Source organism: Rhodococcus sp. MEB064, from assembly GCF_000834565.1.
Lineage (GTDB): Bacteria > Actinomycetota > Actinomycetes > Mycobacteriales > Mycobacteriaceae > Rhodococcoides.
On sequence record NZ_JXQS01000074.1, the window covers coordinates 111909 to 157847 of the forward strand.

48 protein-coding genes and 1 pseudogene (1 of these 49 cut by a window edge) are annotated in these 45939 nt (G+C 62.4%); 15 read left to right on the forward strand and 34 right to left on the reverse strand.

Going from position 1 to position 45939, the window contains the following annotated elements; translation table 11 throughout:
- From RU01_RS21580 to RU01_RS21590, 3 genes are all read right to left on the reverse strand, one after another.
- Nucleotides 1–249: the 5' portion of an amino acid ABC transporter ATP-binding protein gene (locus tag RU01_RS21580; RefSeq protein WP_042576624.1), read on the reverse strand. The gene continues 534 nt to the left of window position 1, outside the view; the window shows 249 of its 783 coding nt (coding positions 1–249); its start codon is at nt 247–249; its stop codon lies off the left edge, out of view.
- 79 nt (nt 250–328) lie between these two features.
- Nucleotides 329–1186 (reverse strand): substrate-binding periplasmic protein, encoded by an 858-nt coding sequence (locus tag RU01_RS21585; RefSeq protein ID WP_082043310.1) that lies wholly within the window; start codon nt 1184–1186, stop codon nt 329–331.
- A 105-nt stretch (nt 1187–1291) separates the two neighbouring features.
- Entirely contained in the window at nt 1292–2158 is an 867-nt protein-coding gene (locus RU01_RS21590) for a creatininase family protein (protein ID WP_442970585.1), read from the reverse strand.
- Between the two features lie 5 nt (nt 2159–2163).
- Here RU01_RS21590 and RU01_RS21595 point away from each other — a divergent pair, with 5 nt between their 5' ends.
- Both RU01_RS21595 and RU01_RS21600 read left to right on the forward strand, forming a co-directional pair.
- Complete coding sequence (locus RU01_RS21595) at nt 2164–3000, forward strand: GntR family transcriptional regulator (RefSeq protein ID WP_197074854.1); 837 nt, start codon at nt 2164–2166, stop codon at nt 2998–3000.
- 110 nt (nt 3001–3110) lie between these two features.
- A complete protein-coding gene (locus tag RU01_RS21600) occupies nt 3111–4118 on the forward strand; it encodes a PLP-dependent cysteine synthase family protein (RefSeq protein ID WP_231568804.1) in 1008 nt (335 codons plus the stop codon).
- 196 nt (nt 4119–4314) lie between these two features.
- Here the strand turns inward: RU01_RS21600 and RU01_RS21605 are convergent, their stop codons facing one another.
- Nucleotides 4315–5247, reverse strand: a complete 933-nt coding sequence (locus RU01_RS21605) for an oxygenase MpaB family protein (RefSeq protein WP_082043330.1) — start codon at nt 5245–5247, stop codon at nt 4315–4317.
- A gap of 168 nt (nt 5248–5415) precedes the next feature.
- On the opposite strand from RU01_RS21605, the gene RU01_RS21610 reads away from it, so the two are divergent.
- On the forward strand, nt 5416–6030 hold the full coding sequence (locus RU01_RS21610) for a TetR/AcrR family transcriptional regulator (RefSeq protein ID WP_042576628.1): 615 nt from the start codon (nt 5416–5418) through the stop codon (nt 6028–6030).
- Between the two features lie 100 nt (nt 6031–6130).
- Here RU01_RS21610 and RU01_RS21615 read toward each other — a convergent pair whose 3' ends face one another.
- Nucleotides 6131–7402: an MFS transporter gene (locus tag RU01_RS21615; RefSeq protein WP_042576629.1), complete on the reverse strand. Its 1272-nt coding sequence runs from the start codon at nt 7400–7402 to the stop codon at nt 6131–6133.
- Between RU01_RS21615 and RU01_RS23275 the strand changes: the two genes are divergently transcribed.
- The 3 genes and pseudogenes from RU01_RS23275 to RU01_RS21630 all read left to right on the forward strand — a co-directional run bounded on the left by RU01_RS23275 (nt 7320) and on the right by RU01_RS21630 (nt 9693).
- Nucleotides 7320–7523, forward strand: a complete 204-nt coding sequence (locus RU01_RS23275) for a hypothetical protein (RefSeq protein ID WP_197074865.1) — start codon at nt 7320–7322, stop codon at nt 7521–7523. The two genes, RU01_RS21615 and RU01_RS23275, sit on opposite strands and share 83 nt — an antisense overlap.
- Before the next feature lie 314 nt (nt 7524–7837).
- Nucleotides 7838–8791, forward strand: a pseudogene (locus RU01_RS23560) (hypothetical protein); the annotation flags it as partial.
- Between the two features lie 5 nt (nt 8792–8796).
- Nucleotides 8797–9693, forward strand: a complete 897-nt coding sequence (locus RU01_RS21630; RefSeq protein WP_042576632.1) for a LysR family transcriptional regulator — start codon at nt 8797–8799, stop codon at nt 9691–9693.
- 21 nt (nt 9694–9714) lie between these two features.
- Here the strand turns inward: RU01_RS21630 and RU01_RS21635 are convergent, their stop codons facing one another.
- The 21 genes from RU01_RS21635 to RU01_RS21730 all read right to left on the reverse strand — a co-directional run bounded on the left by RU01_RS21635 (nt 9715) and on the right by RU01_RS21730 (nt 29349).
- Nucleotides 9715–10149 (reverse strand): hypothetical protein, encoded by a 435-nt coding sequence (locus RU01_RS21635; protein ID WP_042576633.1) that lies wholly within the window; start codon nt 10147–10149, stop codon nt 9715–9717.
- A 96-nt stretch (nt 10150–10245) separates the two neighbouring features.
- Nucleotides 10246–12054 (reverse strand): hypothetical protein, encoded by a 1809-nt coding sequence (locus RU01_RS21640; RefSeq protein WP_042576634.1) that lies wholly within the window; start codon nt 12052–12054, stop codon nt 10246–10248.
- Complete coding sequence (locus tag RU01_RS21645) at nt 12051–13571, reverse strand: aldehyde dehydrogenase family protein (protein ID WP_042576635.1); 1521 nt, start codon at nt 13569–13571, stop codon at nt 12051–12053. The genes RU01_RS21640 and RU01_RS21645 overlap by 4 nt, the downstream gene beginning before the upstream one ends.
- 24 nt (nt 13572–13595) lie before the next feature.
- Complete coding sequence (locus RU01_RS22320) at nt 13596–14585, reverse strand: hypothetical protein (RefSeq protein ID WP_052493415.1); 990 nt, start codon at nt 14583–14585, stop codon at nt 13596–13598.
- On the reverse strand, nt 14578–15945 hold the full coding sequence (locus tag RU01_RS21655) for an aminotransferase family protein (RefSeq protein ID WP_042576636.1): 1368 nt from the start codon (nt 15943–15945) through the stop codon (nt 14578–14580). The genes RU01_RS22320 and RU01_RS21655 overlap by 8 nt, the downstream gene beginning before the upstream one ends.
- A gap of 35 nt (nt 15946–15980) precedes the next feature.
- Entirely contained in the window at nt 15981–17081 is a 1101-nt protein-coding gene (locus RU01_RS21660; protein ID WP_197074855.1) for a serine hydrolase domain-containing protein, read from the reverse strand.
- Nucleotides 17082–17226: 145 nt separating this feature from the next.
- On the reverse strand, nt 17227–17634 hold the full coding sequence (locus RU01_RS21665; RefSeq protein ID WP_269430172.1) for a RidA family protein: 408 nt from the start codon (nt 17632–17634) through the stop codon (nt 17227–17229).
- A 538-nt stretch (nt 17635–18172) separates the two neighbouring features.
- The gene (locus RU01_RS21670; RefSeq protein ID WP_052493417.1) at nt 18173–18919 is read right to left on the reverse strand and encodes a zinc-binding dehydrogenase; all 747 of its coding nucleotides are present in this window, start codon (nt 18917–18919) and stop codon (nt 18173–18175) included.
- Between the two features lie 24 nt (nt 18920–18943).
- Nucleotides 18944–19726, reverse strand: coding sequence for an SDR family NAD(P)-dependent oxidoreductase (locus tag RU01_RS21675; protein ID WP_052493418.1), 783 nt, complete (start codon nt 19724–19726; stop codon nt 18944–18946).
- Entirely contained in the window at nt 19723–19998 is a 276-nt protein-coding gene (locus RU01_RS21680; protein ID WP_231568807.1) for a hypothetical protein, read from the reverse strand. The genes RU01_RS21675 and RU01_RS21680 overlap by 4 nt, the downstream gene beginning before the upstream one ends.
- A 14-nt stretch (nt 19999–20012) precedes the next feature.
- Complete coding sequence (locus RU01_RS21685) at nt 20013–20531, reverse strand: aromatic-ring-hydroxylating dioxygenase subunit beta (protein ID WP_042576702.1); 519 nt, start codon at nt 20529–20531, stop codon at nt 20013–20015.
- Nucleotides 20532–20536: 5 nt separating this feature from the next.
- On the reverse strand, nt 20537–21850 hold the full coding sequence (locus RU01_RS21690) for an aromatic ring-hydroxylating dioxygenase subunit alpha (protein ID WP_052493420.1): 1314 nt from the start codon (nt 21848–21850) through the stop codon (nt 20537–20539).
- A gap of 4 nt (nt 21851–21854) precedes the next feature.
- Entirely contained in the window at nt 21855–22898 is a 1044-nt protein-coding gene (locus tag RU01_RS21695; protein ID WP_042576638.1) for a dihydrodipicolinate synthase family protein, read from the reverse strand.
- A gap of 51 nt (nt 22899–22949) precedes the next feature.
- Nucleotides 22950–23789, reverse strand: a complete 840-nt coding sequence (locus tag RU01_RS21700; RefSeq protein WP_082043313.1) for a hypothetical protein — start codon at nt 23787–23789, stop codon at nt 22950–22952.
- Nucleotides 23786–24040 (reverse strand): hypothetical protein, encoded by a 255-nt coding sequence (locus tag RU01_RS21705; protein WP_042576639.1) that lies wholly within the window; start codon nt 24038–24040, stop codon nt 23786–23788. The genes RU01_RS21700 and RU01_RS21705 overlap by 4 nt, the downstream gene beginning before the upstream one ends.
- A gap of 122 nt (nt 24041–24162) precedes the next feature.
- A complete protein-coding gene (locus tag RU01_RS21710; RefSeq protein ID WP_052493422.1) occupies nt 24163–25314 on the reverse strand; it encodes an alpha/beta hydrolase family protein in 1152 nt (383 codons plus the stop codon).
- Nucleotides 25315–25363: 49 nt separating this feature from the next.
- Entirely contained in the window at nt 25364–26557 is a 1194-nt protein-coding gene (locus tag RU01_RS21715; protein WP_042576640.1) for an NAD(P)/FAD-dependent oxidoreductase, read from the reverse strand.
- On the reverse strand, nt 26554–26763 hold the full coding sequence (locus RU01_RS23565; protein WP_082043315.1) for a ferredoxin: 210 nt from the start codon (nt 26761–26763) through the stop codon (nt 26554–26556). The genes RU01_RS21715 and RU01_RS23565 overlap by 4 nt, the downstream gene beginning before the upstream one ends.
- A 32-nt stretch (nt 26764–26795) precedes the next feature.
- On the reverse strand, nt 26796–27971 hold the full coding sequence (locus RU01_RS21720) for an amidohydrolase family protein (RefSeq protein ID WP_197074857.1): 1176 nt from the start codon (nt 27969–27971) through the stop codon (nt 26796–26798).
- A 23-nt stretch (nt 27972–27994) separates the two neighbouring features.
- On the reverse strand, nt 27995–28573 hold the full coding sequence (locus RU01_RS21725; protein ID WP_042576641.1) for an amino acid synthesis family protein: 579 nt from the start codon (nt 28571–28573) through the stop codon (nt 27995–27997).
- Nucleotides 28574–28794: 221 nt separating this feature from the next.
- Nucleotides 28795–29349, reverse strand: coding sequence for a carboxymuconolactone decarboxylase family protein (locus RU01_RS21730; protein WP_042576642.1), 555 nt, complete (start codon nt 29347–29349; stop codon nt 28795–28797).
- 95 nt (nt 29350–29444) lie between these two features.
- On the opposite strand from RU01_RS21730, the gene RU01_RS21735 reads away from it, so the two are divergent.
- On the forward strand, nt 29445–30023 hold the full coding sequence (locus RU01_RS21735; RefSeq protein WP_042576643.1) for a TetR/AcrR family transcriptional regulator: 579 nt from the start codon (nt 29445–29447) through the stop codon (nt 30021–30023).
- A complete protein-coding gene (locus tag RU01_RS21740) occupies nt 29953–31212 on the forward strand; it encodes a LuxR C-terminal-related transcriptional regulator (protein ID WP_197074859.1) in 1260 nt (419 codons plus the stop codon). Before RU01_RS21735 ends, RU01_RS21740 begins: the two co-directional genes overlap by 71 nt.
- A gap of 27 nt (nt 31213–31239) precedes the next feature.
- Here the strand turns inward: RU01_RS21740 and RU01_RS21745 are convergent, their stop codons facing one another.
- From RU01_RS21745 to RU01_RS21760, 4 genes are all read right to left on the reverse strand, one after another.
- Nucleotides 31240–32184, reverse strand: a complete 945-nt coding sequence (locus RU01_RS21745; RefSeq protein ID WP_042576645.1) for a hypothetical protein — start codon at nt 32182–32184, stop codon at nt 31240–31242.
- 7 nt (nt 32185–32191) lie between these two features.
- Nucleotides 32192–33586: an FAD-binding oxidoreductase gene (locus tag RU01_RS21750; protein WP_082043318.1), complete on the reverse strand. Its 1395-nt coding sequence runs from the start codon at nt 33584–33586 to the stop codon at nt 32192–32194.
- Nucleotides 33583–34140 (reverse strand): cupin domain-containing protein, encoded by a 558-nt coding sequence (locus RU01_RS21755; protein WP_042576647.1) that lies wholly within the window; start codon nt 34138–34140, stop codon nt 33583–33585. The genes RU01_RS21750 and RU01_RS21755 overlap by 4 nt, the downstream gene beginning before the upstream one ends.
- Before the next feature lie 163 nt (nt 34141–34303).
- Entirely contained in the window at nt 34304–35821 is a 1518-nt protein-coding gene (locus RU01_RS21760; protein ID WP_197074860.1) for an aldehyde dehydrogenase family protein, read from the reverse strand.
- A 249-nt stretch (nt 35822–36070) separates the two neighbouring features.
- Between RU01_RS21760 and RU01_RS21765 the strand changes: the two genes are divergently transcribed.
- The 5 genes from RU01_RS21765 to RU01_RS21785 all read left to right on the forward strand — a co-directional run bounded on the left by RU01_RS21765 (nt 36071) and on the right by RU01_RS21785 (nt 40600).
- A complete protein-coding gene (locus tag RU01_RS21765; protein ID WP_042576707.1) occupies nt 36071–37120 on the forward strand; it encodes a YeiH family protein in 1050 nt (349 codons plus the stop codon).
- 135 nt (nt 37121–37255) lie between these two features.
- The gene (locus tag RU01_RS21770) at nt 37256–37678 is read left to right on the forward strand and encodes a RidA family protein (RefSeq protein WP_042576649.1); all 423 of its coding nucleotides are present in this window, start codon (nt 37256–37258) and stop codon (nt 37676–37678) included.
- A complete protein-coding gene (locus RU01_RS21775; protein WP_042576650.1) occupies nt 37675–38106 on the forward strand; it encodes an Ohr family peroxiredoxin in 432 nt (143 codons plus the stop codon). The genes RU01_RS21770 and RU01_RS21775 overlap by 4 nt, the downstream gene beginning before the upstream one ends.
- 45 nt (nt 38107–38151) lie before the next feature.
- Nucleotides 38152–39855 carry a tetratricopeptide repeat protein gene (locus RU01_RS21780; RefSeq protein WP_042576651.1) on the forward strand — a complete coding sequence of 568 codons (1704 nt, stop codon included), beginning with the start codon at nt 38152–38154 and terminating at the stop codon, nt 39853–39855.
- Nucleotides 39856–39889: 34 nt separating this feature from the next.
- Nucleotides 39890–40600 (forward strand): isochorismatase family protein, encoded by a 711-nt coding sequence (locus RU01_RS21785; RefSeq protein ID WP_052493423.1) that lies wholly within the window; start codon nt 39890–39892, stop codon nt 40598–40600.
- A gap of 34 nt (nt 40601–40634) precedes the next feature.
- Here the strand turns inward: RU01_RS21785 and RU01_RS21790 are convergent, their stop codons facing one another.
- Complete coding sequence (locus RU01_RS21790) at nt 40635–41792, reverse strand: NAD(P)/FAD-dependent oxidoreductase (RefSeq protein WP_042576652.1); 1158 nt, start codon at nt 41790–41792, stop codon at nt 40635–40637.
- A gap of 209 nt (nt 41793–42001) precedes the next feature.
- On the opposite strand from RU01_RS21790, the gene RU01_RS22325 reads away from it, so the two are divergent.
- Nucleotides 42002–43045, forward strand: a complete 1044-nt coding sequence (locus RU01_RS22325) for a LuxR C-terminal-related transcriptional regulator (protein ID WP_156149042.1) — start codon at nt 42002–42004, stop codon at nt 43043–43045.
- A gap of 31 nt (nt 43046–43076) precedes the next feature.
- Here RU01_RS22325 and RU01_RS21800 read toward each other — a convergent pair whose 3' ends face one another.
- Nucleotides 43077–43841, reverse strand: coding sequence for an MBL fold metallo-hydrolase (locus RU01_RS21800; RefSeq protein WP_197074861.1), 765 nt, complete (start codon nt 43839–43841; stop codon nt 43077–43079).
- A gap of 260 nt (nt 43842–44101) precedes the next feature.
- On the opposite strand from RU01_RS21800, the gene RU01_RS21805 reads away from it, so the two are divergent.
- Nucleotides 44102–45046 carry a hypothetical protein gene (locus RU01_RS21805; protein WP_042576654.1) on the forward strand — a complete coding sequence of 315 codons (945 nt, stop codon included), beginning with the start codon at nt 44102–44104 and terminating at the stop codon, nt 45044–45046.
- Nucleotides 45047–45145: 99 nt separating this feature from the next.
- On the opposite strand, the gene RU01_RS22670 is transcribed toward RU01_RS21805, so the two are convergent.
- Together RU01_RS22670 and RU01_RS21815 are read right to left on the reverse strand one after the other, a co-directional pair.
- Nucleotides 45146–45490: a WhiB family transcriptional regulator gene (locus tag RU01_RS22670; protein ID WP_082043324.1), complete on the reverse strand. Its 345-nt coding sequence runs from the start codon at nt 45488–45490 to the stop codon at nt 45146–45148.
- A 12-nt stretch (nt 45491–45502) separates the two neighbouring features.
- On the reverse strand, nt 45503–45939 hold a 437-nt coding region (locus RU01_RS21815), incomplete at its 5' end, for a biotin/lipoyl-containing protein (protein WP_331386549.1).

The window sequence follows — 45939 nt, forward strand, 5'->3', positions numbered from 1 at the left end:
CTTCGCGACGTCGATCGCATGGTGGCCGATCTGAATGGTCCCCGAGTCGGGACGCTCCAGCAGATTCATGCACCTCAGCAATGTCGACTTCCCGGCACCGCTGGGTCCGATCATCGCTGTGACGGACCCCGCGGCAACCTCGAGGTTGACGTCGCTCAGGACGACGTTGTCCCCGTACGACTTGGCTACCCCGGTGACGCGGACGTGGGCGCCGGGTCTGTCTTCGTTGAGCTTCACGGGCTCTCCCATCGGTAGTGAGTGTCAGCGGACATGACTGTGTCGTTTCGCTGGACGTCCTCGTGAGCGTCAGACGCAGCACAACGCCCAATCACAGCAGGCGCGGCTCGCCGACCTCGAGAATGTCGGTCGGCATTCCGTACTCGACTAACGTGTCGACGAGCGTCTCGTCCTTCTGCCACCCCCCGATCGAATCGTTCAGGGCCGTACCCAAGGAGTTGTTGCCCAAAGTGAAAGGGAATCCGATCTGCGCCGGCTCGTTGGTCGTTGCAATACGCTCGTCGGCGGCCAGCACCTCGACCGTGAAGTCCGAGTCTTTGAAAAGGAAAAGCGCTCCTCCGTAGGAGTCGAGGGCGACGTCGATGCGCCCGTTTTCCAGGTCGGCCTTCATCTCGATGTTCGACGGGTAAACCGTCACGTCGGACCCGAACGACTCTTTGGCGTCGGGAGTCCACAAGTACCCGTCGACCGTCCCGATCTTCTTGCCCTCGAGGGAGTCGACAGTGGTCAGGCCCTCCTTGGAAATGATCCCGAGCCTGTCCAGGTAGATCGGATCCGACAGGCCGACGACCTTGTTACGTTCAGCAGTGCGGTAGAAGCCCCCGATTGCCACATCGGCACGACCGGAGTCCACGGCCGGGATAGCCCCCGCGAAGTCGACCGGTATCACGTTGACCAACAAACAGTTCTGCGCGGCAAATTTCTTCATAAGATCTGCCTCGGTGCCCCGGAATTCGCCATCGCTCGTGACCGAGACAGGGAAGAAGTCGACGGCTGCGATCGAAAGAGTGCCCTCCTCAACCGTTTCGACGTCATGCATCGGCATGCAGTCATCGGCCACTGCGGTGGAGTTGTCGCTGCTACCGCCGCATGCGGCGAGTGACAGCGACGCGGCCGTAATCGTCAGGACGATCACTCGGCGGGAAAGGGTACGAAATGGCTGGCTCATCGGTATCTCCTGATCGATTGGTAAGGAGGGAATGTAGGGAGTGGGGCGTTCGGCCGACGCGTACGTCGTCGTGGTACGTCATGACGTCCCAGCGGCGAGGGTCGTCTAGAAAGCCGGCCCACCGATGGGGCCGACGTTGGCGCGCATCCAGTCGACCAACTCGCACAGACGCCCTACGATGTGCTCGTGGAAGTCCTTGCCCTTCTCGCGAGTGACGCCTGCCGACGAGCTCAGGCTGCCTGTAGGTGCGAATCTTCGTTGCTCAGCGCTCGACCAAATGATGTCGACGCCATCGAGCGCCGGACCGAACAGGTCGTCGCTGACGAAGCCTCCGAAAACCTCGGCGAATGCTGCGCCTTGATCGGTCAGGCGATCCATCCGGATGCGACCGGGATACCGGTACTCGACCTGTGACAGCTCGAGTTCGCCGCCGTGATGCTCGTTGACCTCTTTGATCGACGGAGCTACCGAGCGAGCCAGGTGCAGCGGATCGGCGACGGCGAAGACGACACGCGGTAGCGACTCCTCGTGAAGTGCGCGAACGGCGGACCCAAGAGCCGGAAGGTTGGATCCCTTGTGGCCGTTGACCAGGACGATCTTGTCGAATCCGTGGGAGGCCAGACTGCGGCACACATCCGTGACGACTGCCATCAGTGTTTCGGTCCGGAGGGTGATCGTGCCGGCGAACGCCATATGGTGAGGCGAGTCCCCGAACCACAACGGCGGTGCACACAGTGCACCCATCCGCTTGGCCACATCCTCGACGATTCCCGTCGCGACGTATGTGTCCACGCCGAGGACACCAGCCGGGCCATGCTGCTCAGTACTGCCACAGGGAATGAGGATCACGCGATCTTTGGCGAGATGTAGTTCGACTTCTTCCCAGGTGAGGTCCTGTAGCCACACGCTCGGCTCGTCGGCTGGCGTCATCGTTTGCCCTCGCTTCGTGGTGTCGTCTGCCTCGGAAGTCATGAGGCATGTCACAGATCCTGATCCGTCCCGATACGAAAGACAAGCTTTTTGTTGAACAATTTTTGAACGGTCCAAGGATTTTACGCAGTGGAAACACCATTACCACCGCGCCACCTCTTGGTTTTGTAGAACGATCTGGCTACATTGGCTCTATGGAACCCATCCCCGAGAACCAGGCCGCCAGTACGACTGGGGCCGCCGAGAAGGTGGTTGCAGAGTTGCTGAACCGGCTGTTCTCAGGCGGTCTTCTTCCTGGCAACCCACTTCGTGAGGTTGCGTTGGCTGTGGAATTCGGTGTGTCGCGCAATACGGTTCGCCGTGCTCTTCAGCACCTCATTGCCGCCAATCTGGCCGAGACTCATCGGCACAAAGGTGTGGCGGTCAAGGCCATGGGGACCGAGGACATTCGTGACATCTACTTGGTCCGACGGACCATCGAGCTACGGGCAGTGGAAGAGAGTGGGTTCGCTACCCGGGAGGCGCTTGAGCGCCTGCGTAGGCAACTTGCGCTTGCCGACGAGCTTCCGGCCGATCACGATTGGACAGAGATCACCACCGTGGGTCTAGGAGTGCATCAGGCGATAGTCGGTTTGCTCGGCAGTCCGCGCTTGGATGCGGTGTTCGAGTCGCTGATAGCCCAGATCAGGCTCGCGTTCGCCTTGGTCGCCGATCAGGCCAGGTTCCAGATGTCTTATGAGACACGTCTCAAGGACATATGTGATCTGATCGCTGCGGGGTCGCGGGCTTCGGCCGGCGCGGCGCTCCGCTCGTATCTCGATGATTCCGAACGTGAGTTGCTCGACGCGATACACGGATATCGCGCGACGCAGGTGCAGTCGTGACGTGGCCGGTCGGTGATGTTTCACGCCTGGACCCGGAGCTTCGGCGTTGGACGGCCGAGTCCGTTCGCAGGATTTCCGCCGAGAGTCGCAGGACTTCCGACACTCACATCATGTCTCTGCAACTGCCGAGCGAGTGGGGTGTACACCTGTACTTGAAAGACGAGTCGACCCATCCGACGGGTTCCTTGAAACATCGCTTGGCCCGGTCGCTGTTCCTTTACGCCCTCTGCAACGGTTGGTTACGGCCCGGGTGCCCGGTTGTCGAGGCGTCGAGTGGGTCGACCGCTGTCTCCGAGGCATATTTCGCCCGCCTCATCGGCGTCCCGTTTGTCGCCGTGATGGCCGCCGGGACCAGTCCGAACAAGATTCATCTGATCGAACTCAACGGAGGCACTTGCCATTTCGTTGACGACGCCTCACAGGTCTACGAGGTCGCAGCTCAGCTGGCTGCCGAGGCTGGTGGACACTACATGGATCAGTTCACGTATGCGGAGCGGGCGACAGACTGGCGCGGCAACAACAACATCGCCGAGTCTCTCTTCTCGCAACTGGAGGACGAACCTCACCCCGAACCTGCCTGGATCGTCACGACGGCCGGTACTGGCGGCACGTCGGCCACCTTCGGACGCTACCTTCGCTACAGCGGGCGGATGACAGGACTGTGCGTTGCGGATCCCGAGAATTCGGCATTCATGCCCGGTTGGCGCGACCACGATCCACAAAAACGCACACCCGTCGCTTCGCGCATCGAGGGCATCGGGCGCCAGCGGATGGAACCCAGCTTCGTCGGAACGGTTGTCGACCGCATGATAGCGGTGCCCGACGCGGCGGCCATAGCTTCGATCCGCTACCTGGCCTCGACCACCGGCCGACGCGCGGGCGCCTCGACGGGCACCGGCCTATGGGCGGCGTTCCACCTCGTATCGGAGATGGTCGCGGCGGGCGAGAGTGGCAGCGTCGTAGCATTGTTATGCGATGACGGAGATAGATATCTCGACAAGTACTACTCGGACACATGGCTCGCGGCCGCTGAGATCGACCCCGCTCCGTACGAGATCCTGATGGATCAGTTCCTGAGCTCTGGCGCGCTGAATTCTCCGGCACGTTTCCGGGAATGATGGCCTCTTACTATCCGAAAAAAATCTGCTGCTGCGCCCTCACCTGCACTCCATCCCGGAAGAGCCGATGTGCTGTGAGTGGTGGCGTTGCGAAGCGGATTGGACATGACCGTGCACTACGGTCGAACAACGCTGAGACACCGCTATATCGATACTGCCGCGGTCGCTACAGCCACTACCGGCTGCGTGAGCGCAATCAACCTCGGCCGGCCTCACTGACACGTGGGGCAGGCCGAGGAACCGGACAACCCGTCGGGAAGGTACCGAGCTGCGTGACATCGACGCCGTCGGCGTATGAGCGCAATCGCCTCGAGTCTGCGTTGCGCAGTGGGGTGATGCGTGCGGGGAACAGTCCCACCACCGAACCCCGTGCACACATCGCGGCCCGCACTATCCGCTGCGACCATCGGGGTGGGTGGGTGTAGCCCAGCGCGTCTCGCAACGGGAAATCCATGAGGCAGCGGCTGACGTACGCGACCATGCGGGGAGGGATGGCCGGGGTAAAGGACGCGATGAACGCCAAGGTGGCGTCCGCCACCCGCCGGCCGCCGGGGTGGAAGGCGAAATGTTCGGCTTCGTACTCGTCCATCAGCTGCCCGAAGCCCTCGAACGAGTTCGGCATGTCAGCGATACCCAGGTGTCGGCCCACCGCGCGGAAGTACTGCACCGATGCGCGCGTCTCGGATTCGGTCAGCGGGCGTTTGCCCCACGAGGCGATCCAACGATGCGGAACCACGACAAAGGTGGCCAGCACATACAGCATCTCATGGTTGGGAATGCGGTAGCTGCGGTGCATCTGATTGATTCGCCGAAGGGCGGCTCGGCCCTGCTCGTCGTCGAACCCGCGCAGAAACGGGACCTCCAGCAGCAACACGGTGTCGTCGTAGCGCTTCTGCGTTGCCCCGGTGAACTCGCCAGTGTCGTCGAGCAACCCTCCGATTCCCGGCACCGCGAACGTTCGGAACAACGCGAACGACAACGACTGGGTGACGTCCCAGGGAAACTCGTGCACGGCGAGGTTCCGGTATATCTCGATGAAATCGACGTCCGGGTTCAACGCAGCGTTGACGCTCCCCCAATGATCCCGAGGAACGCCACCGAATGTCCGACCACCCACCGTGATTTTCATGTCCCACATACTAGAGTATGCACTCTAGTTTCACGTCGACAAGGACGCGCGACGCCCGACCGATCGTGGGCACACTATCGAGTTCGGTAGTGCATAGGCACGGCGCTGACGTTGCACATCGGATTCGTGCACTCCTCGCCGCGGCGAGCGGCCGATACAGTGGATGGTGTGCGCACTCCCGTGCAGTCCCGCAGCGAAAGTTCCGCTGAACGCATGGTGGCGGCCGCTATCGAATTGGCACAGGCCGGAGGCCTCCGGGCCGTGACGATATCCGCGGTGACCGAACGGTCCAGCACGTCCAACGGCGCGTTGTACCACCGTTTCGGCGGTCGCGTCGGGTTGCTGCTGGCTGCGCAGGACCAGGTGCTGACCAGCGTCGAACTCGCCACCGCTGCAGCATTCGCCACCGCGGAGCGAGAACCCGATGACGATCGAGCGGTCCGACTTCTCGCTGCCGCCGCGCTCGATGTGTTCACCGAACACCGGGGCGCAATGCGCGCCTTCCTTGTCGAGGCACGCTACGTGGTCGATGCGGAACTGTTCACCGCACGAGTGGTCCGCACCAACCACGAACTCGCACATACGGTGACCGGTTGGCTGATGAACCGCTTCGCGGCCTGCGAAACGGACGCAGAGGCCACATGGCGAATCCTCTTCGCACTGGCCTCGTCACAGGCGCTGTTCGACGACCACCAGTTCTCCGCCCGCACGATGAGTGACACCGACCTCGCCGACGCACTCGCCCGATCGGTGACAGCGGTGGCGCGCAGACCCCCGGAATGATTGTCGCCATGAACGCGCCGAGATCACCACGATAAGCGGGTCTCGATACGGCATGTCGGGACATCGCCTCAGGCTCGACGAGGCGTGGATTCACTCTCATTCAGGTAATTCTGGAATGCCCGTCGACCATGTGCGCGCGCACTCGTCCCCGGTCCCGGCGAATCAATGCCATCATCGCGGCCGATCCCAGCAGTGGGCCGAGGGCGAGAACGAGCAGGGCCGCTGACCACGAAATGTGTCGAACCACTATCGGAACAGTCCATAATGTGACCGTCGTGGTGAAGTAGCCGAGGGCGAGTTGTACGGACACCGCGCCGCCCACATATACCGGATCGGCACGCTCGGTCACCAGCGCGGAGAACTGGGCCGAGTCGGCGATCACCCAGAAGCCCCAGAATGCGCAGAGTCCGAGGACTGCAGGAAGTGGCAGCGCACCGGAAAGTCCGACTGCCACTGCTGCGACACCGGAACACACCAGACACAGTAGAGCCGATTGCGCGCGACCGAATCGGTCGCTGAGCACCCCACCGGCCAAGCAACCCAGGGCGCCGGCTCCGATGCAGACGAAAGCCCACGCCGAGGCGACCGAGTCCGCGTCGGGCCGGGTCGACAGCGAGGTCGCCGTGGCCAGGAACGTTCCGATGAAGGCCCACATCGCGTAGAGCTCCCACATGTGTCCCATGTAGCCGATGTTCGCCAGAACGACATCCCGATTTTTCAGCGAGCGGATCGCTCCGGCAGCATCGAACTGTCGACGAGGGAATGGGTAGGGGCCTGACGATCGCACAAGCAGGATGATGAACGCTCCCACCATGGTCATGACACTCGTCGTGATGATCACGGTCTGCCAGGCGAGATCCCCGACAGAGTTGACCAGGTGCGGAAGCGCCGATCCCAGCGTGAGCGCACCGATCATGATTCCCAGCGCCTTTCCCCGTCCCCGGCGGAACCACGTGGAGATTTCCTTCAGCGCAGGCGGGTAGACACATGCCAGGAACACTCCGGTCGACAACCTCAACGGAAAAGCGCCGGCCGCGCTGTCGACCCCCAACAACGCCACGTTGGAGGCGGCCGCGCCGACGGCCCCGATCGCGATCAAGTACTTGGCCGGAACCGCATCGGAGAGTCCGGTGGCTGCAGACGTGAGTGCCCCGATCACGAAACCGGCCTGCACGGCAATGGTGAGTAACGACGCACCGGTGGTGCTCAGATGCCATTCGCTGGTCAGCTGTGGAAGGACGAACGACGCCGAGAACCACACACTCATCGACAGGAACGTGCTGGCGGCAATGAGGGTCAACGCTGCCGCGGGGCTCAGACCGACTCGTGACCTGATCGTTTCATCAGAGATATCGGTGGCGTTCGGCCTCATCGAGCTCGTCCTGCCTTCAGTTGAGATCGCGCATATCGTCAGCAATGAAAGCCGGGCCGAGTCGCGCTATTTTGTCGATGCGAAGTGCGTTACCGAGCGGGTGGTCCGCGCAACTGGTTGACAATGTCCATTTCCGAACATTACTCGAGGTCGGGAGAGACGCCATGTCACCCGGATTAGTACTATTTCGATAATGACGAAAGACACGTCGAAGCGGCATCTTCGCAGTCGAAGGCGGCCCGAGCGGGCGAATGGGTGAACCGATGCGGCCCACCCTGCATCTCACCGGCCCAGTAAACGTGCACGACACAGCCAGTGCACTTGATGTAACCACTGCACCACATGCACTAATAGAGCCACGACCTACATCGTGCAGGCGCCACCGGAGCCCAAGGCTCCCCCGTCCTCGCCGCCCTCACCGCCGCCGGCCACCCCGCCACCGCCGCCGTCCGCAACCCCTCCACCGTCAACGGCCCCGCAGTGGCCGTCGACTACACCTCCATCGACACCCTCGTCGACGCCTACACCGGCGACGACGGCATCTTCGTCCACATCCCCATCGGCCCCCTCGACGTCCAGATAGCCACCGCCCACGCCATCGCCGAAGCCGCCCGCCGCGCACAACCGACCCGCATCGTCTTCTCCACCAGCGGACACACCATCGACACCACCACCACACCCCCGACATCAGCACCCGACATCCTCGCCCGCGAACTCGCCGACAGCGGAATCTCCCACGCCATCATCGAACCCCGCGTCTTCCTCGAAAACTTCCTCCTCCCCATCTCCCTCGGACCCGTCCGCGACGACGGAAACCTCATGTACCCCATCCGCGACGACTACGCCATCTCCTGGAGCTCACACCTCGACATCGCCGACGTCGCCGTCCGCCTCCTCACCGACCACACCGTCACCGGAATCGTCTCCGTCGGCGCCCCCCCGGACTCCTCGGCACCGACATCGCCGACGGATTCGCCGCCTACCTCAACCGACCCGTCACCTTCCACGCCATCACCCCCGACCACCACGGCGACCTCATCACCCCACTCTTCGGCGCCGGAGCAGCCGGCCCCGTCATCGACTCCTACCACCACCGACACACACTCCCCCACGAAGTCATCACCGAAAACCGATCCGCACAACACCTCCTCGGCATCACCCCACGCACCGTCCAACAATGGCTCACAGACCTCAACATCTGGCACTGCTCTCCTCACCTACCGTCTCGGGCGCATCCAGACCCGACCATCTCGGCAGAGTTGGACCTCTTCCTGCCCAGACGCCTCGGCGTCTGGGCAGGACGGCGCTGCACAGTGTTACTTCGTCACACGTCATTTCGACAGGAACTGCGTATGGCACGCATTGCCATGTCCGAGTGACATATCTTGAACGACATGCCTACCCGATGGCCCGATCTCGCCGTTCTCGAACTTCTGACCGGCATCGACGACCTCGGAAGCCTCAGTGCGGCAGCGAGACTTGTCGGGATGGCACAACCCAACGCGACACGGTCGATCAAAAAGCTCGAGCGGCAACTCGGCTTGGAGTTGTTGCAACGCAGTCCGACGGGATCCGTTCTGACAGCTCCCGGGACCGTCATCGCACACTGGGCGCGCCAGGCACTCGTCGATGCTCGACGGATGCTCGACATGGCCGAGGGACTGCGAGCCGAGCGCGCCGCGGAGTTGACTGTGGCGGCGAGCATGACGGTCGCGGAACATCTGATGCCCGGATGGCTCGGACACTTTCGCCAGTCGCATCGCGATGTGACGATTCATCTCCAGGTGCACAATTCGACTCATGTCTTCGAGCGGGTCGACAACGGCGAGTGCGACATCGGGTTCGTCGAATCACCAACGGTTCCCAGCAAGTTCAATCGCCTTACGGTGGCGCGGGATCGCTTGGTCGTCGTTGTTCACCCCACCCATTCATGGGCTCGGCGGAAGGCAATATCCGTAGCAGAACTCGCAGAAACTCGACTCCTGGTTCGGGAACCGGGATCGGGCACACGCACCACGCTCGATCTTGCGCTCGAGAGCCATGACCGAACCGCACCCCTTCTCGAGCTCGGCAGCGCCGCCGCAATCAGGACCAGCGTGTTGGCAGGAGTAGGACCCGCGGTGATGAGCACCCTCGCGGTCGCGGAGCAGGTCGAAAACGGAGAGCTCGTGGTGGTCGACGTGGACGGCCTCGAGCTGAAGAGAGTCCTACGCGCAGTGTGGCGCGGACCGCGCCAACTCGACGGTCCTGCGGGAGAACTCATCCACATGATCCGCCGGTCCAGTGGATAGCAGCTGGGATATGTCCTCGGCCTAGGACGATGGATCGCGCGATCGGGTGACGTAGAAGAGTACCGACGTCGCCAGCACCACCTCGAGTGCGGTACACGCGAGCGCGGCGACCATGAACGAGTCCATGGACTCCGTACTGGGAGCTGATGATGCGACCTGCGCCCGTCCGTGTCCGTGTCCCTCGCCCCCGGATCTCGGGCCCGTCACGATGAGGTGCATCGCGATCATCCCGGTATTCATGATCGCCACCAGGCCCCAATCATGAACAGCACCGCCCACCCACAAGTGGCGGGCGCAATACACGCATCCGACGATCATCGACACCGTCACCACGGTGATCGGCACCGAGGACGCCGCGTGCCCCCCGAGAACCGACACGTGCAGTCCAGCCGAGATAACTGCCAGTGCCGCGGCTGCGCGACGCACGTGAAGGTCGCCGTTCGACGTTATGCTCATGCCGACAATTCCTGATCCTGTCGATGCGGGTCGCTGCAGAGGGCTTGCACGGATCGGGCGCAGTACGGCCGTGAGATACGCCGGTTCGTTGTCTGCTCAGTCTGTCGCGCAGCAGCTTTCGCTTATTCCAGCAGTCGAGTCCTCTTCGGTGCGGGGACCTGGCCGCGCATGCTGTCCGCTGGAGGTCTCTGCGCTCGGGTCCGACAGCCTGCAGAAGCACGAGGAGACGATGGGGACGTCCGCAGCTGCGACAGCGATGTCGCGCTGCAAAGCCACCATGTCCGCCTCGTCACGTCGGCCGAGCCTCGTGAGGCACTCGTGCAGTCCATGCAGGCTCCACACATTGCTGGGATGCACTCGCGTCCGCGGAAGTGTTCCGTCCAGGCCAAGGTCAGCCCGGTAAACGGCCTCGGCTTCGGCCACCCGCCCCTGGTCGAGCAGCAGAGCCCCGTATGCGTGTCGCACCGGTTGCAGCCACGAGCGCGGCTCGGAATACAACAGGTCGTCCTCGCGCGCGATGGCCGTGCGGAGATGCGCGAACGCTTCCTCGACGTTGCCCTTGCGATACTCGAGTTCGCCGTCCAACATCGCCGTGGCCACCCGCAGGACATCGACCTCCCGGTTGGGGAGTGCGAGTCGGGTCTCGGGTACCCGCGCCGCAGCCGCACGGAACGCGGTGCGCGCCTCCTCCGCCTCGTCGATCCGACTCAGGGCCGCGTAAGCGACACCCTTGGCGTACAGGATCATCGCCGTCGTCACGCAGAACAAGTCCCGATCCTCGGGCAGCTCGAGTGCGATGATCTCCTCCCATCGGCCGAAGCGCACCAAAACGTGCGGCAATGCGGAGACATGACTTTCGGTCCAGTCCGCCATCGGCGGACTCGGAATCGACAGAACGTCCACCGTCAGAATGTCGATCAGACGGCGGGCGGCGGACTCTGCCTCACGGGAGCGCCCCATCAACATCGCGCCGAAGACTTTTACGTAAAGGTTGTGGGCACGGTACATGTGATAGAACTTCACGTTCTTCTCCCGGCCGAAGAACATATCGTCGGCCCGAGTGGCGTCGGTGTTGGTCTCGACACCGCGGCGGTAATCTCCGCACGCGATGTCGATGTGTGACGCCATATGCAGCATGTGACCGGAGTCCGGAACCAACCTACGGAGGCGATCGCCGGCGTTCAGCGCCTTCTCGGGGAAGAACGACATCTCCATCAGGTGTAGATAAAGATGGTTCACGCCCGGATGCTGCCGACCCGCGTCGTCGACCATCGCGTCCTCGAGGATGCGTTGCACCTCGAGCGATGCGTAGCCGTCGGGCGCGCCAGTCGTGGGATGCCACAATTCATACGGGCTCACACAGAGCAATGCTTCTGCCGTCAGCGTCGCGACATCCAGATCGTCCGGGAACGCTGCACGGACATCCCGCATCTTTTCTGCATACGCCAGATTCAACGCAGCGAAATCGCGCGAGCCCTCCCCGAGTAGTGACGTCGCCGAGACGGAATTGTTCGGGTAACGAGCCTCGAGGGCCGCGATCAGCGCCTGCTCGGCGGGAGTTGCCGTAGCCGACAATTCCCGCGCGCAGGCAAGTTCCTCCCGCGCCCGTCGACATGTCGACTCCACGTCCTCGTCGTCGAACAGCTCCCAGGATTTGTTGTAATCGGGGCCGATCGAATATGCCACTCCCCAGTGTGCGATCGCGAGTGATGGATCGGCCTCTGCGCAGCGCACGAAACACCGCTCGGCTTCCTCGAAATTGAAGGAATACGCCCACACCAGACCACGGTCGAACCACAGCTGCGCGGCCGCTGACGTCGTCGATGCCGGCCGACCGTGGTCACCGAGGTCGTAATAGTCATCGTCGTGGTGGGCGCGGCCCCGCCTCTCGTCGCGGGTAGTCATCCCATCATCTTCCGCAGCGCGGACCGGGCGTCACCGAACCGGGCATGCACCACTTTCTGTTCCAGGTACGACATGACCTCGTCCTTGGAATCCTCACGTCCGATGCCGCTGTTCTTCCATCCGCCGAACGGCGTACCGAAGAAGTGCTGAGTGGAGTCGTTGATCCACACATACCCGGCCTGGATGGCATCGGCGGTGCGATGCGCGACGGCGAGATCGTTGGTCCACACGCTCGAGGTCAGGCCGAAATCGACGCCGTTGACGAGGGTGAGCATCTCGTCGTAGTCGTCCCAGCGGAACACCGATATGACGGGACCGAATATCTCCTCTCGCGCTATGCGCATGTTCGGGGTCACATCGGCGAACAGCGTCGGCTCAAGGTAGTTTCCACCCTCCGGTAGACCATCGGGCCTGCCGCCGCCGCGTACCAGCGTTGCCCCGTCCTCGACTCCGGCTTGCACGTAGCCGGTCACACGGGACCACTGCTTGCGGCTGACGAGGGGCCCGATGTCGGTGTCGTCGCTGTAGGCGACACCCATCCGGTACTCCCCGAGCGCAGCCGCGAGCTTGGTCACGAACTCGTCGTAGATCCGCGCGTGGACTACCACGCGAGAATTGGATCCGCAGGCCTGACCGGCATTGGTAGTCATGTTCATGCCGCTGATCGCGCCCTGAACCACCTCATCGAGGTCGACGTCGGGGAACACCACCATCGCGTTCTTCCCGCCCAGTTCGAGGGAGAACTGCTTGACATGGCCCGACTCGGCTCCCCGCTTCTGAATGAGCAGGCCGGTGGGCACCGATCCGACGAATCCCAGGCGCTTGATCGAGGGGTGCGTGACAATGCCGTCTCCGACTTCGGCGCCGCCGGTCACGATGTTGACCACGCCGGGCGGAAACGCCTCCGCGAACAACTCCCCGGCAGCAAGCGTCGAGAGCGAGGTCTCCTCGGACGGCTTCATCACCACAGTGTTGCCGGTGATCAACGCCGGCAGCGACCGGGTGAGAGCGAACAGCGCGGGGTGATTGAAGGCGTTGATGCGGCCGACCACGCCGTACGCCCGATGCGCGGAGTAGTGCAACCTGTCGCCGTCACCGGGATACACCTCGCCCGTCAACGACTTTGCCATCGCGGGATACCCATCGATGGAATCGTCGCAATTGTCGATGTCGCGGCGCATCCCGGAGACCGGGTTACCGCAGTCGATCGAGTCCAACATGGCGAGCCGCTCACGATTGTCCCGCACCAGAGCGCGGAACTGCGCGAAGCACGCACTGCGGCCACCGACGCCCAGCGCCTCCCACGCAGGCTGCGCCCGCGCCGCTGCGGCGACGGCGCTGCGGACATCATCGGCCGTGGCGACAGGAACCTCGGTGATGTCGGAGCCGGTGGAAGGGTCGACGACCGTAGAGGTCTCCCCTGCACCGCCGTGCACGAACTTTCCGTCGATGAGCATCGTGAAGTCGCGATCGGTCACGTAGTGGTCGACAGGGTTCGTCGCTTTCGTGTCAGACATGTGTGGTCCTTCCTTGGGCCAGTGTCAGGAGTCGTGAGTGGAGTGGTGGAACAGGTCCTCGACGGCCAGCGGCTCGGGGATGAGGCCCTGCTCGACCATGTCGTCGACAAAGCGCTCGAGGTTGACACGATTGGCAGCGAGTCCGCGCGGCCATACGTCGGCGCCGATCTCGACGCGTTCACGCTCCAATTCCAGCCGACCGAGCGCTGCGATGCCGTAGTTCGAGTCGTTGTGCAGAGCCAGAGCGTGATCGAAGGCTTGCCGATCGAGATCGAGTAGTACAGAGGGCAACTCGGGCATTCGTTCGACGACATGGGACTGCATCGTGAGCACGTGCATGATCGGCATATAACCGTTCCGTGCGAACTGGGCCCGCACCTCGGCGCCCGCGTCGGGGAACAGACGGCGAAATTCGCCCGTAGAATCCATCACGGACTCCGGGAACCCGGGGAGCACCACGGCATCGGCATCGCCGTCGCGCAGCATCTGGAACGGGTCGGTGCCGGCAGCGAGCCGGGTGACCGGTAAGTCACCGACCTCGAGTTCCTCGGGGCCGAGCGACATCCACTGCACCGAGCGCCACGGCACGCCGTACTCGCGCTGGAGATCTCCGCGAGCGACGACCGACATGGTGGCCTGGAACGTCAGCAAAACGACCCGTCGACCGGCCAGGTCCCCGGCACTGCGTACCGGGCTGTCCTTGGCCACGAACAATTGCGTCTGGAGAAACAACCGTCGGGGGAAAACGGGCGTCGCAATGAATGGGAGACCCTGCGACCGGCTGATGACGTAGGACGACAGCGACGTTTCCGCGACGTCGAACTCACGGTCTCGAAGCATCCGCCCGTGGCGGTCGGCGCCGTCGCGGAGCATGGTCAGCATGCCGACCTGGAGGGGCTTCAGCGCCAACCACGCAGGCGTCGTCACGAGGCCGTCGAAGTAGGCCTGCGACCGGGAGTATCGGTCGAGAGCTAGCGACACCTCGTGCGCATGAGCATGATTGTTGTCAGCCACGGAAGGTTCCGTCCGGTCGGACCCGTGCAACCGCGGACTTCACGGCGTCGGCCATCCGGCTGATCTGGTCGTCGCTGATGACCAGCGGAGGGGTCAGGATGAACAACGAGCCGAGGCCACGTCCGATGACGCCGTAGTCCTCGCGCACGATGTCGGTCAGACCGCTGCCACCCTCGAAAGCGAAGGGCGTCTTGGCAATCGGGTCGCTCACGAACTCTATCCCGGTGGAGAGTCCGATGCCTCGTACCTCTCCGACCAACGGGTTGTCCAGAAGTGGAGCCAGCTGAGCGCGCAACAGGTCTCCCTTGCGGGCCGCGTCGGTCACCAAGGACTCCTCGTCGAGGATCGCCAGTGTCCGCAGCGCCACCGCGCAGGCGACCGGGTGGCCGTTGTAGGTGAAGCCGTGCGCGAAGCCGTCGTCACTGGCGACGGTGTCTCCGATGTCCTCGCGCATCATCACGGCCCCGAACGGCATGTAACCGCCGGTGATCGCCTTGGCCGTGACGATGATGTCCGGGTCCATTCCCGCTGTCTCCGAGGCGAACCAACTTCCGGTTCGGCCGAACCCGGTCACGACCTCGTCGGCGATCATCAGGATGCCGTGCCGACGCAGCACCGCGCGCATCCGTGGCCAGTAGTCATCGGGGGCAACCAGCGCGGCTTTGTGACTGATGATCGACTCGCCGATCATCGCGGCGATGTTCTCGGCACCGATCCGCTCGATTGTCTCCTCGAGCTCGGCGACGAGGTAGTCGGTGATCTGCCGGCCGTCGTACATCTCCTCGTGAAAGGGGTAGGGCGCAGTCAGGTGATGCACGTCCGAGATGCCGCTCCCGAACGAGGGGTGGTGGTAATACTGCGCTCCGGTAGCGGTCAGCCCACCGTATGAAACGCCGTGGTAGGAGAATTCCCGCGAAAGGATCCACTTCCGGGTCTGCTCGCCCCGGCGATAGTGGAACAGACGGGCGGCCTTGATGGCGGTCTCGACACCCTCCGAGCCACCGTTCGTATAGAACACTTTCGACAGTCCGGCAGGTGCGAGCTCGGCGAGCCGCTCGGCCAACAGCACTGCCTTGTCGTTGGTGAAATGCCAGAAGCTGGTGAAGTACGCGAGATCCTGCATCTGCTCCGCCGCGACCTCTGCCAACTCTTTCCGGCCGTGGCCGACGGTGACGACCGACAGGCCACCCGATCCGTCGAGGTATTCCTTACCGTTCGCATCCCATAGGCGACACCCCTCGCCCCGCATCATCACCACACGATCGGTGACGGAACTGTCGAGGCACGGATGAACTACATGCTTACGGTCCAGATCGGCCATGGCCTCTGCGGACCGGGTCTGCTGCGTCTGCGTCGTCATTGCAATCGTCTCCTTCTGGTGGTCACTCTGCGATGTCATTCGCGACAGACAGCGGCGTACAAAGCTGCCAGAATTGCGCGGGTGCGGTCGTCATCGGTGTCGTTGCACATCTGATTTCGGATGTAGGAGAACCCGGTGCGGTGGCGGGGCCACGTGCCGTGAACCGACCCACCGGCTCCGGTGTGGCCGTACCCACCCACCGAGGGCCCGAACTCCGAATTGTGGCTCTGCAGCATGAAACCCGCTCCGAAAGCCAACGGTTCTCCGCTGAGTGCATCGGCGGTACGCGTGCGCTCGGACACGAAATTGTCGATGGTCTCGGAGCCGACCAGGCGTACGTCACCGATGGTCCCACCGGCAGCAAGACAACCGTAGAAAGTGGCCATGGATCGGGCGTCCACGATGGCGTTGATCGCTGCGATTTCGGCGTGGTGGAAGCGGCTCTCGTTCCAGATCATGGGTTCGTCGAACAGGGGTGGATTCATGTACCGAGGTCCTCCAGGTCCCGAGCTGACGAACTCCTTGGCCGGTCCGAAGTCCTCGCTGACAGATATCCGTGACACTTTCGTTTCGTGCTCGCTCGGGAGACCCACCCACAAGTTCACTCCGAGCGGCTCAGCGATCTCCGTACGCACGAACTGCCCGAGGCTGACTCCGGTGACACGGCGAACGATCTCGCCACACAGCCAGCCGTACGTCAGCGAGTGGTAGCTGGCTCTGGAGGCGCTGAGCCATCGGGGCGCCTGATCGGCAAGCCGGGCGGCCATCGCCTCCGGATCCAGAAGATCGTCGACGCTCACAGCGCTGTCGACGATGGGCAGCCCCGCCCGGTGGCTCAATACATCGCCGATCGTGATGTCGCCCTTGCCATGTCGAGCAAACTCCGGCCAGTAGGTGGCCACATGCTCGTCGAGCGCAACCAACCCGCGGTCCACGAGCACCAGCATCGCGCCGGCGACCAGACCTTTACTGCCCGAAAATACGAGCTGCAGGGTGTCTTTCGACCAGGGTTCGGCAGTTGCGACGTCGCGGGTCCCGCCCCACAGATCGACGACGATCCGTCCATCGACGACGGCCGCGAACGCCGCCCCGACCTCACTGCGAACGGAGAAGTTCGCCCGGAAAAGATCTGCCACTCCCTCGTAGCCTTCGGCGACGAAGCCGTCGATACAGTCATCGTCGTCACGGACCGAAGTCCGTTGCAGTTGCTCCACGCCCATATCCGGGTTCCTTTCGCGTCGGTGAAAAGGCTGAGTCGTCGGAGTCCGTTGACCGCCGGCGTCAGGAATCGGCAACCTTCGCGATGGCGCTGATCTCGATCTGCTGACCGGGTATGAACAGGCAACTGACACCCGCCGCAGTCGCCGTGGGAGCGTGCGAGCCGACGAACTCGCACAGCTGCGGAAGAATCTTCAGATACTTGCTGCCGATCTCGCCGGTGCCCTGCGGGTCGGTCAGGTAGATCGTCCAGTTGAGCAGGTGCCGGCGCGAACTGCCACCGGCTTCCAGGATCGAATCGAGCGTCTTCAGAGTGAACTCGCACTGAGCGACCAGGTCGTCGCCGCCGATGACCTCGAAGGTCTGGGACACCGGTCCTACCCCTTGGGTGTACAACAGTCCGTCCGAGCTCACCGCCAAGTGAAAGGCGAACTCCGTAGTGGCCACGTATTGGTCCAGTTGAGGGTGCATGCGTGTGATCACGGGAATGGGTCTCCATCCTGCAGTGTGCTGCCCGAAGGGCGGCTCGATGTGCAGCCCCTAGGGCCGATGGAGAACTACTCTATGAACTTGCGCACACTGTCGAGTAGTCCACGATTGGGTACTCTATTTTCAGCCTCCGGGCAGTGATCTTGCATCTCGTCGACGTCGTATACCGATGTCTCTCAACGTGATACATTCTCCCCGACCCCGTGAGAGACGGCCAGCTTCATCAATTTTCCTCGCCCACAGGGACAATGTTCTCCGCGCGAGCGCGAGAGCACTGCAGCCAGGCGACTCGGTCGCGGCACCGCGGGATCGGTCAGTACACGACTGGCGCAGTTGATGTCGTCGACTCTTGGACGCACTCGAAGGTCGACGACGGGGTCACCGGACGCGACAGGATTCTGCCTCGTCAGCGTCGAGCTGCGATCGAGCTGATAGAACAACACCCCGATCAGCACCTGCCGCTGTCGGTTGTCGCAGCGCAGTCCGGAATCGGCGTCCGCGCACTACAGGCGGGTGTCCGTCACGCAAGACTGTCGAATACAACCACGGGTTTGAGGACGGCTCGTGATTCGGAGTCCGCGAAAGCGCCATTGATATCGGCAAAGGGATAGCGCCTGATCAGCTTGTCGAAAGGAAAACGACCCGACGGTACAGCTCGATCGAGAGTGGAATGAAGACATGGGGCATCGCGTCCCCTTCGACGATCATCGTCGAAAGTCCACCCTCGAGCAAGCGATGCGCCAGTTTCGAACGCTACCTCCGCTCCGGGAGTAGCTTGCCCCAACAGACCGGCGACACCGCGGATTGCCAATGAGTCGACCGCTTGCCGGGGCACAGCGGGAACACCGGTCGTTTCGAGCGCGTACTCGATTCCCGTCTCGCCGATGATCGTCATGATCGCCTCGACCGGGTCGACCTCCGACGCGTTCACGGTATGGGTGGCCCCGAGGTCGCGGGCCGGATCAAACCGGCTCTGGACGCGGTCGATCGCGATGATCGTGGTGCAACCGGCTGCTGTGGCGGCGAGCAGTGCCGCGTCGCCTACTGCTCCGGCGCCGAAGATTGCCATCGTGGAACCGGCGGGCGGGTCGAGCGAGTTCAGGACAGCGCCCGCCCCAGTCTGAATTCCGCATCCGAGCGGACCCAGGACGTCGAGCGGGACATCCTTGCGGACCTTGACCACCGAGCGTGCAGCAACGGTGGCAAAGGTGGCGAACGACGACTGCCCGAAGAAATGCGAGGTGACCGGTACGCCGGCGTCATTCACGATCTCGGCGCGGAGAACGAATTCTCAGTGCGCATGGCCTCCGTCGGAGTTGATGACCGTGCCGGTCACTACACGTGCCCCGACCGGGTCGGCCAGATAGACGTACGCCGCGGCGTGGTCTTCCGGTGTGGACGCAACCCCCATCAACGTTCCCCGCGCAATGCGTTCGTCTCGGCCGTCCACTGCATCGACCGATACCTGGTCCTGACGGAGTGCCCGCAAGCCCGAAAACGCCGTCCCCGTCGTTCCGCCGGGGGCAACGCCGTTCACTCGAACGCGAGGGGCGAAATCGACGGCGAGATGAGCCACCGCTCCCCGCAGCGCCCACTTCGACGCGGCATAGAGCACGCCGCCTCCAGTCGGGTGAAAAGCGGACTCCGACAATGTCAGCGTCACCGAACCACGTGCTTCGTTCAGCGACGGCCACGCTTGTTTGACCGACGAAAGTGCACTCAGCACGTTCACCCGCCACATCTCCTCTGCCGCCTGTTCGAACTCCTCGTCGGTCAGAGTTCGAAGCGACGCGTAGTGATCGAAGACGCCGACACAACACGTCAGGTTCGTCATAGACCCTCGCGCGTCCACCACGGATCGAATCGCATCGCGCACCACGGCCGCCGATGTGGCATCACCGACGATGACCTCGACATCTGTCTCCGCGGCGAGCTTCTCTGCGTTGTCCGCAGATCGCTCCACCACGGTGACGTGTGCACCCGCTCGGCGATAGCCCACAGCGGCGCCCCGTCCGATTCCGGATCCACCGCCCAGAACGAGGATGTTCGACGCCGCCAACCTCTGGTCGGTCACTGCGGTCTCCGCGACAACAGCTCGGAGATCAGACTGGGTTCCTGGAAACTGAGACAGTCCAGAGCAACAGCGTCCAGCATGACTCTGGTACCGCGCCGCGGCGACCAGATATCCAATCGCACACCGTTCCGCGTGGCGACCTTTCGAACGACGACGTCGGCGAACTCGTTCGCGATGACGATGGGCCCTTCATTGCCACCGTCCGTCGGATATTCCGAAACATCGCCGATCTCCGGACTTTCGAAAATCGGCTCGGTTACGTCGTCGTTCACGGGAGACCTCCCTCTCAGATGAAAATCGACAGATTGTGGGCGTTGATCAGGGCCTGATCGAAGGCCGCCCATCGTCGGGCCAGTCGCCATCCATCGTCCGTGCGCCGAACAGTGTCCTTACGAAACATCGAGTAAAGACTGGGATTCGGATCGTCACCGCGACTTCGATAGATGAAGCAATTGGACGACACCAGGTACTCGTCCTCGACATCGGTGTGATCGACGAGGACGTTGGTCACATAATGCCGGGTTCGCGACGGAGGTTGCTCCGCCCACGCGAAGTCGGTCTCGAGACGACGGATCCGGACTTCCAACGTCTCTCTGGTGTCGTCGAAAATCCGCGATGTGGGCGAGAGCTCCCACTCGGCCAGCGCTTCCCGGGTCACCCGTACCGGTACTTCGTAGCGGATGTCGTCGGTCAGGTACGCCAGCCAATCGCGAAAACGGCGCTCGTCGAGAGCCAGCGCTTCGCGGTACAGAAACTGCTGAATGTCCCATACGTCGTCACGCGATACCGAATCCGTCGCAGGCATCGTCTTCACACCTCCTCCGCCAGGTAGTCGCCCCAACGGGACCACAGGTTCCGGAAATTCGTGTCATTCACGTACGGGGTCACTACATGACCGGGGCCAGCGAAGTCCGGATCCGGATCGCTGTCCATTCCCATGGAATACGGGAAGTCGACGTCCTTGACCATCGTGGACGCCGCTGATCGCGTCACTTTCGCCCAGTTCTCGAAATCGTCCTGCTCGAACGTTCCAGCTTGGCCGAAAGCCAGCGTGTACGCCCGGTACGCGGCATCCTTGTATTCCTGCGATGCGCCCTTCGGGACCAAGCACCACGAATACATTTCCATCCGCCCCGGCCCGACCGGGTGATAAAGGCGCATGGTCACGAAGCGCACTCCCGGCTCGCCCGGCACCAGACTGAACGGTTGCATCAAGAAGGACAGATTGGGGAACACCGTTCCGACGGCCGTACGCACCTTGGAAAACACCTGGGTTTGTTCGGGGCTGAACACGCCCTTCATCTCCTCGGCCAACTCGGGAGGGAAGCCACCGAACGGCGGAAAGTTGGGGCTGTGCCCCAGTCCCACTCCGTGGCCGCGCCCCGGCACACTCGCAGCCCACCCCTGGCTGTGTGTCGATCCGGAAGACGGGAAGTAGCCGAGGTGAAAGCCCCACTGGTGCGCGACGGGTGTGTGGTAGCCGTCGCCGGCAAAGTTCTCGGCGCAGATCTTCCAATCCGTATTCGCTAACCAATGGTCCGGCGGTCCGTGAACTTCACAGCCCTGTTCCCCGTGCTTGAGGTAGAGGTCCAGGTAGAAGCGGAAGTCGCCGAGATAGTCGTCCAAGGAGTCCGCATCGGCGTCCAAGGTGCCGAAGATCAAACCTTCGTAGGTGTCGATGCGAACCGACACAAGCGACCAATCCTTGCGCTTGAGTCGACCTTCGTACCCCTCTTTCATGTACGGAACTCCGATCAATTGACCGGTATTCTTGTACGTCCACCCATGAAAGGAGCAACGGAAATGAGAGGAATTGCCCATCTCCGATTTGCACATCACGTTGCCGCGGTGTCGGCACATGTTCAGGCTCGCGTGAATTTTGCCATCCTCCCCGCGTGCGACGATGATGGAGTTGTTGCCGATGAATCGGGTGACGTAATCGCCGGCAGCCGGAATCTCGGACTCGTGCGCCAGGAAACACCACGCACGGGAGAACAACCGTTCCTGCTCGAGGTCGTACACGGATTGGTCGTTGAAGGCCCTGGCAGGGAACCGCCCCTCGGCGATTCCCTGCCTGGTCCGCTGCACCCAATCCATCAGATCGGAGTGTTCAGCAGTTGTCATCGAACTAGACCTTGTCAGCCATCTTCGATGCGCGAACGCCGAACCTTGCCTCGATCTCGGTGCGGATCTGCTTGTACCGCGCAACGTGGTCGGCCGTGGTCTTGGCGTGCACCTCGGGTACCAGATCCTCGGTGTACGGCGGACGAGACTTACCGACGTTGATGTAGCCGGCATCGTTGACCCGCATCTTCTCGAGCGGGATGTTGTACTTGGCGAACTCCATGAAGTCCTGGCCGACGAGGAACGGTTCGTGCGCCCACCGGAGGCGTTCGGTCAGCCACTTCGCATCGTCGAAACGTCCCTGCTGCAGTGCATCACGCAGTTCGAGCACTGGCCCGGGGCCCATGGCCGTCGTGGAGGACCAAGCCATTCCGACGAGTTCCTCACCGTACATCTCCCATGCCGGGAACCAGTCGGTCTCGATCGACATCAGCGGGAAGCTGGTCTTGGTGTGCGCCATGTCGTTGTGGTAGCGGAAGCCGACGGATGCGCCGCCGGCGTATTTCACAGCCACGACCTGGGGCAATTCGATCAGAGTCTTGTACACGCTGCGAGGAATGATGCCGCGGAACGCTGCTGTGTTGTCGTACACCACAATGGCCATCTCGGGAACGGCAGTGGCGACGTCACGGTAGAACCGATCCATGACCGGCGCCACCATCTCGCCCCACATCGGACGACCCAGCAGGGTCCCGGTGACACCCAGGTCGGCCAGGAAGCGCATACGCGACACTGTGTCGCGCGTATTAAGTGTCGTCGCGCCGATGAAAAGGGGGAAGTCAGGGTTGATCGACTGTGCGGTCTCGGCGGCACATGTCGCGAACGCCTTCCACTCTTCGATGGTCAAAGTGGCCATCTCGCCGAGTGTCCCGTTGAGCGCGATAGCATCGACGCCGTCGTTGATCAACGATCGGATCATGCGTTCCGTCTCGACCAGGTCGACAGTGTCGGTGGCGTCGACACGCTCCGCACCCGGCAACGCTGGGGTGGGGGGATACGCCATGACGCCGCGCATGTCCTTACCGGTGATCTTGGGCTGCTTGCTCATGTTCGTGACTCCTGAATGATTCTCTTGGGTGGGTGAAAGACTAGGAAATTCCTAGATTCGTGCGGCCGCGACGGCAGTCCCGGTCAACCACTCGGGTACCGGTTCGTAGGCGAGGATGTCGAACCCGACCTCCACGGCTCCCGCCGCCACGAGCCACGTACGAATTTCGTGCGCACCGTTGCCGGCCGCATCGATGTCGTCCTGGGTGTAATCGGTCAGACGCTCGGGATCGCCGTCGTCCAATCGCCGCAGAAACTCGCGATCGAAGGCCTCGTTGACAGTGCCCGACTCCGGCAGGCCGACCCAGTGGGACAGCCCGCCGGTACCGATCACGACGACTCGTTCGTACTGATGCTGTGCCTCTACCGCCCGCGCCAGCATCTTGCCGAAGTCGTAGCAGCGCTTCGGTGTAGGCCACGGCGGGTTGACGCCGTTGACGATGATCGGCACAAGCGGATACCGGCTGTCCGGATCCAGATGTTTCAGCGGAACGCAGAAGTTCTCGTCGAACGCCAGTCCACCTTCCACCAGGGACGGATCGAACTCGGACGCGAGCGCGAACTCGTAAACGTGTTTGCCGAGCTCCGCGGCACCGGGGTACTGATGCTGTTCGACTTTCACGAAATCTGCCATTTCGGCGGTGACCGGCCCCAGATAGGAATCACCGGTAGCAACCGCGAATGCAGGCAGGTTACCGAGATGAAAGTTCGTGAAATGTTCGACGGACACCGCAATGATTGCGTCGGGTCGCAATGCAGCTATTCTCCGCCTGGCCTCGTCATAACCATTTTCGACGACGCGGCGCTTTTTCGGGTCCGCTCTCTCGGGCCACCCGGTGATGCCGGGCGAATGCGACGCCGTGAACGCCCCGACGATCTTGCCGTTGGTCATGGTGTCTTCTCCCCTCGTATCCTGGCGTAGTAGTCGGCTCTGTTCACTTCGAGCTGAATGGCGCAGAAGTACAACAGATATGGATTCACGCCGGCCTCGTAGAGGCCTTTGATATCGAACTCGGCCATCAGAGTCCGCAGCGGCTCTTCGACGCCGTACCTGTCGAGCGCCGCCGTCGGATCCTCGATGTAGAGAGTCTTGACAGCACCGTCGCGGCGGATGTCCCAGAGCAATTTGTGTACGCCGTACATCTCTTCTTCTCCTCACCGAGCGGTTCGAGAACAGCTGAGGCTGTGCGTGATTCGCCCGATTTCTTCCACCGTAGTTCGGTATGGATTCAGTGCGGGTCACCCACTCGGGTAGTTTCGGGCCTCTAGATGTCGAGCTTGTGTGCGAACCAGTCCGTCAATCGGGCAGCGGCGACGGAGAGGTAGTCGTAACTGCAATGAAGCGAGCCCGCCGCTTCGTACACATCGAAGGTGACGTCATCGCTGGTCAGAGCTTCGACGAATCGGTGGGCGCCCTTGATGTCCATGATGATGTCGCCTGTGCCGTGCATGACGTACACGGGGATCTTGAGTTTGTCGGCGATACCGTCGAGGGTGAACTTCGCCAGCTTCTCCCGAGCCTCGGCGTCGTCTTCCGAGCCCGACAACCACTGCAGCTGCTCCTGCAACGGCGGGTAGAACTCGTAGAAGTCGGTGAGGATGCTCCAGGTGCCGCACCACGCCGCAACTGCCTTGACCCGCGGTTCGAACGCGGCGGCCCTGGGTGCGTAATACCCTCCGAAACTCACACCAGCCAAACCGAATCGGTCACTATCGACGTCGTCTCGCTTCTCGAGCACGTCGAAGATCGCACTCACAGGAACCTCGTAGTCCGGGCGACTGTAGAGCTTCTTGAAACGCAGTGAACTGCCGCGTCCGGGAGTATCGATCACGACGACGTTCATGTCCCGGGCCGGGAACTCGGTGCCGCCGAGGAAGTACAACTCTTCGGCCCACGAGTCGGCGCCGCCGAGGAACAGCACCGTCGCGCGCGCCTTGCCGCTCATGTCGGGGCGAATGAAGTAGCCGTCCATGGTGGTTCCCTCGAACGGGATGCTGATCCGCTCGATCAGTCCGCCGCTCAGTTCGGCGGCCTTCGCAAAATTACTGGTACCGGCGCGGTACGCCTGCTCGCGGCGCGGGTCGTCCGACGTCAGGAAGAACTCGGAGTGGCGGTAGTAGCTGCACGACCGAAACAGCGCACGTCGTGCGGTTACGGTGTCCCCTGCATCGAGCGCGGCGCGGCCGAGTGCTGCCGTCTCCTCGGCAGTCCGGTTCCACTCACGCTGCCAGATTTCGTTGTCGGTAGTGGTATTACCGATGCGGGCAGCGGTCCGGGCGCACTCGAACAGGTCGGCACCGCCGACGGCGACCTGGGCGAGTAGGCGCATCGTCTGCAGCGACCAATCCTCGTCCTGCGGAAAGAGTTCGATGATCGTGAGCGCATCGGATTCGGACGGTGTGGCGACATCGGTCATGAGTATGGTCCGTTCGTGGTTGGAGTACTGAAAGGGAGATCGAAAATAGTCAAGCGTTGCGTACGACGTCGGTCCAGAATTGCGGATCTCCTATCGCAGAGCGGTAGTGGGCCAGTTTTCGTGGAGCGTTGACACACACGACGCCGCGCAGTTTGCCGGCACGCCCGAAGAGCGCGACCAGAGATGTGTCGTCCTGCGACTCGATGACAATCTCGTCGTCGGCGTCGGCACGGCCACAGAATCGAAGTTTCGCTTCGAATTGATCTGTCCAGAAGTACGGTACCGACGTGAAATTCGCGGTGTCGCCGAGTAGTCGACCGGCGGCATGCCGCCCCTGCTCGACGGCATTGGTCCAATGCTCGACGCGCATGACGTCACCGAAGGTGTCGTTGCGCCACGACGCGACGTCGCCGGCTGCAACGATGCCGGGAACCGAGGTCTGCAGATCAGGATCGCACACGACGCCGTTGTCGACGGTGACACCGGAACCGGCCAACCAATCGACAGCCGGAACACCACCGATTCCGACGAGAACAGTGTCGGCCGTGAGACGTTCACCACCATTCAACACGACGACCACATCGTCGCCGGACTTGAAGATGCGGTCGACGCTGGTCGAGCACCGAACATCCACACCGTGTCGTCGGTGCATCGCGTTGAACCATCTGCCGATGGTCGTACCGAAGACTCGACTCATCGGCATCGGCGCAACGTCGACGACGGTGACATCCACTCCGAGCTTTGCCGCTGTCGCCGCCACTTCCATCCCGACGAAGCCACCGCCCACGACGATCAGCCGACGACCCCGTTCGAGTCGCTCGCCGATCCGCCTGGCGTCAGCGATGGTGCGCAGTGTGAAGACGTCGCCCATCGCCTCCGGCGCGATCATCGCGGCCGGTAGCTCCCGAGCTGCGCTTCCGGTGGCGATGACCAGACCGTCGTAGGAGTGCGATGTTCCACGGTCGTCGAGCACCTCATGGCCGGCGGTATCGAGGGAGGTCACGGTACGACCCAGGTGCAGCTCCACGCCTCGCTCCGAGTACCACTCCGGTTCACGGAGAGCAAGTCCGCCCGGAGCGAACCGGCCGTCGGTCATCGCCTCCTTGGACAACGGCGGGCGAGTGTACGGAGGCTCGTCCTCTGCACCGATGACATGGATTTCACCGGAGTAGTCACGATCACGCAACCCCTCGATGGCGCTGACCGCGGCAAGCGATGCTCCCACGATGACGACTCGCTTCACGAGGCAATATCGGTGAGTGAGATCGCCTGAGCCGGGCAATTGCGGACTGACGCCTCGGCCACTGTCCGCAACGATTCGTCAGGCGTGTCGATGAGTGGTACTGCTCGATCGGTGTCCTCGTCGAAGTCCCACAGTTGGGGTGCTTCGATAAGGCAATTCGCGTAGCCCTGGCACCGTCCTGCGTCCAGATCAAGTCGAAATGCCATTATGAAACCTCTTTTTCGTGCTATCGGTGTCGTCAGTGACCAGCGGACGCCAGGTGCGGCATCTCTGGATCGAGCGTAGGAAGTCGCGCCGCACGGGGAGTGTTCCGACTGGTCAGATTCCGAATGATCCCCGCGGTGATCACCATCGTGATTCCGGGAATATCACCGATGCTCAGTGCACCGACTGCGTCGTCTCGGGTGGAGCCCCACGGCGCGTCCATGATGATCAGGTCAGCTGCCGCGCCGACTCGAACGAAGCCTGCTGGGAGATCCCACGTCGTGGCGTTGTTGCCGGTGGCGCCCGCCCAGATCATGGCGGGGTCCATCTCCGAGAAGGAGGACAATTCGGCCACTGTCTTGATGACGCCCAATGGCATCACTCCGGTTCCGGTGGGCGTATCCGATCCGATCACGATGCGGCCGAACTTTCCGTCATCGTGAGCTTTGCGCAAGATGCGCAACGACGACTGGAGGTTTCCTGCCTGAACGAGCTGTAGTGCCATCTCTGTTTCGTCGATGATCTTATCGACACCGGCCGCATCCAGCGATGTCGGCCCGCCGTTGATGTGCCCACACACGTCGGGCGCCAAATACAGCAGATGCTCGGGCGTGATCGGCTTGCTCCCGGGGATGCTGGCACCACCGGAGTGACACATCACCGTGATTCCATGCTCCTGCGCCCACCGAACCTGGTCGTAGCCGTCAGCGGGATCTTCGTAGAGCCCGAAGCCGAACTTCGCTAGATGCACACCGACGGATTGCAGCTCGGCGAAGTCCTTCCTGGTCAAAGTCGGTTCGAGAACGACAGCCCCGGCGTGCACCGTCATTCCACCTGGATGAAAGTTGCGAAAGCACGACATGGCGGCGATGGCAAGCGCTTTGACGCCGACAGCATCGTGAGGGCGACCCTGGGCGTGGATCTCACCGGGAGAGACCACGCTGGTGATTCCGCCGTGAACGTAACTGGCCAGGAAGTCGACCGTCTTCTGCCTCGGGGTGTAGTCACCGAGAACGACATGGCAATGCGAATCGATCAGGCCGGGGGCAACAGTCGTGCCGTTGGCGTCGACTCTCGTCGCGGCGGAGTCGACCCTGTCCTGCAACTCGGTCTGCGTTCCGATCGCCTCGATCATGCCGTCCGAAACGAGGATTGTGTCGGCGCCGGTGACGAGGGGACTTTCGAAGTCGCCCGAGAGAATCGTTCCCACATTGACAATCGCAATATCCGACATCACTTCTGCTTTTCCAGGAACTCGGCGCGACTCATGCCGCCCACTCGAGCGTTGATGCGACCACGGTTCGAGAGCGCCGCAATCACGACCAGTTCGTCGGGGTGCGGGGCGTCCGGAACGCGCACCGTGACAGCGTCATAGTGGCTGCGGACCCATACGTCGTCCTTGAAAGCCAGAGGAACGTCGATAACAGCGTCGACCCCTGCGGGCTTCGTCACTGATGTGATCCACGCTGCCCCTCCACCGATCGCACCGCGGAGAGCATGACCGAAGATCGAGGTGACTGCGGCATTGATATGTTCTTGTTCGCCGGCCGAACCCACTAGACCTGCCTTGCCATAGCTTTCGGGGACCTCGCCGAGAAGTTGCATTGCCCTCTCACCGAGTTCGGTAGCGAGCTGAGCAGACGCGTCGACGATCTCGGAGAGGTCCTCGACATATCCGAGACCGGCGAACGGATTGCGTACGACGGCGCACACTGCGACTTTCTTGACGGGTCCACCGTCATCCGCACGACCGGCCACTGATCTGATCTCTTCCACGTGCGAGACAAATTTCCGTACTACTAAGGGTCCCATTGCATCTCCTCGGATATGTGACGCTGCGGATCGGGTCGAACGCCTGCAGACCAGCGTATGTACGGATGACCCGGACCGTAATTACCCGTTCGGGTCACATTGCAGTTCGGCGGAGCCGCGCTGCCCTGCCCCGACCCACCCTTCGAACGCACACTCGTGCGGAAACAAGAACGCGGCCATGCCCTTTCGGGCATGGCCGCGTCTACATCCAGCGTGCGGTGCTACTGGCTGACAGCCTGGAGGGCCGGTGCCACCGGCCAGTCGATGTCGACGTCGAAGGCTTCGTTGAGGTAGTTGGTCAAGCTGCTGAAGATCACGTTGCCGATCACCTCGACCATCTCCTCGTCGGTCACGCCGGCAGATCGAGCGTCGGCAATGGAGTCGGCTCCGAGATGTCCCCGGCTACGAGCCGCTTCGACTGCAAGACCGACCAACGCGGCTTCTTTCGGATCGCTGCTGGTGCCGCGGCGGGCAGCGTCCACGTCGTCGTCACTGAGTTTGACGAGGCTTCGAGCAAGTTCGACATGCGCGGACACGCAGTAGTTGCAACCGTTGAACTCGGCCACTGCAAGCGCGATCCGCTCTTTCGTACCTGCCGAAAGCACACCTTCCTGCAGCGCTCCGTACATGCTCAGATACGCCTTCAACGTGGCCGGACTGTTGGCCATAGCCTTGGCGAAGTTGGGCAACCCGCCCAGCTTCTTCTTCGCGGCTGCCAGCTGCTCGGCCGCTGCGCCCGATGCGTTCGAGAGTTCGATGAGATCGATCCGAGTCATTTTTCTCCTTGAGTCGTACAGACAGGTCTGTCTGGAGAAGCTTCGCACAGCCGACTTCATTTGTCGAACAGATCTGTCTGTTCGATACTGGAGCGATGAGTGGACTTCGAACGCGCCCGTCGGCATCCGAGCGACTGCTGGCGACCGCAAGCGAACTGTTTTACACGAACGGCATCAGGGCCGTGGGAATCGACCGAATTCTGGACGAGAGCAACGTCGCGAAATCGACCATGTATGCCCACTTCCGCACCAAGGAACACCTGGTCGCCGCTTACCTCTACGCTCGCAGCGATGCAGCCCGACACCGGGTGACCAGCGCTGTCGAGCACGGTGATCGGTCACCAGCAGCGCGCGTGATGAGTGCCTTCGACGTTTTCGGCGACTTCTTCGCCGAACCCGGTTTTCGCGGGTGCCCCTTCGTCAATGCGTCGGCCGAGTTCCCCGCAGACGCGACCGTCCAGGCGGCCATCGCCTACGACCGCACGTGGCTGCCTGCGCTGTTCACACGAATCCTCGAGCCGGCGATCGATCGAGCCGCTCCGGACCTCGCGGCTGCTCTGGCCCAGCTCTACGACGGCGCCGTCGTCAGCGCGTATCTCGATCGTGCGCCCGACAGCGCATCGACGGCCGAACGCACTGCCCGCATCCTTCTCGACGCGCACGGTGTTGCCTGACCGGCGTGCGGAATGGCGAGAATTCGCCGAGAAACCCACCGCAACGTCCGATCCGGTGGTAGATTTCGCCGATCGACATCGTCGTCGCTTTTTGTTCGCGCAATCGACATCTTCAGGATGGTCAACGTTGGATGCGATCGAAATCGCGAATCTTCGAGCGCACTACCTGGATTCGCTGCAGTCAGCGCTCACGCTGCAAGAAGTTACCGATGCCTTCATGCTCGTCGGAGAGCAACTGATTCCGTCCGACGGTCACGGGCTGTATCGACTGAACGCCTCCGGAAACCGAGTGCTCACTGTGTACCCGGCCAAGCGACTGCGGTTTCTTGCCGACTACGAGGAGTACGGACGCGCGGACGATCCTGTGCTCGACTTCGTCATCGAGAACAGACAGCCGATCGATTCGTCGCGCCTGGACGCGGATACTCCCTGGGACGCGAGCGGAGCCCGCGCCGCCATGGCCATCGACGACTACCGACACGTTCTGGAAGCACCGATCATCGTTGCGGGCACGTTGTTCGGAACGATCAATTTTGCGCGCACCGGAAAGAACGTTGTGTTCACCGAGGACGACCTCGCGGCGGCCTCGTTCATCTGTGGGCAGCTGGGCCGTGCGGTCGAACGTGCTGTGCGATTCGAGGCCATGAAGCAACGCGCCGACATGTTCGAACGGGCGCTTGATCGTATCCCCCAGCCAGTCCTGCTCACCGATATGAGTAGCCATGTCCTCTTCCGGAACCGGGCGGCGCGAGCGCTGGAAACGAATGACGCTCCGAACCCCGACAGCCCGGTGAACAGCCTGCTCGCGGGCGCGATGGAAGCACTTCGGACCAAGGGCACTCTCGTGCACACCAGCAGCGCGCGGACACCCGGAACCGGTAAGCAATTGATCACCAAGTCTTACCGGTTGCCAGGCTCACACGACGCCGCTGTGACGCTGGTGTTCGGTGGCGGCCGAGGTGAGGTGTCTCTCCCCACGTGGAATGTGCTGTCGCCGCGGGAGCAACAGATCGTCGAGCTTGTCGCGAAAGGAATGAGCACCAGTCAGATTGCCGAACTCAGCTTCATCACCACCAACACGGTGAAGCAGCACCTCAAGCGCATCTTTGCAAAAGTCGACGTCCACAGCCGCGCCGAATTAATCCAACTTGCCTGGGCGCAAAGAGAGTTGACCCCGTTGGAGGATTGACCCATTGCTGATGGACCAAGCTCTCGATCAGCGCCGGAACAGTTCGTCCACCTCGGCAACGGGTGCGATCAGTCCTTGATGTGCCGCCGCATCACAGAAATCCCGGAGCGCTGCCCGGTTGGGTTCGAGGCCATGCGCCCAGGTGTCGCCGACCACGGCATCTCGCTGTCGCTCGACCTCCAGCCTGGTCCAGAATTGCATGGCCCACGCAGGATCGTCGTAGCGCTCCATGGCAATTCGGTACGAATCCGCGAACATTCGCGCCACATCGACCGCGAGCGAGGGGTGTTGTTCCACGACCTCTGCCCGCGCCGCCAATATGTGCACTATCGGAGCGTAATTCCTTGTTCGAAGCTGCTCGAACTCGATCTCCTGTGCCCGGCTTCCGTACAGCCTGCGGAATTTACGCGCAAAGTCCTCGCCCTGAGGAATCTCGGGGGTAATGATCGCATCGACCTCACCGTTCTCCAGTGCTTCCGACAACGACACCGACGTTAATCGTTGCGCAGTTGCCGCAATGGGCATGGGCTCGTCGCCGGCAGTTGCCCAGGTGAAGTCCGTCCACGGAATGTCCTCGACGCGTTCCATATCGTCTCGAGCGACGACTGCAAGCGACATCTGGAAGACAGGAACTCCGATCGTGCCGGAGCGGAGGTCGGACCACGCACCGGCCGAAGACCGCCGTGACACCCACACATTGGAAAAGCTGAACATTCTTCTCGGAAAGATCGGCAGACCGACGAGGTCGGTTCGCTTCTGACGCTGAATCAGAAAGCTGGACAGCGACAACTCGGCGACGTCGAATTCCAGGCCTTGGAGCATTCGCTCATGACGAGACTTGCCCCGTCCGTGATCGGCGAGTTGACCGACGAATTGGACGTCGAAAGTCGAACCGTCGGTCGCTGTCCAGTCCCTGTCGACCAGCGGCAGGTGGCGGTCGTAAGGTTCGACCGCCACAGAGATCGTGGGCATCGCGCCCCTACCGACTTTGTCCGACCGACCGGGCGATGCTGTGCCCGTGGCGCAACAGTCCCTGCGGGTCGTACCTACGAACCAATTCGACCATCCGGTCGTAGCCGGCGCTGTCGAACGCTCGCGCGCGGTCTACATCGTCTTTCACTGCGCCATGCAGGTTGACGAGTGTGTGTCCGGTGCTCCACGGCTCGGTGGCGGTGATCGACTGATCCACTACGAGTTGAACGGCATCGACACACTCCGGCGTTGCCAGACCCACAACCTGCCAGTTGAACGCAGCGTCGCGGCCACAGATCGCGTTGGGCACGGCCGGCTCGCGGGAGAAGGCCCCTCCTTGATGACGGAGGTCCCACATCAGCATCGGTACTGCTACGTCGGGTCCGACTACGGACAGCATTGCGTCGATCGTGTCGTCGTTGATGTCACCGAACAAGGTCCCACGCGCGTAGAACGGGATTGCGCTCGGCGGATCGCCATGAACGTCGTCCATCGCGGTCACTGCCATCTGGGTCACGCTGTCCAGGAGCACCGGACCCGACGCACGCATCGGTGCGAGGATCTCGTCTCCGTCGGACTCGCTGCCGAGATACACCACCCGCAAATGTGCAACCAATTTGCCCCGTAGCGGCTCGGGAAGGGAGGGGTCCGGCGGAAGCCACACCAGTGCCAGCGACGTGCACATCTCTTCGACGAGCGTTGTCGTCCAGGACGCGTACGCGCTGAGAACGTCGCGGACGTGTGTTCCGTCGAAATAGATTCCACCTCCGTAGAAGGACGCGAGCTCGACCAGTTCGAACGTCACCGACGTGACGATGCCGAGGTTGCCACCGCCACCGCGAAGACCCCAGAACAGATCCGGCTCGGTGATCGCATCCACTTTTCGAAACTCGCCGTCCAAGGTGACCATTTCGAGAGCTATGACCCTGTCGGTACCGAAGCCGAAGGCCCGTCCGGTTATCGCGATTCCGCTGCCCAACAAGTATCCGACCACTCCGACATCGGTGGACGAACCGGCGAGCGGTGAGAGACCGTGCGGGGCAGACGCCTCCAGCACCTCGCGCCAGCGGACACCGGCGCCTACGGTCACCAGGTGTCCCTCGACGTCGAGCGTCATGGAGTTCAACCGGCGGACGCTGACCATGAGACCGTCGGTGAACGAGGTGTAACCGTGACCGGTGGCGTGCACGCCGAGCTGAACGCCGTACTTGGTGGCGTATCGCACTGCCGCCTGCACGTCCGCAACAGTTTCGGCGCAGACGATGATCAACGGGGTATGCAGAAGCGAACTATTGAACGTGGCCACCTCAGCCTCGAAACCAGGTGCGCCGCGAACCATCAGCGCGCCCGTCAACTCCGCTTCCAGGTCGGCGAGCCCTTCCGACATCACTGCGGCACTCATGCCGACACCTGTGCGTCGCGCTGAGCGATAGCCTGCGCCTCGTCTTCGTCCATGGGAGGTCCCATCACCGGCATTCGAAGTTCCTCACATAGTTGCATCAGCTTGCTCATGTCGATGTTCTCCTCACCCTCACGGGGCAGTCGAAGTTCGGTTGCCGGCACGGCGATCGACTCCAGTAGCGATACGAAGTTGTCTTCGTTGTGTATAACCACCATTCGGGCATTCGTCGAACCGACAACTCGGGTGGTGTAGGCGACGCCGTGCGGCAGTGATACAAAGCTTCCGGCGCGGGCGAGGAACGTGTCGTCCCCGGAGCGCACGGCGAACTCGCCTTCGAGCATCAGGAAATTGTCGTCGATTTCGGCGTGCATGTGCAGAGGCGCGAATCCCCCCGGCGGGAATGTCATATCGATCACGGCCGGCGTGCGCGGCGAGTTCTCCGGGTTGCGGACAATTATCAAAGCACCGAGAAACCACCACGCACGGCTGGTCTCAGGTTCCGAGACCAGCTGGCGCGTTCCATCTTGCGGGGACGACGTGACGGTCGAGATCATGTTCTGCTTCCTTGTCGATCGAGAGAAGCCAGTGCGGATCATCGATCACGTCGGGGAGTGACTGATTCCGATGACTGCAGGCGGAGCGAATCTGCGCTTGCCCACATGACTCTAAAGATCCACGCGGGGGCGGAATGTAACCCCGCTGGGTACTTTCAGGGTCTCAGGACAGAAGTCGATTCAACGACGCCTTCGCATCGCCGAGCCGGGTGTGAACAACTTTGTATTCGAGGTACGACAGCATCTCGTCCTTGGACTCCTCACGGCCGAGTGAGCTGTTTTTCGAACCGCCGAACGGGGTTCCGAAGAAATGGCGGGTGGAGTCGTTGATCCAGACGTACCCAGCATCCAGCGCATCGGCAGTCCTGTGCGCGATCGCTAGGTCATTGGTCCACACACTGGCCGTGAGACCGAGATCGAGGCCGTTTGCGTCGGCAAGCATGGTGTCGTAATCGTCCCACCGGAAGATGGAGACGACCGGACCGAATATCTCCTCCCGACCGATCCGCATCTTCGGTGTCACGTCGGCGAAGAGCGCCGGTTCGAGGAAGTTGCCGAACTCCGGTAGGCCGCCGGGTCGGTCCCCTCCGCGAACGAGCGTCGCACCGTCCTCGACGCCGGCTTCGATGTATCCCGAGACGCGATTCCAGTGCGCCTTGCTGACCACCGGTCCGACGTCGGTGGACTCGTCGTACGCGACCCCGACGCGGTACCTACTCAGCTTGTCTGCAAGACGGTTGACGAATTCGTCGTAGATCCTGGCGTGCACCATGACTCGAGAATTCGAACCGCATGCTTGTCCCTGGCATACGTTCAGGTTCATGCCGAACAGGGCTCCGTCGACCGCAAGGTCCACGTCGTAATCCGGGAAGACGACCATCGCATTCTTGCCACCGAGTTCGAGCGAGATCTGCTTGACGTAGCCCGATTCGGCACCGCGGCCTTGAATACGGAGTCCGGTACCGACCGAGCCGGTGAAAGCAAGTCGTTTGACATCCGGATGGGTGACGAGCGCATCACCCGTCGCGGGGCCGCCGGTGACGATGTTGACGACACCGGGCGGGAATGCCTGGTCGAAAAGCTCACCCAAAGCCAGTGTGGACAGCGATGTCTCATCGGACGGCTTCATCACGAGAGTATTTCCGGTGATCAACGACGGCAATGGTCGCGTGATCCCGAACATCGCGGGATGGTTGAATGCCGTGATGCGTCCGACCACTCCGAACGGCCGATGCGAGGTGTAATGCAGATGGTCCGGGCTCGAGGGGATGACGTCCCCGGTCAGCCCTTTGGCGAGCGCCGGCCACCCGTCCAGGTAACTGGCGCACTGATCGATATCCGCGCGCATCGCTCCGACGGGATTGCCGCAGTCGATCGCGTCGAGCATCGCCAGTCGCTCGCGGTTCTCCTGCACGAGATCTGCGAAGTGTGAGAAGCACTCGCTGCGGCCGCTGACTCCGAGCGCCTCCCATGCGGGCTGTGCAGCGCGAGCAGCGGTGACCGCGTCGCCGACATCCCGAGCAGATGCCACCGGAATGGTGGTCAGCGTCGCGCCTGTCGACGGGTCGACGACATCTCGAACCTCGCCGTCTCGGCCGTCGACGAATTTGCCGCCGATGGTCATCTTGAAGTCGTGCTCAGAAACGTAACGGGTTATTGGATCGGCTTCGGGTGTCGGCATGAAGTGTCCTCTCGATGACAGAACCGTCAGAACGTTCGCAACAGCGATCGGCCATGTCCGGCCGCGGTTCGAATCGGATGATCGGACGAGTGAACCACCGCGCCCCTGTGTCAGGAAACACCCGACTGGGGACAATCGGCATCGAGACACGGCCGCGCCTGCTCGACGTCGGGCGGCCATGCCTGATCGATATGGCCTGATACCGAATTGACGCTACCGCTGCGGCGTCGCACGGCGGACAGTGCACTCATGAGCAAACCCCTTGCCACCCCGACGGTCGACACGCACCAGGCCCCCACCAGCCGGACAGTTCGCTTCCGACACGTGCTCACGAGTGTGCGACCCGGCATCGGGCTGTGCGTGGCCGGAACGGTGATTGCCATGATTGCCAATCACTTCGTGACTGCTGCAAGTCCGCTGCTCGTTGCGATCGCCCTAGGCGCACTCTTTGCCAACGTCATGCCGTTGCGACCGTCGACTCGACCGGGCCTGCAGTTCGCATCCAAACGGCTACTACGAATCGGTGTGGCATTGCTAGGGCTGCAGCTGCTCCTCAGCGACATCCTCGACCTCGGTGCCGGAGTGATCGCCCTCGTCGTGGCCATTGTCGTCCTGGGAATAGTCGGGACCATGTTCGTCGGCAAGTTGCTCGGACTGAGCTGGACGCAACGGCTGCTCATCGCATGCGGGTTCTCGATCTGCGGTGCCGCCGCGGTGGCCGCGGTGAACGGGGTGGTCGATGCCGACGAGGAAGAGGTGGTCACCGCCGTTGCCCTCGTCGTCATCTTCGGCACCGTGATGATCCCGGTCGTCCCTCTCCTGTCAGGGGCGATGAAATTGTCGGACCACGACGCCGGCCTGTGGGCAGGTGGCTCGATTCACGAGGTGGCTCAGGTAGTCGCAGCTGCGGGAGCCCTCGGCGGCGCAGCTCTCGGCGTTGCGACGGTAGTCAAACTCACGCGCGTCCTCACCCTTGCGCCGATCATGGCGGTACTCGCCGTTCGTCAGCGCCGCATCGGCGGCGACACGGAGATCACACGGCCACCGCTCGTCCCCTTGTTCGTCACGGCCTTCATCGCTTTCGTCGCTCTTCGGTCGACGGGTGTGCTGCCCGACGGAGCGCTCACCGTCACGAAAACCGTTCAAACGGCGCTCCTTACGGCCGCGATGTTCGCGCTGGGCACGGGCGTGCAGGTCTCGCTCCTACGCAAGGTGGGCCCGCGCCCATTCATCCTTGCCGCGATCTCCACCGTCTGGGTCGCATCGATCGCATTGGTCGGAGTCCATGTCCTGCGCTAGCGCACTGTCAGATCACGTTCGCGCGCTACGGCTCTCGCGGTCGAACGGACATCGATAGGACCCGATCGGGTGACAGTTGCGGCCCCGAACCGGCCATAGCCTCGTGGAGATCAATCCGTCAACGAGAGGGCACCCATGAAGCGTCACGATATCGAGCCGGACGAGCTGTTCAAGCATCCAGGGTACAAGCGGGTTGCCACGGTCGAGGGCGACATGAAGCTGATCTTCATCGCCGGACAGACTCCCACAGACGAGAACTACACGTGCGTTGCACCCGGCGATTTCGAGGCGCAGTACCTACACGTCATGAAGGCTCTGGAGATTCAGCTCACTGCCGCCGGGGCAACCTGGGACGACGTCGTCTATCGCCGCATGTTCGCCTGCCTGCCCGCGGACGGCAGAGGCCCGTCGTGGTCCGACCAGCCACTCCCGAACTACGGGGACAGAGAGATTCGGCCGCCGAGCACGATGATCGGCGTGACACGCCTAGGCCATCCCGACTTCCTGATAGAGATCGACCTCGTGGCCGCTGTGCCCGCGGGGCGCGAGCAGTCGTGACGAACGCGCCGGCCGAGCAGATCCTCTACACGGCCACTACCCATGCGGTGGGCGGAGCAGCTGCTCGGATCCGGTCGACCGACGGCGCTCTCGGTATCGAGACATCACCGCCCGGACACGGGAAAGGTACCAATCCCGAGCAATTGCTTGCAGCCGGATGGTCCTCGTGCATGCTGCTGTCGATCGATCTGGTCTGCCGCCGCATGAACGTCTCGATGCCGGTCGACTCCACGATCGACGCGGATATCGACCTGTGCAACACCGAAGGGAATTACGACGGCCGGTTCTTCATACAGGCCCGTCTGGCGATCCATTTGCCGGGTCTGGACAAGGACCTCGCCCAGAAGATCGTCGAGTCCGCACACGCAACGTGCCCCTACGCCGAAGCGACTCGCGGAAACGTCGACGTCACGCTGACGATTGTGTGAAAGGCACCGACAGTCCGTCATGTTCGTCGATCGAAGGAGCTTGTCATGACCGCGGATAGTTATTTCGATCTGGGCGCCGTCACCCGCGACGTCACCACATCCTCAGAATCGGCTCAACTGTGGTTCGACCGCGGTCTGGCGTGGTGCTTCGGGTTCAATTTCGAGGAGGCCGTCCGCTGCTTCCAACGTGCTGTCGTGGAGGATCCCGAGTGCGCCATCGCCTATTGGGGGATCGCCTACGCCTCGGGTCCGAATTACAACAAGGCGTGGCGACTGTTCGACACAGCTGATTACGAGGCGATGACGGACCGATCCCTCCGCGCTCTCGACGACGCCCGATCACACCTGGAGAACGCGACTGCTGGTGAGCGTGCTCTGATCGAAGCGCTGCGTCCTCGCTATCGGTCGGGTCTCGGACCGGATGAACGAGCACCGCTGAATCTGGCCTACGCGGACGCCATGCGCACGGTGCATGAGGCTTTCCCGGATGACCTCGACATCGCCGCATTGTTCGTGGAGGCCGTGATGTGCGTCAGCCCGCGGCGGTTGTGGCATGTGTCGACCGGGGAACCTACCGGGCAAAGCACTGTCGAAGCTCGGAACATTCTCGAACGAGCCATGGACACTGAAGCAGGACGCGCACACCCGGCGATCAATCATCTGTACATCCATCTGATGGAGATGTCACAGACCCCGGAGATAGCAACGCGCGCGTCCAGCCGTCTCCGCGGTTGCATGCCCGATGCAGGGCACATGGCTCACATGTCGACACACATCGACATTGCGAACGGTGACTACCGGCGCAGCGTCGACTCGGGTACCGACGCTATAGCGGCTAACGATCGGTATCTCGCCACCGTCGACGACTGGAGCTTCTATCACGTGTACCGGGCGCATGACACCTACGTGAAGGTATATGCCGCCATGATGCTCGGCAGTTTCGACGAGGCGTGGGGAGCCTCGCAGAAACTCCTCGACTGCCTGCCGGAGGAGATGCTGAGGGTCACCAGTCCACCCATGGCCGACTGGGTGGAAAGCCATGTCGCTACGTACGCGCACGTGTTGATCCGCTTCGGACGCTGGGACCAGATCATCGACCTCTCACTGCCGGAGGACACCGAGCTGTACTGTGTCACGACGGCAATGATTCTTTACGCCAAAGGTGTTGCCTATTCCGCAACCGGGCGGGTAACCGAAGCCGAGCAGACCCGAGAAAAGTTTCGAGCAGCGCTGAGCGTGATTCCGAATTCACGCATGACCCTGCCGAATCGTGAGATCGACATTCTCCAGGTCGCCGACGCGATGCTCGATGGAGAACTCGAGTACCGCAAGGGCAACCACGACGTAGCGTATGCGCACCTCCGAGAGGCCATCGAGCGGGAGGATGCCCTCCTCTACTCCGATCCACGGCCGTGGTTGCAACCGGTCCGGCACGCCTATGGGGCCCTGCTTCTCGAGCAGGGTCATCTGGAACAGGCTGCCGCCGTGTACCGGGCAGACCTCGGACTCGACGGCTCTCTGCCGCGTACACGGGTGCATCCGAACAACGTGTGGAGCCTGCACGGTCTGCACGAAGCGTTGACCAGGATGGGCCGCACGGAGGAAGCATCGATGATTGCCTTGCAACGGAACCTGGCGGTCGCCGCGGCAGACAGCACGATCGAGGCGTCGTGCGCATGCCGAATGAACACCGCGGCAGCAGAACGCGAGTCGGATCAGCCGGCGATCGATTCCTGCTGCTCGCACTGATCGAATGACCCGGACAACAGAGACGAGGAAAAGCATGGAAAATGAAATTACTCAGCGTCGTTGGTGGCTCGAACTGTTCACGGAAGAGGACGGTTCCAATGTCTACGACGGGAACTACTTCACGGTGCACAGTGAGTTCGGACAGCGTCCCCTCGTCCTTGTCGTCGACGTGATGAAATCCTTCACCGGAGAGCAGGGCCTGACGTTGGCCGAGTCTCAGGTCGAATGGCCGACGTCGTGCGGTCCGGCCGCCTGGAACGCCATCCCGCAGATGCGGCGCATCATCGACCTCGGAATCGAATCCGGCTGGCCGATCGTGTACACGACCGGCCTACCTGGAGGTGGGGCTTTCGGGGGAACGGTCAAGGGCGAGCGCATGAACGCGGTCACCACGATGGATCTTCCTGGAGCGGTGGATATTCCGGACGTTGTGGCGCCATTGGAGGACCAACTTGTCCTGGCCAAGCCAAAGGCCAGCGCCTTCTTCGATACTCCCTTGGCGTCGTATCTCGTTCGAAACAAGATCGACACTGTCATCGTGGTGGGCGGTGCCACATCGGGATGTATCCGCGCCACGGTCATCGATTCCTACTCGCACGGGTTCTCCACGTTCGTCGTCGAGGACGCATGCTTCGATCGGTCTCGAATTAGCCAAGGTGTCAACTTGGCCGAGATGCACTTCAAGTACGCCGACGTGATGACAGCCGACGAGTTCGAAGCGCTCGCAGGCCGGCACAAGGCATAAGGCCGACTCTCGCCGTCGCCCACCACCCGCGACATCACATGGGCGCGCGCTCCTTGATACGTTGCGCGTGGTGGGCGAGCTGGCCGGTCGCATTGATACACAGCGCCCCGACTTGTACGCCATCTCGTGCGTAGGTGGCCACCAGGCTCCCGCTCGATGGTTGCTCGATCCGTACCGAATCGGCCGCGTTGCTCACCCCCACGAACCTCATGCGCGCGTCGTACTGATCGGACCCCAGAAACGGCACGCTCGTGAACGGTTCGTCCGACCCGAGCAGGGACGCCATGGCGTGTCGTCCCTGCTCGACTGCGTTGGTCCACTGCTGCACGCGCATCGACTCGTCGAACAACGGGTTGTACCACCGCGCGATATCTCCCGCCGCCACGACATCGGTCAAGGTTGTCTCGAGTGCCGCGTTGCACACGACGCCGTCGGTCACATCGAGGCCGCTGCCGCGTAGCCACTCGACGGCAGGTTCGGCGCCGGTGGCCGCGACGACGAGGTCGGCCGTGATCGACTCGCCGTCGGCGAGTTGCACGATGTACCGATCGTCGACCGCATCGACCGCGACAGCGAGCGTGCTGCACATGATGTCGACACCATGCTGCTCGTGAAGACCCAAGAACCACCGTCCGACCGCGTCACCGAGCACTCTCGCCAGCGGAGCTGGCGCCACCTCGATCACGGTGACTCGCCTACCCGAGAGCGCCAAGCCCGCAGTGAGCTCGAGTCCGAGGAAGCCGGCTCCGATCACCACGACGTGCTCGACCCCGGTCAAGCGTCCACGCAAGGCCTCGGCATCCTCGTGACTACGAACCGAATACAAATGCTCCCCCCCGGCCGCGAATCCACGCGACTGAGATCCGGTAGCGATCACCAGCCCAGCGTAGGGAACGGGTAATCCGCTGGAGGTACGGACGACGCGGTTGCCGGGGTCGAGTTCGATCGCCCGACAGTCTCGTAGCAGTGTCACGTCGTGTGCGTCGTACCACGCTGCGGGGCGCAGATGTTGTATCGGCTTTCCGCCCCCGGTCGACGACTCGACCAGCGGCGGGCGATCGTACGGCATCTCCGATTCGGCGCCCATGAGTGTCAGCGACCCTCGGTAGCCGCGTTCGCGGGCCGCCTCGACCGCGTGCACGCCCGCGACGGAGCCTCCCACGACGACGATGTTGTCCACAGTGTCTTCCATTCGCTTCGGAGGTTCCCGCTTCGGACGTTCCCACTTCGGAGGACAACCGTCCCATCCCATTACGCCACACACTCGACCGGCGTCACCCGATCGGGTACAACCCGCACTCGATTTCGCTGCAGCCCTCTCGTACCGGCGATCGAGGTGGCACGATTCGGACACGCTGGCCGACAGGTAGTGCGACGAATCACTTTGCGGTGGAGGTTCTCATGGCGGTTCACAGCCGGTCAGTTGCCGAGCAGTTCGTCTACGCCGTGCATTCGGCCCTCTCGCTCGCAGATGTCGGGGCGGCTTTCCTGTCCACGGCCGGGGCTGTGATCAAGGCCGATGTCGTCGGGCTGTATCGGTTTCCCGGCGCGAACAGGACCCCGATCGACGTGCTGTCCGATGCCGAATCCGACTTCCTACAGTCCTACGAAGAGCATGGTCGTAGCGACGACCCGGTTCTCGATTTCGTCGCAACGCATCGTCGTCCCACCGACTCGACCCGCGCAGCAGAGCGATCCACCTGGGCCAGGAGCGGCGCGTGCGCCGTTCTGGCCGAAGCTGGCCTGAGGCAGTCCTTGGAAGCCCCTCTGCTGGTATCGGGCGAACTCATCGGGACGGTCAACTTCGCTCGAATTTCTGCCGACGACAAGTTCGACACCGACGACCTCAGCTCCGCGCGCATGCTGGGCGAGCAGCTCAGTCTTGCGATCGAACGGGCATTGCGGTTCGAGCTGACCAAGCGTCGCAGCGCAGCCATGGAGTCCGCCCTCGACCGCGTCGCCGAAGGCATCGTCGTCTCCGATATCGGTGCGGGAATCCTGTATGCCAATCGTGCTGCCCGCGAGATTCTCGACAGCAGTACCGACGATCGCCGCCAGCATGCAGCAGAGTTGATGAACGACGCAGCCGACGCGTTGCAATCCGGGAGCCGCGTTCATTCGGGAAGTATGCGGATGGCTGATGGCACGGGGCATGTCGTTGCGAAGAGTTGGCTACAGGACGAGCGGCACGGCGCGGTGGTCACTGTTCTCAACCATTCTTCCGGCAGCGTGCATGGAGACCAACCGGCCCTCTCCGTGCTGTCGACACGCGAGCGCGAAATTGCTCGCCTCGTCAGCGACGGCTTGACATCGAAGCAGATTGCGGAGCGTGCATTCATCTCCGAGAACACCGTCAAGCAGCACCTCAAACGAATCTTCGCCAAGACCGATGTACGCAACCGCGCCGAGCTCGTCCAACTGATCTGGTCCAGCGGTGTTCGCTGAACTGATTCGATTCGATTGTCCTGACGACGAATCACACTTCGTCGACCGGTTCCCAGGTTGCTCCGCCATCCATATCGATACGGCCGAAAACCACGTCGGCGAAATGAGCTCCGACTCCGATGGTGTTCGGCGTGGCGAGCTCGTCGAGTAGTCGTTGGCGCTCAGCGATGGCAAGGTCGGGATCGTGGTCGATGGTCAGCGACCACTCGGGATTGGAAATCTGTGCCGAGGTGAGGAATATGTCGCCGAAAATCACAATTCTATGAGCACCGGCGGTGATGACGAAAGTGGTGTGGCCGGACGTATGACCACCTCGGACCCGAGCGTGTACTCCGGGGAATACCTCCTCGCCGTCAGCGAACGTGCGGACGTTCGGTTCCAGCTTGTCCAGCGCCTCTGGATGTACGCCGTGATCGCCACCGTGTGCGCGGCCCGCCCATTCCGTATCGGAGACCAGGTACGAGCAGTGACTGAAGGCCGAGTGATCGCTGCCCGGCGCATCACGCCAGGCCCATCCGATGTGATCGTGATGGAGATGGGTGATGGCAACGGATTCGATGCTGTCGAGAGGGCACCCAGCGAGTGCCAGATTGTTCAACATCTCACCGCTCTCCACGGCCTTGATCGGTCCACCCCACGCCGACGTGGAGACCGTTCCGAGTCCGGCGTCGATCAGGAGAGCTCGACCGTCCCGCTGCACGAGCACCGCACCCAGTGTATTGATCAACTGCCCGGCCTCGTCCAGGTATTCAGCTTTCGCCTGCCAATCCACATCGGTGGATGTCGGGAACAACACGCCTGGATCTATCCAGGCCGAGCCGTCGGGCACGAAGGTGAGCGTTGCGTCTGCGACGCGAAGGGTTCGCATTCTAGCCAATTCGCGATGTCGAACGGAAACGGGCTGTTGTTTCGTCATACAGCAGGACGCTACTGGCCTTACCGGTGTCGTCCTATGCCTCGTACGGGTACAAGGACACCGGCCTTGCTGCGCCAGTTCACCTTTCGGGGCGATGCGACAGGTACGCTTCCGCACATGCTCACCTCCGGGGACGTCACGTGATCGATTCCATTTCCGTGGCATTGGAGCCGTACGACCGACTTCTACCCTTGATCGACCTGATCTACCCCCCTGAGCAGAATCTGTCGATCGACATCAGGTGGGTAGGACAGCCGACGCCCCACGTGCACGGGCGCGACCGTCATGAACGATTCCTCCGGGACAAAGAGTTCGACGTCGCGGAGATACCCCTGTCGAGCTACCTGATGTACCGCCAGTCACGGCACGATCTGGTTGCACTGCCGATCTTTCCGCGCAGAATGTTCAGCTTCTCCAATATCTGGGTGCGCACGGATTCCACCGCCTCGTCGTGGTCCGACCTTCGCTCGGGCACGGTAGGCGTGCCCGCATTTCACATGGCGTTGGGCGTTCTCGCGCGTCGCGATATGAGGCTTGCCGAGGGGGTCGAGTGGAGAGACATCACCTGGGCCAGCCCGATAGGCAATTCATCGCAGATCACTCCGCACACAGCCCCGCTCGACACTGTCGATCTGCACTCCGCTCTGATCGACGGTGAGGTCGACGCGCTCGCGTTGGCTCACCTTCCCCACGACCCGGAATTCATGCGCAGCTGCCGCCGCCTCTACGGGGCTCGAGCAGAACACATCGAGCGGCGAATTCTCGATGATCAAGGCTACGTCCCCATCGTCCATGTGTTGGTGGCACGAAGAACAGCGGTAGCTCGGCACCCCGAACTTGCACAGTCGTTGATCGCGATGTTCGAGGAAGCCGGCCGCATCACCGCCGCTCGCTACAACGACCCGGCGTGGAGTCTCTGGTTCTGGGGTAGACAATCCGTCGAGATGCACCGAGCCGCGAACCCGAGCGACCTCTGGGCTCATGGGTTGGACCAGAACATTCGCGCGCTGAGGGACTTCTGCGACGCAGCGACAGAGCAAGGCATGTGCTCCGAGGTCGCCGACCTAACGGAATTGTTCGAGTAACCCACGGCGGTCAAAGAAGTTTCCCCTGCGTAAGGAGTTCATTCAGGTCACGGCCGTGTTCCGGTCGGTCGCCGCGATGACAGCTCGGCAACCGCCCGGCTACGAACCAGCGATAACTCGTGCACGCTCTGTGGGTGTCAGACCGCCCCACACTCCATGAGGCTCGTGGGTACGTACAGCATGATCCAGGCACTCGGTGATCACCGGACATGTCCGACACAGGTTTTTTGCCGCACGAACACTGGTCTCGCGCTCCGATCGCGCACCATCGAAATAGAAGACGTTCGTGTCGTACGAGCGACATACTGCTCGACTCTGCCACTGCCAGTACTGCGTCCGAGGCGGCGGAAGCTGAACCGATGCCCGGCAGAACTGCTGAGTGTTGATTTGTCGCGGTATTGCGGTGGTCCCGCGTGAATCTGATGTATCGGTGTCTGGGTTCATTCGAGGGTCCTGTCAGGATGGATCGGTGGTGTCGCCGACGGCGATGACGCAGATCAGGTCTCCGCCCTCGACCTGGGCGACACCGGACAGTGCGATCCGGGTGACGGTGCCCGCCCGCGGTGCGGTGACGGCTGCTTCCATCTTCATCGCCTCGATCGTCGCGACGGTCTCCCCCGCCGACACCGACTGACCCTCCGTCACCGTGAGGGTGACGACCCCGGCGAACGGCGCCGCCAGATGCGACGGATCGGACCGGTCCGCCTTCTCCGTCGTCGGCGCATCCGCCGAGATCGACCGGTCCCGCACCGACACCGGCCGCAACTGACCGTTGAGGATGCACATCACCGTCCGCATCCCCGCATCATCGGGCTCCGAAATGGCCTCGAGCCCGATCAGCAGATCCACACCCTTCTCCAGGCGCACCCGATGCTCGTCGCCCTGACGCAACC

Excerpts from the sequence above, each read along its gene's own strand:
- RU01_RS21605 (WP_082043330.1), bottom strand. The coding sequence starts at position 5,247 with ATGAAAATCACGGTGGGTGGTCGGACATTCGGTGGCGTTCCTCGGGAT.
- RU01_RS21595 (WP_197074854.1), top strand. The coding sequence starts at position 2,164 with ATGTCACAGATCCTGATCCGTCCCGATACGAAAGACAAGCTTTTTGTT.
- RU01_RS21685 (WP_042576702.1), bottom strand. The coding sequence starts at position 20,531 with ATGCCTGCGACGGATTCGGTATCGCGTGACGACGTATGGGACATTCAG.
- RU01_RS21745 (WP_042576645.1), bottom strand. The coding sequence starts at position 32,184 with ATGCCCACGATCTCTGTGGCGGTCGAACCTTACGACCGCCACCTGCCG.
- RU01_RS21635 (WP_042576633.1), bottom strand. The coding sequence starts at position 10,149 with ATGAGCATAACGTCGAACGGCGACCTTCACGTGCGTCGCGCAGCCGCG.
- RU01_RS21730 (WP_042576642.1), bottom strand. The coding sequence starts at position 29,349 with ATGACTCGGATCGATCTCATCGAACTCTCGAACGCATCGGGCGCAGCG.
- RU01_RS21750 (WP_082043318.1), bottom strand. The coding sequence starts at position 33,586 with ATGAGTGCCGCAGTGATGTCGGAAGGGCTCGCCGACCTGGAAGCGGAG.
- RU01_RS21690 (WP_052493420.1), bottom strand. The coding sequence starts at position 21,850 with ATGACAACTGCTGAACACTCCGATCTGATGGATTGGGTGCAGCGGACC.
- RU01_RS23565 (WP_082043315.1), bottom strand. The coding sequence starts at position 26,763 with ATGGCATTTCGACTTGATCTGGACGCAGGACGGTGCCAGGGCTACGCG.
- RU01_RS21790 (WP_042576652.1), bottom strand. The coding sequence starts at position 41,792 with ATGGAAGACACTGTGGACAACATCGTCGTCGTGGGAGGCTCCGTCGCG.
- RU01_RS21770 (WP_042576649.1), top strand. The coding sequence starts at position 37,256 with ATGAAGCGTCACGATATCGAGCCGGACGAGCTGTTCAAGCATCCAGGG.
- RU01_RS21780 (WP_042576651.1), top strand. The coding sequence starts at position 38,152 with ATGACCGCGGATAGTTATTTCGATCTGGGCGCCGTCACCCGCGACGTC.
- RU01_RS21695 (WP_042576638.1), bottom strand. The coding sequence starts at position 22,898 with ATGAGCAAGCAGCCCAAGATCACCGGTAAGGACATGCGCGGCGTCATG.
- RU01_RS21645 (WP_042576635.1), bottom strand. The coding sequence starts at position 13,571 with ATGTCTGACACGAAAGCGACGAACCCTGTCGACCACTACGTGACCGAT.
- RU01_RS21630 (WP_042576632.1), top strand. The coding sequence starts at position 8,797 with ATGCCTACCCGATGGCCCGATCTCGCCGTTCTCGAACTTCTGACCGGC.
- RU01_RS21665 (WP_269430172.1), bottom strand. The coding sequence starts at position 17,634 with ATGCACCCTCAACTGGACCAATACGTGGCCACTACGGAGTTCGCCTTT.
- RU01_RS21585 (WP_082043310.1), bottom strand. The coding sequence starts at position 1,186 with ATGAGCCAGCCATTTCGTACCCTTTCCCGCCGAGTGATCGTCCTGACG.
- RU01_RS22325 (WP_156149042.1), top strand. The coding sequence starts at position 42,002 with ATGGCGGTTCACAGCCGGTCAGTTGCCGAGCAGTTCGTCTACGCCGTG.
- RU01_RS21615 (WP_042576629.1), bottom strand. The coding sequence starts at position 7,402 with ATGAGGCCGAACGCCACCGATATCTCTGATGAAACGATCAGGTCACGA.
- RU01_RS21725 (WP_042576641.1), bottom strand. The coding sequence starts at position 28,573 with ATGGGACCCTTAGTAGTACGGAAATTTGTCTCGCACGTGGAAGAGATC.
- RU01_RS21760 (WP_197074860.1), bottom strand. The coding sequence starts at position 35,821 with ATGCCGACACCCGAAGCCGATCCAATAACCCGTTACGTTTCTGAGCAC.
- RU01_RS21705 (WP_042576639.1), bottom strand. The coding sequence starts at position 24,040 with ATGTACGGCGTACACAAATTGCTCTGGGACATCCGCCGCGACGGTGCT.
- RU01_RS23275 (WP_197074865.1), top strand. The coding sequence starts at position 7,320 with ATGAGGGTCAACGCTGCCGCGGGGCTCAGACCGACTCGTGACCTGATC.
- RU01_RS22670 (WP_082043324.1), bottom strand. The coding sequence starts at position 45,490 with ATGAACCCAGACACCGATACATCAGATTCACGCGGGACCACCGCAATA.
- RU01_RS21590 (WP_442970585.1), bottom strand. The coding sequence starts at position 2,158 with ATGACTTCCGAGGCAGACGACACCACGAAGCGAGGGCAAACGATGACG.
- RU01_RS21640 (WP_042576634.1), bottom strand. The coding sequence starts at position 12,054 with ATGACTACCCGCGACGAGAGGCGGGGCCGCGCCCACCACGACGATGAC.
- RU01_RS21765 (WP_042576707.1), top strand. The coding sequence starts at position 36,071 with ATGAGCAAACCCCTTGCCACCCCGACGGTCGACACGCACCAGGCCCCC.
- RU01_RS21600 (WP_231568804.1), top strand. The coding sequence starts at position 3,111 with ATGTCTCTGCAACTGCCGAGCGAGTGGGGTGTACACCTGTACTTGAAA.
- RU01_RS21710 (WP_052493422.1), bottom strand. The coding sequence starts at position 25,314 with ATGACCGATGTCGCCACACCGTCCGAATCCGATGCGCTCACGATCATC.
- RU01_RS21755 (WP_042576647.1), bottom strand. The coding sequence starts at position 34,140 with ATGATCTCGACCGTCACGTCGTCCCCGCAAGATGGAACGCGCCAGCTG.
- RU01_RS21735 (WP_042576643.1), top strand. The coding sequence starts at position 29,445 with ATGAGTGGACTTCGAACGCGCCCGTCGGCATCCGAGCGACTGCTGGCG.
- RU01_RS21655 (WP_042576636.1), bottom strand. The coding sequence starts at position 15,945 with ATGACGACGCAGACGCAGCAGACCCGGTCCGCAGAGGCCATGGCCGAT.
- RU01_RS21700 (WP_082043313.1), bottom strand. The coding sequence starts at position 23,789 with ATGACCAACGGCAAGATCGTCGGGGCGTTCACGGCGTCGCATTCGCCC.
- RU01_RS21785 (WP_052493423.1), top strand. The coding sequence starts at position 39,890 with ATGGAAAATGAAATTACTCAGCGTCGTTGGTGGCTCGAACTGTTCACG.